The organism is Paenibacillus oryzisoli (genome assembly GCF_050467285.1).
In the GTDB taxonomy this organism is placed as follows: domain Bacteria; phylum Bacillota; class Bacilli; order Paenibacillales; family NBRC-103111; genus Paenibacillus_E; species Paenibacillus_E oryzisoli_A.
In genome coordinates, this window is sequence record NZ_JBCMUN010000007.1 from 461,371 (window position 1) to 519,041 (window position 57,671).

Annotated in this window: 37 protein-coding genes (2 of these 37 only partly in view); 5 read left to right on the forward strand and 32 right to left on the reverse strand. The window is 49.0% G+C overall.

What is annotated here, in order from left to right:
* Both ABE504_RS14340 and ABE504_RS14345 read right to left on the reverse strand, forming a co-directional pair.
* Nucleotides 1-189 carry the beginning of a sensor histidine kinase gene (locus ABE504_RS14340; protein WP_430089528.1) on the reverse strand. It extends 1,632 nt beyond the left edge of the window, so 189 of the gene's 1,821 nt are visible here — the first part of the coding sequence; it begins with the start codon at nucleotides 187-189; its stop codon lies off the left edge, out of view.
* Nucleotides 190-193: 4 nt separating this feature from the next.
* On the reverse strand, nucleotides 194-1,780 hold the full coding sequence (locus ABE504_RS14345; protein ID WP_430089530.1) for a response regulator transcription factor: 1,587 nt from the start codon (nucleotides 1,778-1,780) through the stop codon (nucleotides 194-196).
* A gap of 372 nt (nucleotides 1,781-2,152) precedes the next feature.
* On the opposite strand from ABE504_RS14345, the gene ABE504_RS14350 reads away from it, so the two are divergent.
* The 4 genes from ABE504_RS14350 (at nucleotide 2,153) to clpP (ending at nucleotide 5,991) form a co-directional block, all read left to right on the forward strand.
* A complete protein-coding gene (locus ABE504_RS14350; RefSeq protein ID WP_430089533.1) occupies nucleotides 2,153-4,240 on the forward strand; it encodes a CBM35 domain-containing protein in 2,088 nt (695 codons plus the stop codon).
* 212 nt (nucleotides 4,241-4,452) lie between these two features.
* Complete coding sequence (locus ABE504_RS14355) at nucleotides 4,453-5,043, forward strand: ArsR/SmtB family transcription factor (protein WP_430089535.1); 591 nt, start codon at nucleotides 4,453-4,455, stop codon at nucleotides 5,041-5,043.
* A 14-nt stretch (nucleotides 5,044-5,057) separates the two neighbouring features.
* The gene (locus ABE504_RS14360; protein WP_430089537.1) at nucleotides 5,058-5,354 is read left to right on the forward strand and encodes a hypothetical protein; all 297 of its coding nucleotides are present in this window, start codon (nucleotides 5,058-5,060) and stop codon (nucleotides 5,352-5,354) included.
* Between the two features lie 55 nt (nucleotides 5,355-5,409).
* Nucleotides 5,410-5,991, forward strand: coding sequence for an ATP-dependent Clp endopeptidase proteolytic subunit ClpP (gene clpP / locus ABE504_RS14365; RefSeq protein WP_430089539.1), 582 nt, complete (start codon nucleotides 5,410-5,412; stop codon nucleotides 5,989-5,991).
* A 58-nt stretch (nucleotides 5,992-6,049) separates the two neighbouring features.
* On the opposite strand, the gene ABE504_RS14370 is transcribed toward clpP, so the two are convergent.
* The 24 genes from ABE504_RS14370 to ABE504_RS14485 form a co-directional block, all read right to left on the reverse strand.
* Nucleotides 6,050-8,857, reverse strand: coding sequence for a sugar-binding protein (locus ABE504_RS14370; protein ID WP_430089541.1), 2,808 nt, complete (start codon nucleotides 8,855-8,857; stop codon nucleotides 6,050-6,052).
* Nucleotides 8,858-8,986: 129 nt separating this feature from the next.
* Entirely contained in the window at nucleotides 8,987-10,828 is a 1,842-nt protein-coding gene (locus tag ABE504_RS14375) for a hypothetical protein (protein ID WP_430089544.1), read from the reverse strand.
* 242 nt (nucleotides 10,829-11,070) lie between these two features.
* Nucleotides 11,071-14,127: a sugar-binding protein gene (locus ABE504_RS14380; protein ID WP_430089545.1), complete on the reverse strand. Its 3,057-nt coding sequence runs from the start codon at nucleotides 14,125-14,127 to the stop codon at nucleotides 11,071-11,073.
* Nucleotides 14,128-14,385: 258 nt separating this feature from the next.
* A complete protein-coding gene (locus tag ABE504_RS14385) occupies nucleotides 14,386-16,659 on the reverse strand; it encodes a helix-turn-helix domain-containing protein (RefSeq protein WP_430089548.1) in 2,274 nt (757 codons plus the stop codon).
* Between the two features lie 34 nt (nucleotides 16,660-16,693).
* Nucleotides 16,694-18,232 (reverse strand): extracellular solute-binding protein, encoded by a 1,539-nt coding sequence (locus ABE504_RS14390; RefSeq protein WP_430089550.1) that lies wholly within the window; start codon nucleotides 18,230-18,232, stop codon nucleotides 16,694-16,696.
* Between the two features lie 51 nt (nucleotides 18,233-18,283).
* Nucleotides 18,284-19,159 (reverse strand): carbohydrate ABC transporter permease, encoded by an 876-nt coding sequence (locus ABE504_RS14395; RefSeq protein ID WP_430089553.1) that lies wholly within the window; start codon nucleotides 19,157-19,159, stop codon nucleotides 18,284-18,286.
* 21 nt (nucleotides 19,160-19,180) lie between these two features.
* Nucleotides 19,181-20,077 (reverse strand): ABC transporter permease, encoded by an 897-nt coding sequence (locus tag ABE504_RS14400; RefSeq protein ID WP_430089556.1) that lies wholly within the window; start codon nucleotides 20,075-20,077, stop codon nucleotides 19,181-19,183.
* A 530-nt stretch (nucleotides 20,078-20,607) separates the two neighbouring features.
* The gene (locus ABE504_RS14405) at nucleotides 20,608-22,440 is read right to left on the reverse strand and encodes a heparinase II/III domain-containing protein (protein WP_430089558.1); all 1,833 of its coding nucleotides are present in this window, start codon (nucleotides 22,438-22,440) and stop codon (nucleotides 20,608-20,610) included.
* Between the two features lie 2 nt (nucleotides 22,441-22,442).
* Nucleotides 22,443-23,486, reverse strand: coding sequence for a glycoside hydrolase family protein (locus ABE504_RS14410; RefSeq protein WP_430089561.1), 1,044 nt, complete (start codon nucleotides 23,484-23,486; stop codon nucleotides 22,443-22,445).
* Nucleotides 23,487-23,494: 8 nt separating this feature from the next.
* Nucleotides 23,495-25,699, reverse strand: a complete 2,205-nt coding sequence (locus tag ABE504_RS14415) for an AraC family transcriptional regulator (RefSeq protein ID WP_430089564.1) — start codon at nucleotides 25,697-25,699, stop codon at nucleotides 23,495-23,497.
* 130 nt (nucleotides 25,700-25,829) lie between these two features.
* Entirely contained in the window at nucleotides 25,830-27,455 is a 1,626-nt protein-coding gene (locus tag ABE504_RS14420) for an extracellular solute-binding protein (protein WP_430089567.1), read from the reverse strand.
* 54 nt (nucleotides 27,456-27,509) lie between these two features.
* A complete protein-coding gene (locus tag ABE504_RS14425) occupies nucleotides 27,510-28,388 on the reverse strand; it encodes a carbohydrate ABC transporter permease (protein ID WP_430089569.1) in 879 nt (292 codons plus the stop codon).
* Between the two features lie 22 nt (nucleotides 28,389-28,410).
* On the reverse strand, nucleotides 28,411-29,373 hold the full coding sequence (locus ABE504_RS14430; protein ID WP_430089571.1) for an ABC transporter permease: 963 nt from the start codon (nucleotides 29,371-29,373) through the stop codon (nucleotides 28,411-28,413).
* A gap of 327 nt (nucleotides 29,374-29,700) precedes the next feature.
* Complete coding sequence (locus ABE504_RS14435; protein ID WP_430089574.1) at nucleotides 29,701-30,783, reverse strand: peptidylprolyl isomerase; 1,083 nt, start codon at nucleotides 30,781-30,783, stop codon at nucleotides 29,701-29,703.
* A gap of 74 nt (nucleotides 30,784-30,857) precedes the next feature.
* The gene (locus ABE504_RS14440) at nucleotides 30,858-33,446 is read right to left on the reverse strand and encodes a DUF7594 domain-containing protein (protein WP_430089577.1); all 2,589 of its coding nucleotides are present in this window, start codon (nucleotides 33,444-33,446) and stop codon (nucleotides 30,858-30,860) included.
* Nucleotides 33,447-34,227: 781 nt separating this feature from the next.
* On the reverse strand, nucleotides 34,228-34,803 hold the full coding sequence (locus tag ABE504_RS14445) for a hypothetical protein (protein ID WP_430089579.1): 576 nt from the start codon (nucleotides 34,801-34,803) through the stop codon (nucleotides 34,228-34,230).
* A gap of 108 nt (nucleotides 34,804-34,911) precedes the next feature.
* On the reverse strand, nucleotides 34,912-37,188 hold the full coding sequence (locus ABE504_RS14450) for a beta-glucosidase (protein WP_430089581.1): 2,277 nt from the start codon (nucleotides 37,186-37,188) through the stop codon (nucleotides 34,912-34,914).
* 36 nt (nucleotides 37,189-37,224) lie between these two features.
* Entirely contained in the window at nucleotides 37,225-38,115 is an 891-nt protein-coding gene (locus ABE504_RS14455; protein WP_430089583.1) for a carbohydrate ABC transporter permease, read from the reverse strand.
* 15 nt (nucleotides 38,116-38,130) lie between these two features.
* Nucleotides 38,131-39,063: an ABC transporter permease gene (locus tag ABE504_RS14460; RefSeq protein WP_430089585.1), complete on the reverse strand. Its 933-nt coding sequence runs from the start codon at nucleotides 39,061-39,063 to the stop codon at nucleotides 38,131-38,133.
* Nucleotides 39,064-39,091: 28 nt separating this feature from the next.
* On the reverse strand, nucleotides 39,092-41,380 hold the full coding sequence (locus ABE504_RS14465; protein ID WP_430089586.1) for a glycoside hydrolase family 2 protein: 2,289 nt from the start codon (nucleotides 41,378-41,380) through the stop codon (nucleotides 39,092-39,094).
* A gap of 85 nt (nucleotides 41,381-41,465) precedes the next feature.
* Nucleotides 41,466-42,980: an ABC transporter substrate-binding protein gene (locus tag ABE504_RS14470; protein WP_430089588.1), complete on the reverse strand. Its 1,515-nt coding sequence runs from the start codon at nucleotides 42,978-42,980 to the stop codon at nucleotides 41,466-41,468.
* A gap of 133 nt (nucleotides 42,981-43,113) precedes the next feature.
* The gene (locus tag ABE504_RS14475) at nucleotides 43,114-44,721 is read right to left on the reverse strand and encodes a response regulator (protein ID WP_430089591.1); all 1,608 of its coding nucleotides are present in this window, start codon (nucleotides 44,719-44,721) and stop codon (nucleotides 43,114-43,116) included.
* 17 nt (nucleotides 44,722-44,738) lie between these two features.
* Nucleotides 44,739-46,469: a sensor histidine kinase gene (locus ABE504_RS14480; protein ID WP_430089593.1), complete on the reverse strand. Its 1,731-nt coding sequence runs from the start codon at nucleotides 46,467-46,469 to the stop codon at nucleotides 44,739-44,741.
* A 160-nt stretch (nucleotides 46,470-46,629) separates the two neighbouring features.
* Nucleotides 46,630-47,217, reverse strand: coding sequence for a TetR/AcrR family transcriptional regulator C-terminal domain-containing protein (locus ABE504_RS14485; protein ID WP_430089595.1), 588 nt, complete (start codon nucleotides 47,215-47,217; stop codon nucleotides 46,630-46,632).
* 276 nt (nucleotides 47,218-47,493) lie between these two features.
* Between ABE504_RS14485 and ABE504_RS14490 the strand changes: the two genes are divergently transcribed.
* The gene (locus ABE504_RS14490; RefSeq protein WP_430089949.1) at nucleotides 47,494-48,939 is read left to right on the forward strand and encodes a DHA2 family efflux MFS transporter permease subunit; all 1,446 of its coding nucleotides are present in this window, start codon (nucleotides 47,494-47,496) and stop codon (nucleotides 48,937-48,939) included.
* A gap of 70 nt (nucleotides 48,940-49,009) precedes the next feature.
* On the opposite strand, the gene ABE504_RS14495 is transcribed toward ABE504_RS14490, so the two are convergent.
* From ABE504_RS14495 to ABE504_RS14520, 6 genes are all read right to left on the reverse strand, one after another.
* Nucleotides 49,010-52,264 carry a hypothetical protein gene (locus tag ABE504_RS14495; protein ID WP_430089598.1) on the reverse strand — a complete coding sequence of 1,085 codons (3,255 nt, stop codon included), beginning with the start codon at nucleotides 52,262-52,264 and terminating at the stop codon, nucleotides 49,010-49,012.
* Nucleotides 52,265-52,371: 107 nt separating this feature from the next.
* On the reverse strand, nucleotides 52,372-53,373 hold the full coding sequence (locus ABE504_RS14500; RefSeq protein WP_430089600.1) for a zinc-dependent alcohol dehydrogenase: 1,002 nt from the start codon (nucleotides 53,371-53,373) through the stop codon (nucleotides 52,372-52,374).
* A gap of 22 nt (nucleotides 53,374-53,395) precedes the next feature.
* Nucleotides 53,396-55,648: a helix-turn-helix transcriptional regulator gene (locus tag ABE504_RS14505; protein WP_430089602.1), complete on the reverse strand. Its 2,253-nt coding sequence runs from the start codon at nucleotides 55,646-55,648 to the stop codon at nucleotides 53,396-53,398.
* Between the two features lie 49 nt (nucleotides 55,649-55,697).
* Nucleotides 55,698-56,561 carry a carbohydrate ABC transporter permease gene (locus tag ABE504_RS14510; RefSeq protein WP_430089605.1) on the reverse strand — a complete coding sequence of 288 codons (864 nt, stop codon included), beginning with the start codon at nucleotides 56,559-56,561 and terminating at the stop codon, nucleotides 55,698-55,700.
* Nucleotides 56,555-57,439, reverse strand: coding sequence for an ABC transporter permease (locus ABE504_RS14515; RefSeq protein WP_430089952.1), 885 nt, complete (start codon nucleotides 57,437-57,439; stop codon nucleotides 56,555-56,557). Before ABE504_RS14515 ends, ABE504_RS14510 begins: the two co-directional genes overlap by 7 nt.
* Nucleotides 57,440-57,616: 177 nt before the next feature.
* On the reverse strand, nucleotides 57,617-57,671 hold the 3' end of the coding sequence (locus ABE504_RS14520; RefSeq protein WP_430089606.1) for an extracellular solute-binding protein. It continues 1,562 nt past the right edge of the window; only the last 55 of its 1,617 coding nucleotides appear in the window; its start codon lies off the right edge, out of view; it ends in the stop codon at nucleotides 57,617-57,619.

A 57,671-nucleotide genomic window follows, 5' to 3' on the forward strand; every position in this document is an offset into this window, starting at 1 on the left:
TTTGCTATCCATAATTAACGTGTTCTTTTTCACCACATCATACATATTCTTCTCAACAATCTCCGAAACGATATTGCTGCTCACAGTGTAATAACGAAATCCAAAAATAATCAAAGGTATCGTGATTAGAATAATAAACGTTACAACCAACTGAGTTCTAAGTCCCCAATTACGAAAAAACCCTTTCATTCGACTAATCCTTTCCTGACAAACTACGGAATTTTTTCGGTGATATCCCTTTTTCTCGCTTAAATACACGAATAAAATAGCCTACGTCTTTATAGCCGAGCTTTTTCGCAATATCTGAAATTTTATCAGAAGAATGCTTTAATAGATGCTGAGCTCGTTCCATTCGAATATTGATAATATAATCAGTTACACTTAGTCCCGTGTACGTCTTAAAGAGTGTACTAAAGTAAGAAGGGTTAAAATTATACATTTGCGCAAGTGTTTCCAAAGGAATATCTTCATGGCAATGTTCCTGAATATAACCTTGGCATTTCTTAATAATCACACTATTCTTTCCTAATTGAGTACGTTGAAATATTTCTGCAATTTGTATAGTCAGTTTTTTTAAGCAGTGCCTAAGCTCCCTGTAATCCGCACATAAAAGGATTTTTCTTTCAAAATCTTCAGTGAGCTTCGATAATTCTTCTTTAGAAGCAATATGATGTGCTTCCTTGAGCCGATTGGTCATTAAACGCAAACAATCTTTTTTTATGCTTACTGAGTCTGGATAAGAAAGACCCTTCACTTTCTCAAGCAGATTATTAATATGTGTGTTCATCTGTTCAACATTGCTTCGTTGTATTGCATTAGACAGATTCGTTTCGTTTTCAAACACATCGATAATACGCGGTATATCGGACAGGTCATTATAAACAATTACCTTGCCCTCTCCAACAACAAAACTACTATCTACTGCTTTTCTTGCATGATCATAGATCTGATTCCCTAAAGCCCAATTGCCTTCATACACCTGCACACATCCCGCTGTCCACTTCATCCCGTGTTCAACTTGGAAATCGCTTAACTTTTCTTCCAGCTTTGAGATAATCGTCTTGAAGTACATCGTATCTGATTTGGATTGTGCGAGGAGTAGAATAAATCTACCTTCCGCATCAGTCGTCAGTCCGCTCATTAGCGATATCCCCTCTAAAGCATCTTGCAGAATCCAATTAATGAAGAGGGTTGATTTGTCCTTTGAAAGTGGAAGTATCTCTTTGCTAACCTGCATAAGGATTAACATGCCGTGATTCATAACAGATCCTGGGGTAAATTGTGTTCTTACTTCGGCTCCATCAGCATTTCCCTGTAACCAATCAAAGAGTAATTGCTGACGATAAGAGCTTATAGAAAAAACTAACTTCCGTTCAATATCCTCTAATTTCCGATTCTCTTGACGTTCATAATCCAGAACATTCTCCAGCTTTAGTAATAACTGCTCAAGCTCAGGCTTCCCCAATGGCTTGACCAAGTAATCCGTTACACCTACTCGAATCGCTTGCTGCGCATAGTTGAAATCGCCATATCCTGTAATAAGTACAATTTTCCCTTTAAAGTTGTTTATTGAAAGTGTGTTGATGAGTTCCATTCCATCCATCACAGGCATACGAATATCTGTCATAACAATATCAATGTGACTCTGAGCAATAACTGCTAAGGCTTCCTGGCCATCCTCCGCGGTATGAATCTCATATTGTGGTCTTAGCGATTTAATAATGACTGACATTGCTCGCAATTGCCGCGGCTCATCATCAACGAGAAGGACTTGGCACATTGTTTAACCTCACTTCCGGATTTTTGTCAACGATAACAAAATCATATAAAAAAGATAAGAATTAAAAATAGTACTTTAATTGGATTTTAACACTTTCATTATATCCTTGAGTATTAATATCCGTATTCCACCAAAATCTTGCTTGAAATTGTCCACTAGCAGAAAACGTCCACTATCTTCGGGCACCATTGAAAAAAATAAATTAATGGAAATAATCCTATTATCAGAAAAGAATCACATTCAAGAGCTGAACTGAAATACTATAATTTAGATTGAAAGGGGGTTAAGGAATAAATAAAGAGCATTAAGACTAATAACTTGCAAGCTAGGCTATTTTTCCAGCATTTTATTCCATTAAGGAGGTTTACTAAAATGAGGAAAAAATTATCATTCTTGCTCACTAGCACGTTGTTACTAATGTCCCTACCTACTACAATTTCAAACGCAGCGGTTCCAGCACAGTTCACGGTTGATCTATCCAATCAGTATCGTACAGCTACGCACGTTGCTTCCGGCTCATTGTATGGTTTGGGTAATGACGGAAGTCCCAGTGACTCCTTGGTTGGCCCGACAAAGCCGAAGATGTTCACACAGATGGCACCGAACGGTCAACAAATGCCAATCGGTGACGCCTTAAAAGTTGCCCCCATGGCTGCGCGTGCTGGTGCTGCAATCACGATCCGCATGCCGGATATCTACCCTGATTTTCCATATAAGTGGGTAAGTTGGGCTGACTGGTATTCGAAGGTGGACTCTATCGTCGATGCAACACTGGCTTCCGGGGCCACCAACATATACGGTTACGAAATTTGGAATGAGCCAGACGGTACATGGGATACTTCCAAAGCAGGCTCGTTCAATGATGGTTGGAAAAATACATACCTGCGTATCAAAGCAAAAGATCCAAATACGAAAATCATCGGTCCAAGTATAACCAAATATAACCAAGCCTGGTTACAGGATTTCCTGACTTTTTGCAAGGCGAACAACGTACTTCCCGATATCATCAGCTGGCATGAACTTGGGGCACCGGAAGGCAGCTACATTAATAATCCACAGCCTGGTTATATCTCTCAACATATTTCCGCGTATCGGACACTGGAATCCAGCCTCGGGATATCTCCACGTTTGATTAGTATTAACGAATACAGCGTCATTCGCGAAGAGGGCGTACCCGGCAGTTCGATACGATATATTTCCGAATTTGAACGATCCGGAACCGATACGGCTAACATAGCTTTCTGGTTCACTCCAGGCCGTCTTAGCAACTTGATGACGGACACTGGCTCTGCTAATGGCGGTTGGTGGCTTTACAAATGGTACGGTGACATGGGGGGTATGATGGCCATGACTACTCCGGCTAGCGACACGGCCGTCGATTTGGACGGTATTGCAAATGTCGATTCGACCAATCATGTCTCCTACGTTGTGTTCGGTGGCGGAACTGGCGACAAAACAATCGTCGTGAAAGGATTCGGGGGCGTCCCATTCTTCGGAACTAACGCTCATGTAAAACTAGAAAGTACACCATGGTATGGCGTCGATACTGCAGTTGCCGCTCCGGATACGGTTTTTGAAGAGGATCTTACAATTTCTGGAGGCCAAATTTCGGTACCGATAACGGGCATGAATCCCTCATCGGGTTATCGCTTGACCATCACACCAGCAGCGGTAAACAATAATAACCGATATGAAGCGGAGAAAGCACTAGTTAACCATGCAATTACTTATAGCAATGTTCAGGCCTCAAACGGTAAATATATCGGCGGAATCGACTACGCTGACAGCTACGTACAGTATACGGTTAACGCACCTACGGCAGGCAACTACAGGATGGATGTTCGATATGCCAATGGAGGTACAGCAAGCTCTACACATAACTTGTCCGTAAACGGGGGTGCGGCTACCACAGTTACTTATCCAATAACCGGTGGATGGTTAGGTACCGGGAACGTTGGAACAACTACATTAAATGTGGCGCTGAACGCAGGTATCAATACCCTCCGTTTGAGCAAAGGAACGAATTATGCCGAAGCTGATTTTATCCAGTTGACAAAAGTGGGGGCGTTTAAAGCAAGAGTTGAGTCCGAAAATGCACTCGTTAATCATGCTGTTATCGATACCAGCGCCTTTGCATCCAATCGGCACTTCGTGGGAGTAATCGATTATGCAGATAGCTACGTCCAATTCACTTTGAATGTGCCTACATCGGGAACCTATACAATGGACATCGGTTACGCCAATGGCACGAGCGCTGACTCGACGCACAACCTTTCAATAAACGGAGGCGCGTCAAGTATCGTTACGTATCCTATTACTGGCGGCTGGCTAGCCTCTTCCTCGAACAAAGGATATCGTAAGGTGTTGACTAAAACGGTGAGCTTACAAGCAGGTACAAACACAATTAAATTTTCAAAAGGCACGGGTTATGCCGAGCTTGATTATATCGAAGTGAAATAGTAAGTTTCCTACTATCATCGGAAGTATTAGATTGCACAAAAAGGCTTGAATCATCTGAATTACAGATGACTCAAGCCTTTTTAACGCAATGGCGTTCTTCCACCTATTTGTCCCTCCATACTAAGAAAACCTAATCGCCCATTGACTTTCCCCTCTCCACGTAATAAAATATTTTTACGTAACATATACTTTGTACACGGAGGCGCCCTTGCATGCCGCAAGAACAACCGATTCGCGACAGCTACTACATCGAATCGCCCGAGCAGGCGACCGTGCTGCTCAACCCGCTGCGCGGCGAGATTATCGCGCAGCTGCAAGAGCCCGGCTCCGCCGCGGAGGTGGCGCGCACGTTGGGCGAGACGGCCCAGCGCATCAATTACCACCTTAAGGCGTTGGAGAAGGTTGGCCTTGTCGAGCGCGTCGGCACCCGACAAGTGCGCAACCTGGTCGAGGTGCTGTACCGCGCCATCGCCAAGACGTTCGTGCTGGCGGAATCGCTCAGCATGAAGCCGGAGACCTTGCAGAAGCTGAAGGAGCAAAGCTCGCTCGCGCACCTCGTAACAACGTCTGACCGCTTGCGGCGGGACGCGGTGTTGCTCATGGAGCAGTCCGAGGTCGGCGAAGACGTGCCGAGCGCGACGCTGCAGCTGCAGGTCTGCCTGGGCACCGAAGCGCAGCGGCAAGCTTTCATCGAGGAGTATGCCGCGCTGATGCAAGCGCTTGTGGCACGCTACTCCGCCAGCAGCGACAGCCAAGACGCTTATCAAGTCATCGCAGCCGTTTATCCCAAACCGCAGGAATAAAGGAGGCCTACGCCATGAGTCAGGAACATTCGCCAAGCAAGCCGCAGCTAGACGCGGAACAGCAAGAGCCCACTCCCGTGATTAGCTGGGAGCAGCCCGAACCGCACCGGACGAAAGACACGGGCGTCATTCCGCTGGATGCGCATCGCCGCCAAGGCGCCGCACAGGTGCTGACGGAAGCCACCGTTACGGTGCGCGAGCTGCACACGATGAACGTCGAGTCGCCAGTCCGCCTCATCGTCGTCTCTTCCGGTTTTGGCCAGAAGCAGCGGGTTCACGTGCCGACGATTCAGGCGAAAGCCGCGGCTTAAAAGCGGTATCCGCTGCTAACCACGTCTTATTTTACAATGAGAAAGGATGATCCCCATGAGCTTCATTCCGATGGTTGTTGAGCAAAGCTCGCGCGGCGAGCGCTCCTACGATATTTACTCCAGATTGCTGAAAGATCGCATCGTATTTCTCGGCACGGAGGTTAACGACCAGGTCGCCAATGCGATTATCGCGCAGCTTCTCTTCCTTTCCGCCGAAGATCCGGAGAAAGACATCTCGCTCTACATTAATTCGCCGGGCGGCTCCACCTCCGCTGGCCTTGCCATTTACGACACGATGAACTTCATCAAACCGGACGTCTCCACGATCTGTGTCGGCATGGCCGCTTCCATGGGCGCCACCCTCCTCACTTCAGGCGCGCCGGGCAAGCGCTTCGCGCTGCCGAACGCTGAGATCATGATCCACCAGCCTTGGGGAGGCACGCAAGGACAGGCGAGCGACATTCAGATTCGCGCCAATCATATTTTAAAAACACGCAGTACCCTGAACCGTATTATGTCGGAGACGACCAAACAGCCGCTGGACAAAATTGAGCGCGATACGGACCGCGATTACTTCCTCGACGCAGAAGGCGCCAAAGCGTACGGGCTGATCGACAAAGTCGTCGAACGCATATAATCGTCAAAAAAAAGCGTGCCAACGCGGCACGCTTTTTCACTTTCTCTTCTTTTTACTTTTAATTTACCGTAACCGAGATTTTCGCTTCATCGCCTTTATACACCGCTATAACTTCTGTCGTACCGGCATTTAAGCCTTGCACAATTGCACTTGGTCCGCGTGACTGTAAGATCCGGGAAATAAATCCATCTTTGCTGTACCAAATGATATTTTCGGGATCCGCCACTGGGTTATTGTTGCTGTCTAGCACCTGCGCACTGATCGTACTGCTTCCATATAAACCCAATGCAAGGTTGCCCGAGTTGATCTGAACCGTGTATGGCGTGTTGTTCGGGCCCGGATACGTATAACCTTTCGTATTGCCGTAAGCTTGGCTGTTGAAATCGCTGCTTCCGCCTTCCCAGGCTGAATTCCCACCGTTTACAAATTGGGGGTCCGTCCCTTGAACGCCAAGTATATAGGCATCCGAGTTGACGACATTTAACTGTCCGCCGGATAAATTATACAGAGAAGTTCCGTTATTTTTACCGATAATCGAGTTGTTAATATTGACCGTATTCGCGTTTTCGAGTCCGATTTCCGAGTTCTGGCTGTTCCAGAACGTACTGTAGTAAGCATCTACGTTACCGTCGCCAGTCACATGCAAGTTGAGTGCGTCTCCGCTTCCGCCGCGTTTGAACGAATACCCACCGATGGCACGGATCAGCGTAGCTTTGTCCGCCGACCATAATCGGTAGTTCCGCTTATTGCCGAAAGAGACCGTATCGATAAACACCGGGTTTTTCGATTTATCATCATAGCCGCCATCTGTGCTATCGAACGCCTTACTGCGTACGTACGTCAAATTGTACGCCGAGCGCTCAGCTGTGAATCCATCACCGTTCCAATAGGAGGTTCCGTCTTGATGCCAGCTGTTGCGGGCCGTCACATCTTGGAACAAAATATCATGATCGAAGATGTAAGGGGACTCTGCCGGTGAATTGCCAATACTAAAGCCGAATGGGAAATTGCCTGTGTACCAATTCGCTTGACCTCCTGCGTCGGCATTGACGCCGATGACACTCGCCATATAGTTGCCGTTGCGGAAACGAATAGCCCTTTTAGTATAATTGGTGTAATTGCCGCCTTTCACCACGATATCGTGCGTACCCGCATCCAGGTTAGAACGTGTCGCTTTGCCCCAGAAGTAAACGCCGTCACTCATGTCATGAACGCTCACGTTATAGATGCGGATCCCTTCGCTTTGCCCATTGACATAGATGCCGTAAAAATAGTTGCCTATGACAATATCCTGAATCCACCAATAGCTGACGCCAAGCGGCACGTCTATGAATTTTCGCGAGCCCTGGCTAGGCAATGTGAAATCGCCTTTGAACTCAGGAAGCCCGCCACCCGTATCCACGCCGATCAGCTTTTTCATATGTAGAACATCTGTACCGCCTCTCGTCAAGCTTAATGTCTGAGGCACGATATACGTTCCGCTTCCGACGTAAAGCGTGTTTGTTATGCCCGTCGCATCCCATGCAGCCTGGAGTCCGCCAACTTGGTCACCTTTGAATGCGTTGGCCCAGCTGCTTCCGTCCTTCGAACCGGCACCTTGCGGTGTCACATATCGGTTGACGGGCTGCGGCAGTGTAGGCGGTGTTGGTGTCGTTCCGACTGTCGTGGAGGACAGCGTCAAATCACCTAATGCCGAGGTGTTTTGCCAGTTATCTGCAGTCCCCGACCATACGAGCTGCCCCTCACGGACGCCTCCGTTATCGTCGTCGTTGACAGCGATGTCGAAGCCAATACTCAACTGTGCAGCGGGTGTGATTCCTAAATTGATCCATGGAATCGCCATTTCGATGGCATATCCCCCGGCAATTGCAGACCATGCATGCTTCACGCCGACGGTTTCATTCAATTTCTCGAATAGACCGGTGTCGTTGTACCTTTTGCGAAGCTGCCAGTCTTTGAGATCGTAGGTGATACCACGACTATGATCTGCGTCGATAAATAGCTCGACCGAATCATCATCGAAGGAGTCCGTCAACGAATCGTTATAAAGATTGCCATCAAGCACCTTGACGCCTACATACAAATACTTGTCGTCCCATAGCGCCCCGTAGGTAACGGTATTGTCTGTCACACCTTGGACCACCTTAGACGCACTTTGACCCATTGACCAGACAGACTCATCCAAAATTCCATTGATTGAGAGGGGACTTAACGTTTTTTTGGCGATATAGTTAGGAGTGGGGTCCGAAACTGTGACATTATCAAGGGTGTACGTGGAAGAAGTCCCTCTCGTACCGATTTTCCCGGCGGAAAATGCAGTATCGGAAGCGCTAATTTTTTGTACCCCATCCACAAATCCGATTAAATTAGTACCGTTTACAGACAATTTAAGCGTGTATGCCGTGTTCGAATTCAGTGTCATAGCCGTCTCCGAGAGAAGCGAAAATGTACCATTCACTCTTTTACTCAACTCTAGCTTATCGTTCGAACTATCGATTCTCAACACGTAAAAGTTATCTTTGTTCACATATCTGGCGATAACGGCAGCGTTGCTTCCCGAAAGCAATTTCACTTTCGCTTCCACAGCATAATTCGTCCATCCGGCGTTCCCAGCAACAGCAATTTTCTCTGTGATACCGCCACTCGCATATTGGATTTTATAAACCATTGTGTCGTCCGATACAACACTAAAATTGGTTGCTCCCCCATTCACGATGGACCAGCCAGCTGCATCTCCGTCTTCAAAATCGTCAGAAAATAATGTTGCTGCGGATGCCAACTTCGGTTGGATTGCCCCAAAGGAAATCACCATGCTGAAGACTAATAAAACCACTAATGTCCTGCTGAACCATTTTTGCGATCTCATAAATACACTACTCCCTTCAAATGATAGGATGAAAACGAACGAATCTCCGCCGCCGCACTGGTTGGCCCCCTATGTACGGCGCTTTGCTTCACCTCCCTCCTCATCTGAGCATAGTCCTCAGGGATACAACTAACTCGGTTTAGCCGTGCAGCGGAACCGAAATAGAAACTCCGCCCGGTCGGGCACCTGGTCGGCATGCAGACGAACACGGTGAATGATGCGGGTGCGGACCGGGTTGGCGTCATTCCGAAGCACCTCATGTTTCGCAGCCAGCAAGTCCGCCTCGTAGTACATCTCCACTTTCCCCTGCTGCCCTTCCCAGATGACGCAGCCCTTCTCAATCAGCGGTTCCGTCAGGCTGATAAAGGTTTCAGCGAGCTGGTTGTTGGACGCCCGGAAAACGAAGGCATCCGTCAGCTTCAGCTCGGCCTCCTCAGACGCGAGATCGCTGGCCCACTGGAATGTCCGGCAGAAAGAGCTTAGACCCGCTGCCTCCGGGTAGGCTTCGGTCAGATCTAGCTTGACGACCAGCGTCTGTTCGCGAATTTCCGTTTCTTTGACGATCCCCTGATAAGCCTCCCCTGTCCCCTGAACGCAGCCATTAATGACCGGCACAGAGTGCCCTTCCGAGGAAGTATGTACATGCTCATATCGCTTCTCGCCGAAATAATCCCGGGTGTATGCTCCCTGTCCCAGATCGACAAGCAGTGTCTCGCCTCCTGCATGCAGGAGAAAGTGACCCAGATCGTTATGATTATGCGGTTCGTTGTTGTGTCCGCCTTTCGCAGCGAAAGCGAGCATTGTCCCGCCGAGCATCCGCTTGTCGACAACCCAGCCCGCATCGGAGAACACATAGGTTCCTATCGTATTGGGTCGGTGAAAATGGGTGGGATCTGTCCATAACAGATTGCGGACCATCTGCGGAAACCGATACGTCGCATTCTCATGAAACCGGGCTGCCCGGGTTATGACCGGAAGCGGCGCTCGTATACGATCGTACAACCTGCTGTGCAGCCCGGTACTAAGGAATGGCTGCTCTACGCAATCCGAAAAGTTGACGGATTGCGGTGTAGTCAGCGCCACCGCAGCCGGGAACCGTGCGATAGCGGTTATCTTCTCCCCCTGAAGCAGATCCAGTTCCCCTCCCGTATACGCCCTCAGCATCTCAGCGAAATAAACATAATAGCCGAATCCGTAATCCCAATAGCTAATTCCCTCCAGACAGCAGCCGTCCGCCCCGAAGCCTTCCAGAAAGCAAGCCATCGCTCCGGAGAGTCGTCCGATCATGCCGGCCAGACGCTCGCGGTCGTCAACCATAAGCAGTGCGGCCATCCCTACCGCTCCGGCACAGACGGACGCCCAGTTGCTTGTTCGCCACTCCCAGCGGAAGGTGTAAGCGGAGCTGAATACCGGCCCGAATACCCGACGTTCGAGCTCCTCCTTAACCCGGTGCACCACCCAGGGATTTAGACGATCCTCAAGGAGATACAGCGTCTCGGCCAACGCGTGTGCCGTCTCCGCCGCGAACAAGTCTACCATCTGTGCCATCGGGACACGCGATTCGACCAGCTTCTCGTAGGACCATGGCAGATGAGCGGGCAGCGCCCACGAGTGCTCCTCGCAGATCGTCCAGATCAGATCTTCTAATGTCTCAAGCGCTGCCTCCTCGGGAAATAACCAAGCCTCCAGCGTCAAGGCAAGCAGCCTGCCTCGACGCTCATAATAGGCCTTCTGGTATTCCGCGCGCGTTCCTTGCTTCACGAACAAATGGAACTTGGAGAACAAAAGCGCTGGAATCGGCTCCTGCCGGGCTCTGGCCGACTCCACCCGAATGTCTTCCAATAGCGGGGCGAAGATCTCGGACTGACGAATAGACTTCTTCCGTGCATCGGTGAGCGGTACGCCCAAAAGGTGATCTCGGGCGTGCTCCGCCGATAGTATAGCCGAACGGATACGATTAAAACTGATCATGGACCCACTCCCTTATCTTGTAATTATGTAATTGGCGCAATTCGGCGAATTCAGGTTCATTGTCCTCCGAAATCACATCACAGTCTATATTCATTAACTAACGAACTGGCGATAAGGGCTGGTGAGCCAAGGTTTGTTCCGCAAGTAATACGAAGCTATTCATTCATTCATGTGGAGATGGTCCAACTCAGCAGAAAAAACGCCTGCTCCATCTCTGGAGCAAGCGTTATGATGATCATTGTTTAATGAACGGTTACGGTTATGTCCGTACGTGCACCTTTGTATACGGCAACAAGATGTGTTGTTCCCGCTTCCAGACCGGTTACTGCAGCATTCGCTCCTCTAGACTGCTCCACACGCAGCAGATCGCCGTCCTCGCTGTACCAGACGATATTCTCCGGATCGGAGATCGGAGCGCCGCCGTCCGTCACACTTGCCGTTACCGATGTATGCTGCGCCACATTCAGGCTTAAGCTGCCTGTGCTAATGGAGACGTTGTAATTCGCCGCGCTCGAGCTTGGTTCGTAATACCCCTTCGTATTACCGAAGTATTGGCTGTTAAAATCGCTGCTGCCGCCTTCCCACGCCGTATTGGCAGCGTTCACAAATTGAGGGTCCTGACCTATCGTGCCTGGAATGTACTGATCGGACCGCGTGAACGTGATAGTGCCACCTGCGGTGGTGTACACGGCACTGCCTGAGCTCTTGCCGACGATGGAATCATAGATATTGACTTGATTCGCATCTTCCAGTCCGATCGGCGTCGAAGAGCTGTCATAGAAAGTGCTGTAGTAGGCATCCACGTTGCCCGAGCCGCCAACCCACAAGTCATAGGCACCACCGCTGCCACCTTGCTTATTGGCATAGCCGGCGATCGAATTAATTAAGGTTGCCTTGCCCAAGGACCAAAGCCGGAAGTTCCGTTTGCTGCCGAAGGCGACGGAGTCGATCCAGACTGGATTGGAGGATTTGTCGTCGAACCCGCCGTCCGTATGGTTGAAGGACTTAGCGCGCACATAAGTCAAATTGTAGGTTTGACGCTCCGCTGCGAAGCCATCACCATTCCAGTAGTTCGTCCCGTTCTCATGATAGCTATTACGTGCTGTCACATCTTGGAACAAGATATCATGGTCGAAAATGTTGGCCGATTCCGGCGAATTGCCAATTCGGAAGCCAATTGGGAAGTTCCCGCTGTACCAGAAGGCGGAGCCGCCGGCATCCGCTGTCGTATTGATAACGCTAGCCAAATAGTTTCCGTTACGGAATCGGACGGCACTCTTGGTAAAGTTGCTGAAGCTGCTGTCCTTGACGACAATATCATGGGAGCCTACGTTCGGATTGGATCGGGTAGCCTTCCCCCAGAAGTACACACCGTCCGACATATTTTCTGCTTCGATGTTTGAAATGCGGACCCCTTCATGCTGGCCGTTGGCATAAATGCCGTACATATAATTTTGGATATGAAGATCGGAAACACGCCAGAAGCTTACCCCAACCGGCACATTAATAAAGGGATTGGATACTTGATTAGCCAGCGTCCAGCTGCCTTGGAATACGGGAAGTCCACCCCCGGTATCGAAGCCCGAGAGCTTCTTGAGGTGAGTGATATCGGTCCCCCCGGTCGACAGCTGCAGCGTCTGTGGAACCGTATAAGTTCCGCTGCCAATGAACAGTGTATTGTTCGGTCCTGTCGCATCCCACGCCGCTTGCAAGCCTCCGGCTGCATCGCCGGCCATAGCATTGGCCCAGCTGCTGCCATCCATCGTTCCGGCACCAGCCGGCAGCACATAGCGATCTACAGCCGGCGGCGGTGTAGGTGGCGTTGGCGTCGTGCCCACCGTCGTCGCAGACAGAATCAGGTCGCCGAAGCTCAGCGTGTTTTTGTAATTGTCCGCGATGCCGGCCCATACCCGCTGCCCTTCCCTGACACCGCCGTTATCATCGTCGTTGTTGGCGATATCGAAGCCGACGCTTACGCCAGCAGAAGGAACGACACCGAGATTTTCCCACGGAATCGCCAACTCTAACGTGTAGCCTCCGGTCACGTTGGACCAGCCATGCAGGACGCCGGCTGTTTCGCTTTGGCTCTCCCATATGGCCGTATCATTGTATCCCTTGCGGAACTGCCAATCGAACACATCATACGTAGAACCGTGATTGTGGTTGGCATCGATGAACAGCTCAACGGAATCATCGTCCCATCCGTCTGTTGAGTCGTTGTACAGATTGTTATCGATGACGTTAACTCCCACATATAAGTATTTCTCATTCCATAGCGTACCGAAGGTAACGGTATTATCATTCGTACCAGAGACCACCTTAAGTGCGGTGTTATCCAGTGACCAGACACTCTCGCTTAATGCACCGTCAACCGTAATGGTGCTCAAGGTCTTGGGCATCTGAATCGGAGTCACGGGCACAATGGCTTGAATCGTGACGTTCGCGCTGCCTTGCAGCGAGCCGTAGGACGCCGTAATCGAGGTAGTGCCCGCACCCTCGCCCTGCACAATACCCGTTCCGCTCACGCTCGCAATGGACGTATTCCCGCTCGACCAGGTGAGCGGCACGCCCGCAATCACGTTGTACGTGCTGTCATATACCGTTGCCGAATATTGGCGGGATTCGCCATCCAGCAGCAGTGCATTTTGCGGAGAAATGACAATGCTAGCCGGGACACGCTTATCCACGACCGAAACATCATCAATGCTGTATGTCGCCTTGTAGCCCCGGGTTCCGATCTTCCCGGACGCAAGACCCGAATCGGTCACCGTGATGACCGGCGTACCGTTAACCGAAGCTATGATCTGAGAGCCGTCCATGTCCAGCTTCAACGTATAGATCGTATTGGGAGCAATCGTCATGGCGTAGCTGCCTAGCGTTACACTAGTTCCAGCTACCTTCTTGCCGAGTCTCACCATATTATCCGTGTCGTAAATCGTCAGATTGTAATAGTTGTCTGTATCCTTGTAGCGTCCCAGCAGACCTGCATAGTCGCCGCTGTACAGTTTCAGCTTGGCTTCGACCGAGTAATTGGTCCACGTCGTGGTACCGGCCGTTGCCAATCTCTCTGTCGAGCTCCCCGACGCATAGGAAGTCTTGTAGACGTTGCTGCCATCGGCAACAACGGAGAACGATCCCTTCGAAACGCTCCAACCGCTAGACGTTCCGTCTTCAAAATCCGAGCTCAGCAGCGTCGGATAAGTCGCCGCCTCAGCGCGGGGAAGCGGAACAATGGCTATAGAAGCGAAAATCATACATAACGTCAACAACACCATCCAAACTCGCAATTTGATCATCATTGACCGAACAACTCCTTCTGTGGGTTATTTACTTGAGATCTCCTTTCCTTTATTTGTATTTTGGTACAGATACCATTCTCCTTCCAGACACGTTTCCTGTATATATTCATTTGTTCATAAGAATACGGATCGCCCGACGCTTGATCACATAATCAATTGTCAATATCCGCTTGATCATCTTATAACATCAGCCCCTACTCGCTCTCCAACGCAAAAACAGCGCCACCTCTTCAAAGGCAAGCGCTGAGCTTGTTCATATTAGTCTTTGGATATGTTCCCAGTCTTTCTCTCTCGATACTGCCCCGGCGTTATGCCTTCAATCTTGCGGAAGTAGCGGATGAAGTTGGTCGGGCTCGTATACTTGAGCTTCTCCGCAATCTCCGTCACGGTCATGCTCGTCTCTGTCAACCAGCCTTTCGCCATCTCAAGTCGATGCTTCAGTAAATATTCGCTAAAGTTCACGCCCGTCTCCTGGCGGAACACCTTGCTCACATAATGAGGATGATAATGAATCCGGGAAGCACATAGCTCCAGCGTGAGAGCTGTATCGAAATCCTCGTGGATCATCTGAATAACCGCATCGGAAATATTTTGGAACTGGGAGCTTCGCAGCTCCTCCAGAACGGTGATGATCGGAATGATCAGCTTCTGCAGGAACCACTCCTCCATCTCCTCCACCGTTCGGAGTTGGGACATCTGTTCAATGAGCGGCGTCTCTCCGTTCACCAGATTTCTAAGCGGAATCCCTTCTGCCTGGAGAAGACCGGTAATTTCGGTCAGCATCCGGAATAAGCTCAACTGGTATTCCTGGAAATGAAACGGCGGCCGCACCAGCTCCTGCATGAAATTACGCAGCTTTTCCTCCGCCTGCAGCCGGTACCCGCTCTTGATCGAGGCAAGCAGCTCCTGCTCCAGCTTCAGTGGATAATGAACCTTCTCGACCGGCTCGGAAACAACATCCTCACTGTAAATGATCGCTTCATTGCCGAGCCGTACACGGTAGTTCAGCGCTTCCTCCGCCTCCTCGTAAGCCCGCGGTACGTCTGTCCACTGCGCTACCGGTTTGCTCAAGGCAACGCTGACCGTCACGCCCAGATAGGTGGACGCCGCCTTCTGAATCGCTTCTGCCCACAGCTGCAGCTCGGCATTCCATGCCTCCGGATCGTCCAGCACTGTACCCACCACATTTAACTGGCTGCTGCTGGAGACGATCGGCGCCAGCCGGTTCGTCTGTGGGATGATTTCACTGACCATATTGCTGATAGCGAACAGCAGCAAATCCTGATCATTACGGCTGTAGCGCGTTCCTTCCAACGTATCGATCTCCACGGCCATCACCGTCATTTTGAGCCAATTCGCTGCATAGCTGAACATGTCCAGCTTTTCAGTAATTTCACGCTTGCGCACATCGCCTAGAATAAGCTTCTGTACGAAGAACGCCTGGAGCTGCACCGTGTAGCCTTCGATCTGGCTGGACATCTTCTTCTCCCGGTCGAGCAGCTTCGTTACGCTCTTGCCGATCTCCTGGATATGATCCTCCTTGCTATCGTTCGGATCGCGGGACCTGTCCCCCGATCCGACAAGCACACTGTGGAGCTTGCGAATCGGCCTGTACATATTGTTGGAGCCAAACCAGGCGGCGAAGATAATCAAGAACAGAATTCCGGCGCAGATCCACCAAGTGAATTGCCCGATCGAACGGGATTCCTTGGTAATCTCGTCGATCGAAGCGGCTGCGATATAATACCATCCCGAGAAGGTGGAGCGGACGAATGTCACCCCGTACGATTCGCCGTCCCGCTTCACAACTAACTGTCCCTCAAGGTCGTCTCCGGACAGCTTCTTTCTCAGCTCCTTATTACCCAATAACTGCTGTACGGAGCCTTGATCCTGACCAAGCAACAATTCCATATGGCTGTCCAGGATCGCTGTGCTTCCAAGCGGGTTCGCGCGAAGAAGCAGCTTGCTGAGGTGAGAATACGGAATATCCACGACGACAAGCATCGCCGGGTTGGTTACATAGAGCGGACTCTTCTTCAGAAACCGGATCCCATGCTCATTCTTAATCCATGTGGAATTCATGGAGGAGTTCAGAAAGTCCTCGTAAGGTTGCAGTTCCTCTTCTTTATTATCAAACGTAGTAATCCCCGCATTGCTTACACGCCAAAGGTATTGCAAATTGTACAACGACACGTCGAATACGCCAGTCTCATAGATCTGCAACTGGCGCATGCTGGATTCAAGCCGGCTGAACGGCTCGTACTTATGATAATCAAGCGGAATATTATACAGATCCGTCCCTTGAGGGCTATTGAGGAACGCCACCAGGGCGGTCTCGACCGTCTTCATATTTTGCTCAACGGCGAGTTGGCTGTGCTTTAGAATTTGCAGATTTCCGGCTTCCACATACTTCTGAATCGTCGTGGAAGCGCGGAAGTACGACAGGAAACCGAGGATAGCGAGAGGTACAACACCAAGGAGGAATCCATAAACGAGCAATTTATTGCGATAAGTCATTTGGCGAAAGTTCATGGTTATTCCTCCCCGGATCCTGTAGCCTTATAACTTACTTACCCTGCGCCTTCTTATATTCTGCGGTAAATTCCGCGATGACCTTGTCGCCGCCCGCTTTCTTCCAATCTTCCATAGCCTTCTTATAGCCGGCTTCGTCGATTTGACCCATGATGAACTTCACAATTGCATCCGTCTTAATCTTATCCAGCTCCGGCCCCTTCTCGTTCTTCGTTGCCGAGATTAGCGAGCCAGCTACGTCGTAGACGGCGATTTTCTCATTCGCTGCGACCAGGTTGCTGATCAGCTCGTTAAGCGGATCCTGCTTGAGCGGAGCACCTACATTCACGTGTGCGACAGCCAGCTGGTTGAGCGCGGCGGTTCCTGTTTTGGCCGCATCCGACAGCGTCGCGTTAGGTACGACGAAATTACCTTCCATCTTGTAATCTACATCTTTTATACCACGATAGGCAAGTGTCATGCCTTCAGGAGATGATAACTTGTCGAAAAAGCCAAGAATCTTGAGCAGCTCCGCTTCTGTTTTAATCGTGCTCTTGGAGAAGAAATATCCGCCCAGCGAGCCGCCTGTTGTGGAAGCTCTTAATCCCTTTGGTCCTGGAAGGCCCTGAATGAAACCGACCTCGATCTTCGGATCTACCTTCTGCAGATCTCGCTGATAGGTCTTCACGTTGCTATCGACAGCGATAATAATACCAGCCTTGCTCTTCGTGAACAACTCTGCTTGCTGCGTGTTATTGAGCAAAGCGAAATCCTGATTAATCGCTTTGGCCGCATACAGATTCCGATACCACTTCAGTGCTTCAAAATATTCCGGCGTCAAGAAGTTAGGCACAACCTGATCGTTCATAATACCGTTGTTCATCGGTCCGCCGAAATAGACGGAGATATCGCGGGACAACGCGTCTAGCGAGGCATACTCCGCATAGCCGATCGTGTCATTTTTACCGTTCTTATCCGGGTCATTGTCCGTAAACGCTTTCGCCATTTTAGCTAAATCGTCAAGTGTCTTCGGCTCGTCAATGCCTAAATTCTTAGCCCAATCCTTGCGATAAGCGATAATGTGTCTAGCACCATCACGGAACCGCGGAAGCAAATAAATCTTACCATCATAGCTGACCGTATTCAAAACATTTTGACTCAGCTTGCTAAGATTCGGGAACTGCTTGAGGTAAGGTCCAATCTCCCAGAATGCGCCAGCTCTCACTGCATTGACCACGTTCGTTTCTCGGCCCGTATTCGTCAGCATCACTTGCGGCAGCTCGCCGGAGGCCAGAGTCGCGTTAAATTTATCATTATATGCCGTTGCCGGAACCCATGTAAACTCCAGCTTCGTATTCGTCATCTTCTCCAATTCTAGCTTCAACGGATTGTCGTCCTTCATCGGATCAATGGCCGTCTGGGACATAATCTTGATCGTCGTTGGCGCTGCGTTAGCCGCCGGCTTGCTGCTGTCCGCTGCTACCGGCTTGGGGCTGGCACCGTCGGTACTGGAGCTGCATCCTGCCAGAAGTGTTCCTGTTAATGCCGTTGTCATAGCGGTAACCGTAATCTTGTTTATCATCGATTTGTTCATGAACGAATAGACCTCCTGATTTATATGGTTTAGGAATTGCCAACTTGCAAACTAGCCTTTCACGGAACCGAGCATCACCCCTTTTGCAAAGTGCTTTTGTAGAAATGGATACACACACAAAATAGGAAGCGTAGCTACCGTAATGACGGCCATCTTGACCGTCTCCGGCGAAGTTGTCTGTTCGGCCGCCGCCTCCGGATTATCAAGCCATCCCTGCGATAGCATAACAATGTTGCGGAGCAGCACTTGAATCGGCCATTTGGCTGCATCATTGATATACAGCACCGCCGACATAAACGTGTTCCAATGCCCAACAGCATAGAACAAGCTGAAGGTGGCGATGGCCGGTAAGGAGAGCGGTAACACAAGCCGGAACAAGATGACGAGGTCGTTCGCGCCGTCCATCTTAGCGGATTCCTCCAGCCCGTCGGGCATTTGCTGGAAAAAGTTTTTCAGAATAATGAGGTTGAACACACTGATCGCTCCTGGCAGCAGCAGAGACCAGAAAGAATTCAGCAATCCTAGCGCCTTAATGAGCAGAAACGTTGGGATCATGCCTCCGCCGAACAGCATGGTGAACAGGAGCATCATCATAAGCGGCTTGCGTCCAATAAGGTCTTTGCGGGACAACGGATACGCCATGATGGAGGTAGCGACAATGTTGATCAACGTCCCGACAACCGTGATGAATACCGTGACGAGCAAGCTGTGCACCATCCGATCGTTCGCGAAGATGATCCGGTAAGCGTTCAGGGAGAACTCGGTAGGAAACAGGATGAAATCCTTCGTGAGAACTTCTCGCTCGGACGCAAGTGAGGTCGCCACAATATGAACAAACGGAACAGTAGTAGCGAGCGCGAACAAGGACAAGACGGCATAGTTCAAATAGTCGAATATCCGACCGGCGAATGTGTCGTGATGCTTCATAACAGACGGCTCCTTCCCTTCTTAAATAATGCCTTCTTCTCCGAACTTCTTGGACAGCTTGTTTGCAGCCAGAACAAGCACGAGTCCGACGAAGGACTTGAATACCCCAACGGCAGTTGAGTAGCTGAAGGAGCCCTGAACGATACCTGATGTATACACATACGTATCGAAGATTTCGGCCACTCCACGGTTTAGAGAATTTAACAGTAAGAACATATGCTCGAAGCCAAGATCCAGAATGTCGCCAATTTTCAAAATCAACAGAATAATGATCGTACTGCGTATACATGGCAGGGTGATGTGCCACAACTGGCGCATCCGACCCGCCCCGTCAATCTTAGCCGCCTCATATAGCTGAGGATCGACCCCGGCCAGTGCAGCCAGGTAGATGATCGTCCCCCAACCCGTATCCTTCCAGATCGACTGCAAGATGTACATCGGGCGGAAGAGATCCGGATTCATCATAATGGTGAACTTTTGCAGCCCCATGGACGCAATGATATTTTGGAAGACCCCGTCCTGCATCTCGAAGATCACGTAGAACACGCCGACAATGATGACCCAGGACATAAAATGAGGGATGTAGATCAGCGTTTGAATCACTCGTTTGAACTTCACCGTACGTAGTTCGTTCAGCAATAGTGCGAAGAGAATCGGCATCGGGAAGACAAACGCAATGTTCATGAAAGAAAGCAGCAGTGTATTCTTCAGCAGCATGAAGAAGGTCGGATCGGTGAACAACCGGTGGAAGTGCTTCAGTCCTACCCACTTGCTGCCCGTCATCCCTTGGAAGGGGGAATAATCCTGGAAGGCGATGACGATGCCCCACATGGGTCCGTACTTGAATAATAGGAAGTAGATGATACCTGGCAGCAGCATGAAGTAGAGCCAGCGGTCCATCCTCATCTTACGCAACATGCTTTTTCTTCTCGAAGAGCTAGAAGCTCTAATCGGTTTCAACTCGGTTTCGGCCGAATGATTGTAGACAGCCAAGATGATTCACTCCTTCATGTAACGTAAATAAGTTCGTGCCTGATTCAGCCCAAGGAGTCGGGCAAGCCAATTCCTCTCCTTGCCTCCTCATTGTAGGAGCAAACCATCTTGACAGTCGATATTCATTTGTTCAAAAGATCAGGAAACCCAGTGAAATCAAGCTTTTCCCCGCATTTGTAATCATTATTTCACCTCGTATGCACATCTGTTGACATCGGAATATCGAGTTTGATCACCTCCAGATGTAAAAAATAAGCGGCTGCCAATTGCCTAGCAGCCGCTCTTCATGTACTATTTCATCTTATTGTTTATTGAGCTTAATATAATCGAAGACGAGATCGTAATCGGTTGAACTACTGTTCTTTCCGGTCACAGTGAACTTCAACTGCTGATTCCCCGAGCTAAGTGGAACAGACCCGATATTCAATTCTTCGTAAGAGAAGGAACTGTTAACTTTAATTCTTTAGTGGAATCATCAGGATCGTTAAGGATACCTGTTGTTTATTCGAGAGCCAAATCGATAACTTTTGCACAGGCTGATGCGTTTCTTGATAACGTGGATTTTCCCACTGCGGATACGACCATTGCACCTCAGGGTCTGGTGATGTTGGGAGAGGCTTGGCCTCCATGACGGTGAAAGCAGCCTCTTCTTCGGCGCATGTCAGTTGTATCTGCAAGCTTTTATCCCCGATGGTTAGAGTCACCATTCGCCCTGCCTCCGAGAGCTTAACCGAAGCCTGGCTATTGATATGCAGGAACCATAGAATGTCTCCAGCTTCTTTCAACGCAATCTCGTCATGAATCCGGATGTGCTGACGATTGTCGACTAGCGCAATCTCACGCAGGACCTTATCCGCCGCTTGGGCATAAGCCGCTGTCAGGTCCATGGTGGCATAGCATTCCGTCGCGCTGGCTTGAAACTGTGCAATCGCTCCTTTGGCCAGCGGATCTTGATCCGGATTGGCATCCGCATCTCCATGTTGCGGACGGGGATTAATCACGAGCGTGTTATGCCCTTCCGCCCGCTTCTTATAATAAGTCCACCGTTTGCCGTTGGTGCCCATATCCCAGAAATCCGGCCATCTGCGATTGCCTTCGCCATTGTCCATGATCCACCGCTCGCCCAGCGCATCGACGACAAACGTCCCCATATCCAGTTCACCGTGCGGGGCCTGGTTATCTCCCGCTTTGAAGCCGATGAATACCGCTTCGGGATCTTGCCAGGCGCTGCGCATCGTCGCCACTTCTATCCCCCGGTAATGTTTATCCAATGGAAGATTAGGCACTTCTGCCATATGATCAGGGCGATACCACAATAAGTCCAGCGGATTCTTCAACGACTGTCCCCCTTGATCGATGATGCCAACACGCCACTTCGTAAGTACTGGCAGGTCAAACTTCGTCGCCAACCACGCCAGGCCCTCATTATCCCGTTTATTCAGCTCCGTAAAGCAATCGGCAAAATTGAAATACAAACCGGTTGGCCCTTCCATGTAGATCGGGAAATATCCGCTTTCCCGAATGCCCTCGCTGTGCGCAAGTTCATTGAAATCAGAACCCAGCGCACTATCCAGCGCTGCAAAGGGACGCGACAGCATGACCCAGGTATAAATCCAGTAAGCCACGCCTTCATTCCAACCTCCGTCCTTCTCAAAGCTCGCAAGCGCGACAGGCATGGAGCGAAGTGCGCCTTCCAACACCTCATCGACTAGCATGGGGGCTTCTTCCCCCACCGCAAGAGCTCCCATGATGACGCCACCGTTACAGACCAAGTTCCAGTTGTTCGTCCGCCGCGGCCAGTCACTTTGTCCATAAGGTCCGTTCGGCGTATGGCGATAAATCTCACGGGCGGGCTGCAAGCCTTTCTCAATAATCGCAGAAAGTATCGCTTGCCGCTGCTCAACCGTCAACGTCTCATACAGCCAATCATAACCGATCGCACAGCTCATCATGAACGCTGACGTATGCAAGAAGAAATCCGGTCGCCAGGTCGGCAGTTCGCTTACTTCGCACAGCTCGCGATAAGCATATTCCGCAAAGATCGGATTGCCGTCTATCTTAAACATAAAGGCCAACAAAGTCATTCGACCTAACGTCGTTTCTGCAATGTCGTCCTTTCGCGGCGCATCCAGTTCGTCTAATGCTTGCTGCTTCATCGCCTCATACCATTGTTTGGCACGTGGGTCGGTGTTGATCTTAATTTTAACAGCTGCAAAATCTTCTGGTGTAGCCATTAAGCGTGGATGTTCTGCACGTAAGCATTTACGCCATTCCGGCTTCTCAGCCATCCTCATCGGTCCCCTTTCCGTAACGGAATGACCATATTCCACGTTTCCTTCGCCGCCTCAAATCCGCCGGATCCATCTGCAGTCGCTGCGAATAAATGCGTAGGCTCACCGTCCTGGAAAAGCAAAAACGGACGCTCCAAGCTCCCCATCACTTGCGTCGTACCGTCATCCCAACGAATCTCGCGTGAATAAGCCTTCGGTTGAGCAAATGGCGTCCAGTCTGTTCCATTGGCGGAATAGGCATGAATGCCTCCATGCTTTTCTCCGCATATATTCCCTTCCATATCCTTCGCGATCAATTCATAGCCTTCATCTGTTCTCCAAATAAATGGATCCTCCAGATGGAACTGCTCAGGAGGGAAAATTGGATCCTCTCGCACCACGCGGTAAGGACCTTGATAATGTTCGGCGCGTGATGCGCCAATCGTCATCATGCCATGCGCGATGTCTTCGTAACGACGTGCCTTGTAGATCAGCAGTACCGAGCCATCCGGATGGATGCAGGGTGCAGGATTGCTTGTCAAGAAGCTGTCAAAACGAGCAGGACGCGTTGGTTGAATCGGAGCATCTAGACGGTGCCAAGGACCAAACACGCTGCTCGCAATCGCGATACCCACACGTTTATTCGAACGTCCGACGATCGTTCGAGGATCATCCAGTCCGAACGGTTCCCCTTCCTTCACATCAGCAAAAGGATGCGTTGAACCCATATAATACAGGACGTACTGATTTCCTATTTTCGTAATATGCGGATTATGCGTACTTCGCCCGTCCCAATATTCTGCGCCTCTGCTCGGCAGCACCACTTCTTGAAAAGCGTAAGGCCCCTCCGGGGTGTCAGCTACAGCACGAACAACTTCCGATGCGACAAGCCAGCCCGGATGCATGGGCAAGTGCTTTGGCCAGCGTGAAGCGAACATATGGAAGCGGCCGTCCTCCCCTTTTACTACAGACCCGCACCAAACCCAGTAACCGTCCATGCGGAAGCCGCCTTTTCTTGGCGCGGGAAGGAGTTTATCTATAAAAGCTTGCTTATTTTGCAGCATGAGTACCCTTACTCCTTGTCTAGTCTGCCTTCATGCAGTTTCTGATATTGCTTTGGCGTGTGGCCATACTTCTCTTTAAAAATACGAATAAAATAATGGGTCGAATTGTAACCCAACTGCGAGGAAATATCCTGCACAGGCAATCTTTCTTCCATGAGCATTACAAGCGCCCGCTTCAACCTCAAATCGGTCACATATTCCGTAAATGTTTTTCCATTGACCGTTTTAAATAGCTTACTGACATAGTTCGAGGAAATATTGAGATGCTCAGCGACGAGATCCAGAGAGAGCTGGTTGCCCAAATTCGCTTCGATAAATTGGTTAATTTTATCCTGCAGCTTCGTATCTACCTTGAACTTGCCCAACTGCTCTTTATCTGTCACGATCTGTACGATGGGACCGAGCCAATCCGGAAACAAGGTGAGGCTTCGCAGCTTTTTGAAAGCCTCTTGGATGTCGAAACCGAGAATTTCTTCCGATGTTTGCCCGTGTGCATGGATTCGTTTACGAAGAATGGCGATCACATCCGTCAGTGCCGATTTACAGAAGGCTACTGTGTACTCCCCATATCGCAGATCATCGACGAGACTTTGAATTGTTTTGAGTGTCTGCTCTGCAAAGCCATCTCGCAGTTGATCTTCCATCTGTTGCAAATACGTGAGAATCGGTCCTGTCTCTTTACGCTGCAGAATAGATAGCTCCCCATATTTCATGATGGTGTCTGGATAGAGAAAAGCATAAGGAAGTGCTTCCTTTGCTTCGCGATACCCATCTGAAATGTCAGAGTCGTTAATGGCATACGTCACACCGACACTCAGCGTATAACTTCGATTCAATTGGGCGTCCATGATCGTCGTCATACGTACCAGAATCGCATCAATACTAGCTGTTTCGTCGAAATTGATGATACCCGAGATATGCTCATCCTCATCTTGAACGGCAAATAGGCGACAATTGATCATATCGCTCTCCAACGCTTGCACGAGATTATACACTTGCATCATCACCTCCTCGTACGGAGTGTTGTCCTGAGGCAAGAGTTGCACGACGAAACAGCAGTAATAGGGGAGGTCGATTTGAACACCTGTCACTCTTTCATTCGACAGCAACCGATCGTTCAGTTGGACTCTGCCCGTCAACAATTTCAAAATATAATTATGCCGAATAATCGGCTTGTTTCGCTCCAAATTCAGCTTTAATTCATCGATTTCCGTGCCAATTGGCTTATAAGCTCTCCTCGTCATCCAGTAGGCAACCAGCAAGTTCACGAATAGAAGCATGCTAGCAATAACGATTAACCAATTGCGAATTTCAATCGATTTGCCAAAGAAAGCATCTACAGGCACAACAGATACATATCGCCAATGATTCATTTCAGAAAGCGAATAAGAGAGAATGCTGGATTTCCCATTCACAGTGGCATACATAATGCCATCCTGCTGCCCCGCGCTTAGCAACTTTTCCCGCACACTCGGTTCAATTTGTTCCCAAGTCGACTCCTCCTGCGTGTCAATCATCAACTGACCGTCCTCGCGAACCGCCAACAAGGGGCTGCCTCCGACAAAATTGTACTCCTTCATCATTGCTTGGATCACCGCGACATCCAGATTAATGGCAACAATGCCAAGACGGCTACTCGATGGCGCGAAATAAGGAATGCTGCGGATATAGGTAATCAGCTTCTTCGTTTCCGCTCCTTCAACCGACTCTACCCGGGTCCAATCCACCAGCTTCTCTGATTGACTAAATTCATGCAGCCACGCTTCGCGAAAACCTAACGTACAACCGGTTCCAGGCAGAAAGCATACGCTTGTATCCTGGAACAGAATTTGATTGCTACGATAGTAGATGTCGATTGAGTCCAGATAGCTGACTCGATTCTTCACTTCAAATATACGTTTGGATGTCTGTAAAATACGTGAAGAATCATTATGAATATCGTGCTGTAACGGATAGACGATCGGATCACTGCTTTCGAGATCTGTAAAATAGAGATTTGGGATGCCAATGACATCCCGCAGCACCTTCTGATCCATAAAGTTGCGGAATTGGGTAACGGTTTGCATATTTAACTTCGTTAATTGTTTATTATAATTAGAAACAAAATATTGGTAGAAGACTAAAGTTGGAATCACCGTAATAATGACGACCAATAGAATATTGAATATCAACAGCCGAACGAGCGTCTGGTTCTTTTGCATCTGTTTAATCATAGGGGTATTATGATCACTCCTCAGTTGACACAAATTATACGCCGAGTATCCGTGAGTATCAATGGCGCGTGCCCACTGAGAAGCAACAGGGAAGAAGCACGATCTCTTCTCCCCTGCCCTGTTTTTCGACTTATTTCCCTAGCATTTTGTTGTAGGCATCCGTCCACTCACGTTCCACTTGATCGCCACCGCTGCTTCTGAACTTGCTTACGAAATCATCGAATGAATCCACCGAGCTTTCGCCTGTAATGATTTTGATATAAGCTTCAACTTCCATCTTACCTAATGTATTCGCGTTCTTCGAGAAAGCGTCTACCGACGGCATCGGCACCGGCTCATAGCCTTTTACTTTCGTTTTATCCGCATATTTATAAAGGAACGTATCTTTCTTCTTCATCCAATTGTCAGGGGATTGCCCTACGTTAAAGATGAACCGCCCTTTCACTTCCGCAGGCGTCTTCGTATCGCCATCCAGGTTCATGAAATTGCCATTGTCTACTTTCCAATCTTTGTCCTTAATCCCTTGCGTGATTGTTAACCAGTAATCATTATCGGCATAGTTAGTCTCAATCATTCTGAGAAGCGTTTCTACTTTTCTCGGATCCTTCACACCTTTTGTGGTAAATAGGATGGAGTTACTGAAAGATTGCCATTGCGGTGTGCCCGATTTCCCCTGTGGACCGACTGGCGCGCTTCCAAACGCATACGTGCCATTCGGCTGCGACTTCTTAAATTCAATGAATTGGCCGCCGCCTTGATCGTTTGGATTGCTAGGATCTACCTCGTTCCGCCAGTGAGCAAATAATCCTTTTCCTGTTAAACCAATTCGGTTATTGAAGAAAGCCTGTGAGTTCGCCCAGTAGCCCGTCGTATTCTCGCTCGTTAAAAACTCAGGATCAATCAGACCTGCTTTGTACCATTTTTGCAGTAAAGCAAGCGCATCTTTCATCTCCGGTTGGATACCGGCAACGACGACCTTGCCATCTTTAATCATAGGTACAACCGCTTTCACAGGCTCTTTAACACCCGCTTTGATATCGTCCCACGCAGGTCGCCCGAAAGCGCCCATGATCGCAGGAATCGCGAAGTCGGACATCCCGTACGTATCTTTCTTGCCATTGCCATCCGGATCGTCATTACGGAATTTCGTCAGTGCTTGCTCGACCTCTTGAATTGTCTCAGGCATTTTCGTAATGCCTACTTTCTTCAACCAATCATCCCGCCAAATGACCGCCGTAGGGTAACTGGAGTTAATATTTGTCGATGGTAACGCATACAATTTGCCGTTATATTTCCCAAAATCCCAAGCCTGCTTATAATTGTCATCTATAAATTTCGCATAGGTTGGCGCGTATTTCCGTACTAAGGCTTCATCAATTGGCGCAGCGACATTTTGATCGATCAGCTTCTTCAACGTCCCGACCACGGACATAATGTCGGGCATTTCACCGGATGCCAATTTCACGTTCAAGCTTTCTTCACGATTTTGCGCATCCAAATACCAAATATTAAACTTGGCATTAAACTTTTGCTCAACGAGCTTTTGAATTGGGTTGTTCGCTCCATCGGCAATTTGCGCATAGGAATTGTGAGCTAAATAATCAATGGTGACTGGCCCTTGGCTTGCAATTGTTGCCGGCGTAGCTCCATTACTTGCAGCCGGCTTGTCCTCCGCTTTATCGCTGGCGCAGCCGGAGATCAAGATTGTCGTCATCGTAGAAAGTAAGAGTAACGACGTCGCTTTACCCATTTTCATATGAATTCCCCCTAATATGATTATACTATGTTAACCTGGTTAATGAACCAGAGACTAACCTTTGACGGATCCAATCAAGGCACCTTGGATGAAATACTTTTGCAGGAACGGGTACACACACAGAATAGGGAAAATTGCGACTACAAGCACCGCCATCTTCAGCGTTTCAGTATTAATGACCTGGCGATTGCCACCTGTCATCTGCTCGATCAACGGATCGCTTCCCGTAATTAAAATGTTCCTCAGCACTAACTGCAGCACTTGTTTCTTCGCATCCTGAATGTAAATCATACTGTCGAACCACGCATTCCAGTTATACACGGCAGCATACAAACCAACTGTTGCGATAATCGGCATAGACAGCGGCAGTACGATGCGAAATAAAATGAACATCTCATTGGCGCCATCTATTTTCGCTGCTTCTTCTAAGCTTTCCGGCAGAGCAGCTAAGAAACTGCGTGTAACCAACAACATGTAAGTGCTGATCGCACCTGGCAAAATAAGCGCCCAAATCGTATTCATCATGCCCAAGTCTTTTATCAGCAAATACGAAGGGATCAGTCCGCCTGAGAAAAACATCGTCAACACAATGAACAAGGTCCAGAACTTGCGGTGGGGCAATTGTTTTTTTGCTAGCGGATATGCCCCCATAAACGTCAATAAGATGGTTAGTGTTGTCGCTAATACGGTTCGAACAATCGTATTTTTGTACGCCACCCAGATCGAACTATTTTCAAAAACACCCTTATATCCGCTGAAGTCGAACTTCGTCGGTATAAAATGAAACCCATACTTATTCACCACCTCGGGCGGGCTCACCGAAATCGTGACCACCTGCATGAGTGGCAGCAAAAATGAGATCGTAAACATCGTTAACACGATGTAAATACAGGCCACGAATACGCGGTCAAATCTAGATAATCGGATTCTCATGACTTTCCCCTTTCAACCTCTGTCAGATGATGCTTTCGTCCGTGAAGCGCTTCGCCAACTGATTGGCTGATAGTACCAGAACGAGCGCCACCACATTCTTGAACAAGCCGACCGCGGCTGCATAGCTGAAATTCATCTTGGTCAAGCCTTCTTTATAGGTATAGGTCGATAACACTTCACCTACATCCAGCACTTTCGCGTTGAGCAAGTTGAATACTTGTTCGAAGTCATCGTTAATGATGGATCCTGTTGCTAAAATGAGCATAATCACGATAACCGGCGCCATCGAAGGTAACGTAATGTACCAAATGCGCTGCAGTCTGTTGATCCCATCTACTTCCGCCGATTCATACATTTCGGGATTAATCCCGGCAATTGCAGCTAGAAAGATGATCGTGGAGAACCCGATATTCCGCCATATGTCCGAACTGACCAGTATACTACGGAACCATTGCGGCTCTGTTATAAAGAAGATGGGCTCAAATCCGAAGTAACTCAGTACAATGTTCACGGGACCACGGCTCGGTGATAGGAACTCGATAATCAGCCCAGAAAGCACGATCCAGGACAGAAAGTGCGGCATGTAACTGATCGTCTGGACAGCTTTCTTAAACCAGCGATGCGACACTTCATTTATCATTAGGGCAAGTATAATAGGCGCGGTAAAGCCAATCAGCAGCTTATAGAAATTAATGACTAGCGTATTCCCCAACACACTGAGAAAATAGTCACCCGCGAACAATTCTTTGAAATTGGCTAGCCCGACCCAAGGACTTCCCGATACGCCAAGCAGAAGCTTATAATCTTGAAAGGCAATCAGCACACCGTACATAGGCCCATAATGAAATATGGCATAATAAAGAAGAACGGGAATCAACATGATGAATAAGTATTTATTTTCCCAATATTGTCCCCAGAGGGATGTCTTCTTTGCACTTGCAAGTAGAGCCGTCGTCGTTTTTCTTATTGTAAGATTCGTGTTCAACTCCCCTTCACCTCAGATCATCTGTATTTGAGTCGATGTTATGATAACGTTTTCAACTCTTGATGTAATCATAATCGTCAGCTTCTTAGGCGTTCAATATCAATATGAAGCAAAAAATAACACGAATTGGGGTTCACCTCACAACCCTTTGAGAAATATCACAAATTGGGGAAATATCACGATTTAGTGGTATTTCTAAACGGAAAAACGCAACTGTCCTGAGCGCTCAAAGCGTTCCATTCAGTCGCGTGTTTGTTAGGGTCAATCGATTATGTTGTTGTCTCGAACTGCAACTCTTGCTTGTTGGAATCGTTCGTTCATTCCTTCTTATTTCACGTTAATATTAGCGTATATATTGGGAATGATTTCAACCATTGCGCTTGCAACCAATTGATCTATAGCGTGCTGCTGCTTCTCTTCCAAATATTTTGTTCTTAACATCGATTTTGAGTCTTCGATGCTGATGTAATCCCCGGGCTTACGATCGTTGCACTTGATGACAATAAAGAACTCGGGTTGTTCGATCAGCCCGCTTATTTCCCCCTTCTCCAACGAATTAACTTCGAAGAACAGCCATTCCTCACTCTCATTGTTGTCAAGGCGATATGTCGTTCCGTCAAACATTCTACTTTTGACCTCCGCATAGGAGGAATAGGAGCTTATTACAGATTCTACATTTGCGCCTTTCCCAATTTCATCATGAATTTTTGAAGCGATTTCTTTCGCTTGATCTTTGGTTAGTGGGGATTGTTTTCCTTCTACATCCCCATACGGCACTTTAATAAGTTGTGTTTGTATATAATCAGGCTGCTTCAAATCGTTAGGAGCTGTAGTTTTCCAATTTTCATACGTTTGTTTAAGAGCTTCCTCCGTGACTTGACCTTCATTTTTGTCATACCACTCCTGAAGGCGAATCATCATATTGCTGTGAAAATAGTTGAAGTATTCCTTCTCATTTAATTGCCGTGGACCATAGATCACTTCTCCTTTGGTTACGGCTTCACTTCTTCGCTTGTTTTCTTCGTTTAACCTATGGAGGAAAGCCTCGTAGCTAATATCATCTAGCAGACCTTTTTGTTTCATCAGGATTTGCTCGGCCTTAATGACTTTCAGTTTTTCCACCGTTTGCTGCTTGGCGATATCAAGTGGGATTTCGCCTTGGAAGCTTCTCGTCCAAAAAGTCTTACTATCTTTCGCCCCATATTTTTCATGGAAATATCCAAATACATTAGCAACCGAGTCATTTAAGAAAAACTGAAATTCCCCCATTGACACCTTCTCGCCATGAATAGTCATGACAACGGAATTCGGATCAATTGATGCAGTGTCACGTGTTTCCATCAACCAAATCATAGTCAGGCATGCAAACATTAACAACAAGCCTATAATCAGCTTCGATTTTTTCGTCAAATCTACACCTCCTAACATAAAAGGTAAAACCAATCGAAACACGACAACAACAATGTCTCGATTGGTTTGTATTATTAATTTAAGACAAGTTCCGGCTTATTACCCGCCGCCTCACGGCTAGCGAAATCAACGCCGCCTCCTGAACTGTTAGCGCCTTCGTTCACAAACAGGAAGGATACTTGCTTGTCTGACATTTGGCTGTTGATATAGCTGGTCACATCGAGTTCGTACCACTGCCCCGCAGCATTACTTACATTGATGCTGCCGATATATGTCGTCCCCGCAGGAGCATTATTCCACGTTATCCCAGTTTCCGTCCACGATTCGTCCGTTGTTCCATAAACCTTGATCGTTCTCGTTGCATCTGCATTTGCCGAACTCACGTTGAGGCGAACTTTAGCGGAAGAAGCACTGGAGCCGCTGAATGTCGAATAGTTGAATTTGGCATAGGCTTTTCTTGCATAGCCGCTTGCGTCGGACTTCACTATTAGTGTTGTTTCGGTTCCAAAGTTGGAGTTCGAATAGATTCCGTCTCTGACATAAGCGTCTGCTGTCGGGTTATATCCAGGTGGAGGCGTTAAGACAAGTTCCGGCTTATTAACCGACGCCTCACGGCTAGCGAAATCAACGCCGCCTCCTGAACTGTTAGCGCCTTCGTTCACAAACAGGAAGGATACTTGCTTGTCGGACATTTGGCTGTTGATATAACTGGTCACATCGAGTTCGTACCACTGTCCCGCAGCATTACTTACATTGATACTGCCGATATATGTCGTCCCCGCAGGAGCATTATTCCACGTTATCCCAGTTTCCGTCCACGATTCGTCCGTTGTTCCATAAACCTTGATCGTTCTCGTTGCATCTGCATTTGCCGAACTCACGTTGAGGCGAACTTTAGCCGAAGAAGCACTGGAGCCGCTGAATGTCGAATAGTTGAATTTGGCATAGGCTTTTCTTGCATAGCCGCTTGCATCCGATTTTACGATGAGCGTTGAAGCGGTTCCAAAATTCGTGCTTGCATAGCTTCCGTCTCTGACGTAAGCATCTGCTATGGGATTAAATGCAAGCGACGAACTCGAAGATCCTTGAAACTCGTAGGCTCCGATATCAGGCGAACCGTTGTATACAGGGTTTCCATAGAAGTCTTTGCCGCCGTTTCCGGAAATCGAGATTCCGGCATTAATGGCTGGAGAACTAGCTTGCAGCTTGTAGCCCGGCAATCTATTCGGATCGGTCATGTTAATATTTGATACTCCAGCGCCTGGATTCGAAAGCATCGGATTCGCCGTAACCAGTCCCGGATGGGATGGAGGACCATTAACATCATCAATGGTAGCAGGGTAGAAGAGGTTATTTCTGAAATCTGTTCCTGAGCTCCATGTTATATTTTTCGAAAATGCCGTAATCGTTCCATCTACTTTAATGATATTATTATAAAAATTAACGAGAGTACTCGCAGGTGACGACTGATCAAAGACATAGGTAGTGATGCCAGAACCAACATAGATTGTATTGTTATAGATTTTATTTGAACTATTCGTAGAAGTAGCATGGAAAATCCCTTGCCCCGATCTAAAGCCATCATTCTCACTTATGTTATACCTGAATGCAAGGTTACTCGCACTTGGCATAATCAGCATGACACCACCTGAATTATTATGACTGTAATTGTATTGGAATATATCCCCATTTGTGCTGTTGTCCGAATCAAATGCTTCTCCGTCGTTAGATCCTCCTGATCCCCCGTATACTTCATTGTATTGAACTACTGTTCCATTCGAATAATATGTCCATAATCCGGCGTAGTTGGCAGAATTCGTTTTACTATGGTTCTTAATCGTATTATATTCCATCACCCCGCCTGATATCATCCCACTCAATACCATGCCATCCCCAAAAACTTCTTCAACAAAGTTGCCCCTAAAGATGATATTTGTATTATTCTTATCAGTTGCTCCGGTAGCTGTTCTAATCCCTTCCTTAGTAACGTTCGCAACATGATTATTTTCAACTAAAACGTCGTTGAACCCTTTCCCACCAACAGTCGTATTGCCATTTACATCTTTATTCTCACCGTAGACTATGATTCCTCCGGTAATTTTGAGCCCATTAGGATCCGAATTCACATCATGAACATAACTATTTTTAACATAGATATGATTCTTATTACCCGTCCCGCCATTGAAGACAAGAATACCAGCCCTTGCCGATGTAATGGTACTGCTGTTATTTGTTACCTCCAAATTATTAATCTCCCAGAACTCTTGGTCAAATAACATGACCGCGCCTGAAACAAAGACGGGATAGGATGTCCCAGCCCCATTAATGACCGGTTTGTTTCCCGTTCCGTACTGATCGATAATGATCGGGTTACCGCTTACACCCGAGCCTTTAGGCCACAACTGTCCAGTCCATATGCTTCCCGCTTTAAACAAGATCTTATCTCCAGCAGCAAAGGTAGTTCCGTTCACCTTACTTAATGTTTTCCAAGGTGAGCCAGTGCTTGTTCCACTGTTGCTATCGTTCCCGCTTATAGAATCGACATAGTACGTTGTACCTGCAGCACTTGCCTGATACGGAAGCAAAGCAGAAATGATACTGAGGAGCAATAGACCGATGACCGTAATGGATATGATTCGTTTGTTTACATAAGTAAATACCATACTTTCCACCTCACTATGTTTTTTTGTTTAGCCTTTGAATATTAAACTTACACCTCCTCTTTTCAATAAATATTTATTAAGTAGAAAATTAAGGAGAAGTATGTACAAAATACCTTCCTTAGCCCTCTACGAAATAATTCATGTATTTCTTTAGGGATACTACAAGCTACAATTACCCGCGAAAACCAGATGTGAAAGCCAGAGAAATGGTCAAAAAATGGAATCAATAAGAATATTTCACTGATATTTATTTGCTTCCCCTATGGCCGCTCAGATACGGCTCTTCACAGGACCTCGACTAGGCCATAGAAACTCGATGAGTAACCCTGAAATCACAATCCAGGAAAGAAAGTGCGGCATATAACTAATTGCTTTCTTAAACCAGCGATGTGATACTTCATTAATCATGAGGGCTAGTACAATAGGCGCGGTAAAGCCAATCAGCTTTTCCTTAAATCGATTTCTCCTTTGCAACAAGAGCCGGAACTGTTCTTCCTTTTATAATGTCTGTATACAACTTCCTTTCACCTCAGACAATCCGTATTTGAATTGGCGCTATGGTAACGCTTTCAGCCCCTGACGTAATCATAATAGGCAGCTTACAGACTCTTCAATATCAATTTGAAGCGAAATATAACACAAATTGGAGTTGGCCTGCCGAGCGCGACACCACCGCGATTATATCCTCGACGCAGAAGGCGCCAAAGCGTACGAGCTGATCGACAAAGTCGTCAAACGCATCTAACCGCACAAAAAAAAGCGTGCCCGCGCGGCACGCTTTTCACATTCTCTTCTTTTTGCGAATCCAGATAACCGCCCCGCCGATCACAACCACCACAGCTCCAATGAGCACTGTCCGACTAAAGGGATTTAATTGGAAATATTCCCATGCCAGATTTACTTGTTTTGACGGAAGGCCGCCCTCACCTAATACAGCCAGATCTTCCTGCGCTTGACTCAGCGGTTTGGTCCGATCGCAAATGATCGTGACTAGCAGTTCTTTGTCCCCATACATGGTCGATGGATGTGAATAGACGAGATAGTCCTTTCCCTCTTCAAAATCAAATCCACAATCACCGCCGCCGCTTCCCGTATGAATGATGATTTCCGACACAGCCTCCCCTTTCCAGACGCGGCTAACTTCAAAGCGCACAGCTTTCGCCATGCCTCCGTTCAGAAATCTTTGCTCTTTCACCCCCAGGACGCGGCCCGCAAAAACGGCCTCCGAACGGCTGAGCTGATCCTCCACGCTAGAAGGAAGCGCACACGAACAAGCTTGCACCCTCGAAGGAAGGTAGAGCACCAGGATACTTGAAACTAGAAAAGTCATCAGCAGGACAATCATTCTTTTCCTCACGGCAGCGCCCCCTTTACACGTATAGACGCGCTCCCGTTACCAATTGTTTCAAGTTGCAGGTATGGAAATATGCACAATAATCGCAAAATAATCGCTTAATAGAACCAACTATTTCTTATTAAGCTTATGAACAGCCGCATCTAACATCTCTTCGGTCAATGCGCCTCCACTAAAGGCAGCCAGTCCTCGAAGCGGCAAATATTTAAGAAAAGCTGCCATCATCTCCGAGCTCAAACCATCCGCTTCTCCATCTGCAGGAGAATTGCCGAACGGTGAATGCTTCACAAGCTCCATAATAACTGGCGCCAACTCGGAATGCTCCAGGACATCACCAACGGTTGAATTTCGCGTAAATGTTGGCTGTATGACGACGGAGGATGTCACATGAACGGTTTCCTTCAAGACGATGTCCGCCGCAGATTGTCCAATAAGAATTTGAAATTCTCCTGTTTCGACAACCCAATCTTGACGTCTAACATGGTAATAGGCAAAGGCCCTGTTGTCTAAAGTAAACGTCACTTGCTTTTCTTCACCTGGCTCGAGGCTGACCTTTACAAAGCCTTTGAGTTCCTTATCCGGACGAGATACGCTGCTTGCCACATCGCGAACATATAATTGAACAATTTCCTTCCCTGCACGTGTGCCACTGTTCTTCACTGTAACGGAAACGATCATTTCGTCACTGTCTTGGATCGATGTGCGATCAACCATTATATCGGAGTATTCAAATTGCGTATAGCTTAAGCCATGTCCGAATGGAAATAGGGGAGGCAGCTTCTTTGTATCATAATAGCGATAACCCACATAAATGCCTTCATTGTACGTCACGGTATCTCCATCCCCAGGAAAATAGAGGTAAGACGGATTGTCACTAAGCTGCACAGGGAAAGTCTCCGCCAGCTTCCCGCACGGATTGGCATCGCCAAACAAAAGATCAGCAATGGCGCCGCCCATCGCCTGGCCCCCTAAATATGCCTCCAAGACTCCGCTAACGCTGCTCAGCCAAGGCATTTCAATCGGAGCACCATTACTGAGGACGACCACAACGCGGCTCTGTACCGCTGTGACGGCTTCAATCACCTTGATCTGGTTGTCCGGAATACGCATATGCGTGCGGTCAAAGCCTTCCGACTCATAAGCCTCGGGTAATCCCGCGAAAATAACCGTTACATCGGATTCCCTAGCAGCATGGGCCGCTTCATCAATTAACGCCTCATCTGTACCATCACTATCCAGCGTGTAGCCCTGCGCATACGTAATCATGGCCTGATTCCCCGCAGACTTGGATAACTCCTCGACCATGTCGTCTAACTTTGTCGGCTTGATATGCGAGCTCCCGCCGCCTTGGTATCGAGGCTGTCTGGCCAACCCCCCCACGATGGCGATGCGTCCTTCCTTGGCCAGCGGGAGAAGGTTGTTCTCATTTTTCAGCAAAACCATGCTTTCCCGAGCAACTTCTCTAGCGAGCTGATGATGTGCCTCTACATCATAGGTTGCGCCCTGCTTTCTTTGATCTACGGCTTGAAAAATGACATGTAATAGCCGCTCTACAGCCGCATCCAGTTTCTCTTCGGAAAGCCGCCCGCTTCTAACCGCTTCGACAATCTTCTGATCGCCTGCACCCGCGGAGGATGGCATCTCCAACTCAAGTCCAGCCCCTAGGCCATCGGCTCTCTCATTCACCGCCCCCCAATCGGAAACGACGAAGCCCTCGTGCCCCCATTCCTCCTTCAAAATATCCGTGAGCAGTCGTTCGTTCTCTGCGCAAAACTCTCCATTGAGCTTGTTATAAGCGCACATCACGGTCCATGGCTGACCTTGTTTGACGGCTCCCTCAAAGCTTGCCAAGTAGATCTCTCGCAGCGTGCGCTCATCAACTACCGCGTTCGTCGACATTCGGCGGTGCTCCTGGTTATTCGCGGCAAAATGCTTTAAGGATGTTCCCACACCTTGGCTTTGCACGCCTTGGATGTGCGCCGCTGCCATCTCCGATGACAACAACGGATCCTCCGAGAAATATTCAAAGTTTCGCCCACATAGCGGAGATCTTTTGATATTCGCGCCGGGCCCAAGCAGAACCCCCACTTCCTCCGCCTGACACTCCTCGCCTAGCGCAACGCCTACCTTGCGTAGAAGTTCTCTATCCCAAGAAGTGGCTAGCCCTGCTGCGGAGGGGAAGCAGGTGGACGGTACACTGTCGAAGAGCCCTAAGTGATCGGCGGAAGCACGTTGTTTTCGAAGACCGTGAGGCCCGTCCGTCATCATCATCGAGGGAATCCCCAACCTCTCAATGCCTTTGGTATGCCAGAAGTCAAGGCCAGAGCAAAGCCCGGCTTTTTCCTCCAAAGTCATTTCGGCTATGATACCTTTTAAATCGCGTTTCATCTGTACATTCCCCTTTCCATTCTCCAAAACATCGTATCAACCTTTTACTGCCCCAATCGTCATACCCTTTACGAAATACTTTTGGAAAAACGGGTACGCAATGAGGATCGGAATAACGGCAATCACCGCAATGGCCATACGGAACGTCTCACTAGGCAGTTGGGCGACTTTCGCTCCTGCGCTTGCCCCTAGATCACCATTACTAGCAAGGAACTGAATGTCGCTCATTATACGGTTGAGCACATTTTGCAGGCTGAACAATTTAGGATCTGTCACATAGATCAAACCGTTGTTCCAATCGTTCCAGTACGCCAAACCCTGGAATAAACCGACCGTAGCCAGAATTGGAAGCGAGAGAGGCAGTACGATTTTATAATACATTTTGAATTCCGTTGCCCCGTCGATACTCGCTGATTCCAATACCGGCACGGGGACCGTCGTCATGAAGAACGTCCGCATGAGAAGGACATTGAAGCCGTTCATCAGCAGCCCCGGAACAATGAGCGCCCAAAGTGTATTTTTCATATCCAGCAGCTGCGTGTAAACCAAATAGGTTGGAACAAGGCCGCCGTTAAACAACAGTGTGAAAAACAAGACGAAGGCGAAGAAGGTGCCGCCCGGCAAATCCCGACGGGATAACGGATAGGCAAGCATCGACGTGATCGCTAGACTTGCCACAGTTCCAACGATCGTGATGAGAAACGTAATCCCATAGGCGTTAAAAATAAGCGAGGATTGCTCCCACAGATATTGATAGGCCGTTAAACTGAACTGTTTAGGAAAAAATGAATAGCCGTTTTGCAATATGGTAGTCTCGTCTGTAATCGAAGACATAACGAGCAGCGCAAACGGAAGCAAGCACGTAAGTGAAAATAAGATCATCACGATGTGGGCTGCCCATTGCCAACCTTGATTTTCTTTATGCATGGTGATTGATCCCCCTTAGAACAAAGCATTTTCTTTATTTATTTTTCGTACAACATAATTGGATACAATAACTAGCACGAATCCGACCAGCGACTGGTAGAAGCCTGCCGCCGAAGACATGCCGATATTGCCCAGCTGCAGCAGCCCGCGGAAGACATACGTATCGATAACGTTTGTCGTATCGAATAAGGCACCAGCGTTCATCGGCACTTGATAGAACAGACCAAAGTCCGAGTAGAAAATGCGGCCGATCTGCAGGAGTGTCAGCATGATGATTACAGGTGTAATTAGCGGAATCGTGATCAAGCGAATTTGATGCCATTTGGATGCCCCGTCCAGCGTCGCAGCTTCGTAATACTCCGTGTCAATGCCGATAATGGCTGCCAGGTAGATAATACAAGCATAGCCGGCCCCTTTCCAGGTGTGGACCAAGGTTAGAATGACAGGCCAGTATTTCGGCTCGTTGTACCAAGAGATCGGATCAATGCCAAGCAGCGGCAGTAGCGTTTTGTTCATAAACCCGCTTTCCATGCTAAGCATCGAAAAAACTAAATAACTAACCAAAACCATGGAAATCAAGAAAGGTAAAATAATAAGACTTTGATACAATCTTGATGCAAATTTACTTTTGATTTCATTTAGTAGAATAGCGAAAGCGACAGCAACGACAAGCCCAATGACGATAAAGGCCGCGTTGTATAAAATCGTATTCCGTGTAATGATGTAGGCGTCGGACGTTTGGAAGAGAAATTGAAAGTTCTGAAATCCGACCCAATCGCTTCCCCAGATGCCTTTCGCAAAATTAATGTCTTTGAAAGCAATGACAAGTCCGAACATTGGCAAATAGTTGTTAATTAACAAATAGGCAAGCCCGGGCAGCATCATAAGGTAGAGCGGACTATACTTCCATATTCGCTTCACCGCCAAGCTCTGCGTATGCTTTTTCATTCTTGTTTCCCCTTTCTGTTTCGGCAAGTTATTTCCGAATGATGTTTAATTCCTTTTGGATAACCGACAATAATTCCGGTGGAATTTCGTAAAAAGCGAGCTGCGACATTTTTTCAATCGACATCACGCCTTTGGTCACCTCAAAGAACGGATTGTTGGTCGTATGCCCAAAATACTTGAGAAATACCGCTTTCGCTTCGTCTCTGGTATAGAGATCCTCAATGGTATCATAGATGGAAAAGCAGCCGTCCTTGAGTTCGATCTGCCCATCTCCGGACAAGTCAAAGTTCTCAAACCAATTGACCACATGCTTCGTTTTTTCTGGCTTTACGTGAATGTAGCTTTGATCAGCTTCCTTGACAGGGATCAAGACCATTTCATCGCAATGCACCACAGCATTTTCTTGAATCCCCTCTACGCGAATGCGGTTTTCGCCTTGAACTAGCGTAACTCCTTTCAGTTCAAACACGCGCTCACTGCCTCTCAGCTCCGTGAGCAGCTCATCATTGTGATATACGAGGATATGGTCCATATTCGATACAACGATAAGGTCATTTTGTTGCTCATGTCTGTGGACGAATCGGCGTCCAGCCAAGTGAACAAATGGAGCCTTGGACCAATACGCCTTACACAAATAGAAGGCATCCTTTTTCAAGGTTCGATCGATGGTCACGAGCCCTTTCAGATTTTTCCCCTTCTCCCCGCCTTCATTCCGGTTGGCACTTCCGAAGTCGAACATGTTCCACACATACCCGCCCAGCACATAAGGCCGCTCTTGAAACGTTTGGAGCGCGTTATGATGGAACATCAACTGATATTCTTCTGTGTAATCCTGAACTTTCGGCGTATAGGCGTGATAGATCGGGTTGGTGTCCACGCCATATTCGGAAACGAGCACGGGAACGTTAGGTCTTGTTCGATGAAAATCATCCAGTCTCGTACCCAGATCTTTCATCTCACCATAATACCAACCGTAATAGAGATTATAGCCAACGAGATCCGTAAAACTATTCATGATGCTATCATCCGCTACGCCGTTAATATTCGCCTGAACGACGAAGCGGCTTCGGTCCAATTGCCGTGTCATGTCGACCAACTTCTGGATCGTCCGATACGTATTGTCTGTTTCCACAGCGATCGTGATTTCGTTCTGAACGCCCCAGCAATAGATGGAGCTGTGATTATACGCCTGCTTGATCAGTCGCTCTAACTGTTCAGCCGCGTTACGGCTCTCTAAATCTTTCGTGGACGGAATGCTGATGTACGGAATTTCAGCCCACACCAGGAGCCCATATCGATCACACAGGCTGTAGAAATAGTCATCATGCTGATAGTGCGCGAGCCTGATGCTGTTGGCCCCTACCTCTCGGATGAGTTCCATATCCAGGTCCATGTGCGCTTGGGTGATCGCATTGCCGACGCCCCCGAAATCCTGATGTCGACAGACGCCATTGATTTTGACAGGATGACCGTTCAGAATCACCCCGCGTTCGGATGACAACTCGACTGTGCGGAAACCGATGTCGATTTGACGCGAATCCAGCACTTGTCCTTCCACTTTAATAGAAATGAATGCCGTATATAAATAAGGCTGTTCTACGCCGTTCCAAAGTACTGGATTGCTAATCTCTCCCGTAAAGGCAAACTCCGCATCCGTTGATAGGGCCAGCATCCTGCCCTCTTGCCAAACCGTAGTTCCCTCGCGATCCTTGAGCTGCACCTCGACGGATCCTTGTGCTGGACGAGAAGATTCATTCACAACCCGCCCCTGAACCTCGAGCTGAAAGCTCCCTTCACCGAGAGCGCTCTGAGTAAGATAGACGCCGTCGCGTCCGTTGTCCATCACGTCGAAGTGAATGTCATCCATCACTAACAGCCTGACATCTCGGTAAAGCCCTCCGAAGAAGGTAAAATCGGCCAGCAGCGGATAAACCTCATTATCATAGCGGTTATCAACCTGAATCGAGATCAGATTGTCGCCGGCCTTTAAATACGGATTCAAAGCCACACGGAACATCGCATAGCCACAGCGGCTCGCCCCCGCAAGCTGGCCATTGATATACACATGACCGATATTACCCGCCGCTCCGATCTCCAGATAATAGCGCTTGCTCAACGCTTGCTCATCCATCTCCAGCTTTCTTTGATACCAACACGCGCCGCGGTAGTACGGCTCATCACCGCCTTGACCGTCCTTATCATTCCAAGTATGCGGCAGCGTGACCATTTGCCATTCTTTCAGTTTCTCACTCGCATAAGCAGGATCATTTTCTTTGGTGAACAACCAGCAATCATTGAGCAGGCTCGATTTATACATGTGGATATCCCCTTTTCTATAGGAAAATTACGTAAAAAAAATGCCCGTTCAACCTGCAAGTTGACGGGCACCCGATAACGATGGCTTATTTGCTGCTTTTCGCCCATGCATCCAGTTGCTTTTGTTTCTCTGCAATAATTTTATCGATACCGGCGGATTTCAGCTTCGCGATGAACTCCGGCAGCGTCTTCTCCGGGTCAACGCTGCCTGTTTCCAGCGGCAGCTTATACTGGGTAACGACGCTCGCCACCGCGGCATATTCGGTCTTGACGGCGCTTGCATCAAACGTAAAGCCCAGCGCCTTGGATTTTAACGCTGATTTGTTGAATTGGTCCATATTGGTCCAAATCTTCGGATCATTGCCGTTAAATACATAAGACAAGAATTGGTTGCCGAATAAATAGCCCATATTCAGGTTATAGCCCGACGTTTTCGCATCGACGCCTTGTGGGAAGTCGATTACATTCTCGGATTTCACTACGTAATGCTGCCCTTCGATCCCCCAGTTGAACAGGTTCACGATGTCTTTATCCGTATACAACAGGTTCAGGAAATCCATCGCTTTTTCTTGCGCCTTAGAATTGATTGGAATCCCCCACATAACATTGATCACGCTTGCTGTTCTTGATACAGGTTGTACCAAGGTTGCTGTCACCAATGGCGTTCCGGCAGCGGTCGATTCCGATTGCTCGAAGCCTAATTTCATATTAGCCAAATAGGCGAAAGCCCGATTCGACTTGATAAAATCATACTGCGAAGTTTTGTTCGTTGCTGCATCTTTCAAAATCAGTCCCGAATTGTACCAGCCTCTGATCTTCTTAAGAAGCTCTGCATATTCCTGAGATTCGTATAAATTAACGACTTTCAAGTTATTATCATAATTCGGCAGCACACCCAGCGAATCCCCGAGATCGTCATACGTGCGGTACCTGTCGAGAATGGAAACCCCAATATTGCCTGGAATCAGCGGCGTCATATTCGGCTCATTCGCTTTTATCGTCTTCAGTACTGCTTCAACATCGTCGAGCGTATGGATGTTATTGACATCGATATGATACTTGTCGACGAGGTCCTTCCGCATCGTTATCCCTTGACTTGATGCAAAATCCCGAATCGTTGGAATCGCATAGATCGAGCCGTTAATTTTAGTAGCGTTTAAGTAGGAAGGATCCAGCACTTTCGTTATGCCTTGGCCATGCTCCTCCAGAAGCTTATCCATCGGAACAATTTGCCCTTTCACAACCAAGCTGCTGTAATTATTGTTCCCGACAATCATGAGATCCAGTTTCTCATTACTGCTCAGCATCAGGTTCAATTGTTGATCCCAGTTTCCATAACTAATCGGGGTTAGTTTCACTGTCGCATTAATTTTCTGCTGCGTGATTTTGTTAACCGCATCCTGGACAAGCGACATATCCTTCGGAATCGTTCCGATGACCGGGAACGCTACATTCAACTCCGTCGTCTTCTCCGCAGGTTTCGAAGAGGCATCTCCTGTGGAAGGCGTGCTCGTGCTGCTGGCGTTATTGCTCCCGCATGCGCTTAGGATGAGCATCGACCCAAGGATCAGCGCGCTTGCCGACTTTATGCTTTTTCTCATGGTTTTCCCCCATTTTCATTTTGTTGCTCGCTTTCAGAATCGTTACTAGGGATTCATCGGCGATATCTTTATTCTACCTTCTCGTTCACCCGCTCTCTGCTCCGTTCACGACTTTTCATTATGCATTTGCCGACTACACGGATGGCTCTCCTTGCTGATATTGTTGACGGTATTCATTAGGGTTCATGTCCGTATGTTTCTTAAACATGCGGGAGAAATGTGAGAAATTCGCATAGCCAACATGCGAGGCAACGGCACTGATCGGCATTTCGGTTTTGATGAGCAGCTCCTGCGCAAGTTTAAGTCTCTCCTGAAAGAGATAGTCGGAGATGGCCAATCCCGTCTCTTTCTTAAAGATGCGCGTCAAATAATCCGGATTGAGAAAGACGTGATTCGCAATATCTTCACGAGACAAATCCTCTGCGATGTGACGTTGAATATAAGAGATGACCCGATGAACGACACTCTCCGATTGCGCGATGTTGCTTAGACATTCCACCGCTCTGCCTATGGTATGGTTCATCCACGAAACCAAGTTCGTTACCGAACGAGTCGCTGTTTCCGCAAAGGTCAATGAAACAGGATCGCTAAACAATTGATGCGCTTGAATGCCTTTGTTCTGAAGCGCCACATACATCATTTGCTGAAAATCTTGATAAAAAAGCTGGAGCAGGTTCGCATCCAACCGATCTTGCTGCACCTTTTGCTCCAGATATGTCGTTGCTTCTTGCAGGACTTTGGTGAACTCCCCTTCCTTCAGCATGACTGCCCACACCCCCATATTGGGAAGTTCGTGATGAGAGGACTCCACATGGAAGTTGGCAATTTGGAACACTTTATTGTTGTAGGCGACATTCCTTCTCTCGGCAGCGCGAAGCTGATTAACCATTGCGTACATGCCTTGACCGTGTACAGGTGAACCGATATAGCAAGAAAGATCACAATAAAAGTACTGACCGCATGCTTCAATATAGCGCTCGCACTTGCTTTTCAAGCGCACTTCGAATTCCGCATGGCTGTCTGCCGGTAAGATGGCAAGCAGTCTTCCACTGTCGAGCGCGATGATTTGACCGTTCTGTTTATTGCCGATCATTAATTCTTCTGCGGCGTTTTTGAGCGCATATTCCATAATTTTCTCTTCACGCAGAGTTAACGTCTTATGCCACCTTTGTACACTCAGAAGTACGGGGATTACCGTCATCGCTTCATCATAAGGAATGTTTCGCTCCGCGGCGGCATTTCGAACCGCCTCCGCGACAGGAGGAATCGCTTGATGAATTAGATCCATCCAGAAGCGCTCGATTAGCATCGGTTGGTGCTGGAACCAGAATTGACCGTATTGACTGAACTGAGCAAGTTCCGAATCCTTTTGAATCTTGTCTATCGCTTTCTGAATCGTATTCTCCAGCTCCGTAAACGGAATCGGTTTAAGAATATAATCGATGCTGCCAAGTTGGAGAGCTTGCTTCGCATATTTGAAATCCGCATGGCAGGTTAGAAAAATGGTCAAGGTCTGAGGGAACTTTTCGTTCACCCATTCTGTCAGTTCAAGTCCACTTGCTTGCGGCATTTCAATATCGCAAAGCATAATATCGATCCGCTCGCTGTCGAATACTTCCTTGGCTTGTTTCACCGTAAAAGCGCTGAATACGGATGAAATGCCAAGCTTTTTCCAATTGACCCCAGACTTAATTCCTTCAACCGCGTGAGTCTCATCGTCCACAATGAGGAGTTGAAGCATGATGTTTCCCCCTTCGCTTAAAGCTTCGTCTCGTAGGGCAGTTTGATTTCGACAACTGCGCCTTGCGGATACCCGTTGTAACAGGAAATGGATGCTTTCCCTCCATACAGAAGCTGCAACCTCTTCCGAACATTCCAAATCCCGATATGCTCCCCTTGTTCGTCCTGTACCGTATTTCCCGAACGAATCATGGCCAGCACGTGCTCCGAAAATCCTTTTCCTGTATCCTGAATGATAATCTCGATATACGGCTCCAGAGCGGTTTCTTTCAAATCAATCGAAACGGTGATATGAACCGGTTCTTCCAGCGTCACACTGTGCTTAATCGAATTTTCCAAGAAGGACTGAATCACGAGAGGGGGAACGGGGACATTTTCCAAAAAATCAGGTGCATCAATGGAACACGTGAGGCTTTCCGGGAACCGCAGCTCTTGGATGCGTACGTAATTACGGACATGCTGAAGCTCTTCGCGAAGAGAAACAAATGTTAGATTGCTTTGGAACATAAACCGGAAGTAACGGACTAAGCATAAGGTCATCTCCTGAATCAACTCATAGTTTTTCACTTGCGCCAGATTAAACAAGATGTTTAACGAATTCATGAAAAAGTGCGGGTTAATCTGAAGCTGCAAGTGCTGCAGCTCCGCCTTCTGCTTGCTGAGCTGTTCCTCATACACATGAATCTTGAGTTCCTCAATCTGTGCCATCATATGATTGAAGGTTTGATTCACCAGTACAATTTCATCAGAAGCTTTATGCGATTCGATCCGAACATTGACATTCCCGTCATTAATTCTTTTCATCACCATAATCAATCGTTTTAACGGAACTAACAAAATATGACGAAGGAAAAAGAGACTCAAGGGCAATAACGCCATGGAGATGACCGAAATAAATAAGGTTAGGCGAGATAAATTCGGCAGATTCTGCAGCATCTGGCTATCTTTAATAACGGCGGCCAGACTAAAATTACCTTCCTGTGAAGGTTCCCCGACGACCAGCAAACTATTCTTATTACCAGACATATAATACTGGTCAAACCCTCGGGTAAAGTCGACCCGCTCATCCGGCAGCTTATTCGTACTGATCATGAGCTCTCCCGCTTTACTGACGAGAAGAGCGCTGCCCTCTTGGCCTAAGTCGATCAGATTCAGAGGGATCAGCAGTGTCTTCGCATTGACCCATGCCCCGATATAGAGATCCCCCGATCGAAGAATACGAAGGGCATAAAAGTCCTGTCCGATTCGTCTCACGAACCACCGACTTTCTGTTTCCGCAGAGTCCGGATGACTGCCTAAAATCGTAAATAATTCCTGTTCAACCCGATCCCGCTCGGTAAAATCAATGTTCAATTTGAATACATCCAGTAAATCATGCCGCGAATCGGAATAGACGAAGAAGGCGTCAATCGATTTATATAGAAGAATATCGCTCGATAATTTATTGGAAACACTGTGCTTCGCCAATTGATACTCGTCCTCTGAATTAGGGATGTTCATGGATTGAATATCATAGTCGGAGGTCATTAACCCTATCAAGTTCCGCTCTGCATCTCTTAATTGCGTATCGATCTGCCCCATGTATAACGAGATCAAATTTTTATTGGATAAGGCTACTTGATTGTGAACGACCCGAATACTGTAAAAGTTATTGTAAAAGAGCAAGGCAATAAGCGGGACCGTTACGAGCAGAAGTCCCACCACCAGCTTGAATCTTATCGAATTCCATGAAATAGGAAGGATTTTCATTGCTTTTCCCCCATAAGGTTAATTAAAAGACTGCCAAGCTAGGCTCGACAGTCCTGTTCATCTTCCTATTGTCGGTATTTTTATAGTTCCTGAATCATAACAAATTTCACAATACTGCACTACCGTTTCGACGACATTGCAATGTGCATTTCACGACAACCTACAAATTCGGATTCGAATATGCCCGCATCATGAAGAACTGCTTCGCCAGAAACCGCGGCGTATACGGCATATCCTTGTGCAGCCAGCCGACGATCGTGCCGATCAGAGACGAGGCCCCGTACCAGATGGCGATGTCCTTTTGAATGCCCACTTCAGCTTCGTTCCAAGCTTGATCAATCCGTTCCGAGATCAGCTCTGTCAGCATTTTAAGCAGTCGTTCTTTAAAAATCGGCGTGCCTTTGGAGGCCAAAATAACTTTGTAAAACTTCGAATGATCGGCAATATGCTGAAGCAAACTAACAAGCATCCGCCAGTTCTCGCTCTCGCCTTCTTGCTGTTTCACCGCAGGGGAAGTAATACTTTCTTTAATCTCAGCAACCATGTCATCCGCCAGCTTATCGAGCATGTCCGGAATATCCTTGTAATGCAGATAAAAGGTGACACGATTAATTGTGGCGCGTTCCGCAATCCGATTGACAGAGATTTTCTCAACGTCCATTTCTTGCAGCAGTTCAATAAAAGCATCCTTGAGCAGCTGTCGCGTGCGGATGATGCGAGGGTCAACCCGCGGCGTTTTCGCTTCCATATATAGCCCTGACTTCCTTTCTACATTAAGCTACAGATGATGAAGATTCATCGATTTTTCCCAAGATAAAAGACATTGCACAAAGAACGTGTCAAGTAATTGACATTTCTACTGAACCTGTTGCTTGTGTTCTGCCCTAATCTGCTTTAATCTACTTTATACAATGTTAACTATATTACACATTGTAAATTTAGTCTAGACAAGAGACGAAAGGGATGGAGTAGGGTGAGTACTAGCAAGATAACTGACAGCAGTTCGGTCAAAAAAGGGCCGATCATGTTCATCATGATCTTAGGCGCCTTTCTAGCGACGCTGAACCAGACGCTGATGGGTGTGGCTACGCCGGAATTGATGGTGGATTTCAATATTTCCGCCACAACGGCTCAATGGTTGACAACTGGTTACATGCTCGTCAACGGCGTGTTGATTCCAATTACCGCATTTTTGATGCAGCGCTTTTCGACGAGGCAGCTTTTTCAAGCGTCCATGATGGTCTTTTTCGTCGGCACCGTGGTGTGCGCCTTAGCAACGAACTTTGAAGTACTGCTCACAGGGCGTATGATTCAAGCAGCAGGCGCCGGCATTATTATGCCGCTCTTGATGACAGTCATCCTGACGCTGTTCCCGCCTGAAAAAAGAGGCGCCGCGATGGGCATGGTCGGGTTCGCCATCATTTTTGCACCGGCAATCGGGCCTACATTGGCTGGTTATATTTTGGAAAACTACGCCTGGGAAACGATGTTTTACGGCATGATTCCTTTTTCCATTCTCGTGATTATTCTTGGCTTTATCTATTTGAAAAACGTCTCGGAACGTCAAAAAACGCAAATTGACATCCTGAGTGTCAGTCTGTCCACGATTGGCTTTGGTGTTCTGCTGTACGGCTTTAGCCGCGCAGGCAGTGCAGGCTGGTCGAGCGCAGAGGTGATCTGGTCGATCATCGGCGGCGTTGTTTCGCTCATCCTTTTTACATGGAGACAACTGGTGTCAAGCAATCCACTGCTGGATTTGCGGGCTTTCAAATACAATATGTTCTCGCTCACTACCGTAATTAGTATTGCGGTCACCATGATCATGTATGCAGACATGATGTTGCTGCCGTTATACCTGCAAAATGCGCGCGGCTACACCGCGCTGGAATCCGGTCTGCTTCTCCTGCCGGGCGCCCTCGTCATGGGCTTCCTGATGCCGGTGACCGGCCGACTCTTCGACCGCTTCGGAGCCAAGTGGCTTGCCGTGGTCGGCATTATCATTACGATCGTGACCACGATCGGCTTTATCGACTTGACCGATTCGACCAGCTACACGTACCTGGTGCTCATGTCGACAGGCCGCCGAATCGGGATGGCCTTGTTCCTGATGCCGATCCAGACAGCCGGCCTCAACCAGCTGCCGAACCGGCTCAACGCCCACGGCACGGCGATCTCCAATACGATCCGCCAGGTGGCCGGCGCAGTCGGTACGTCCCTGCTCGTCACCGTCATGACGAGCCGTACCAAAACGCACTTGACCGACACGATGGCGGCTGGTCTCGCGAAAGGCGATACCAAGGAGCATCTCATCATGGAGGCTTCGATCCAAGGGATCAACGATGCGTACCTCGTCATTATCGGCATCGGTATCGTCGGCCTTGTGCTCGCATTCTTCATCAAACGCGTGAAGCAGGCGTCCGACGAGGAAGTTTCCAAAGCGGCGAAGCTTAGCAAGATGGCAGAGGCTTAACACGGCTGTTACACCCTGCTCATACAAATAACCCCGAGGGCATATGCCCTCGGGGTTTTCGTTGTCTTCGTTACAGATAACCAGCCAGCTTTTTCAGGATTTGCGCCTGCTCCGCCGTCAATTTCTTGCCGCTCAAAGCATTCATCTCCAGCGCGAAAGCCCTAAGAATCCCATTCTTGATCATCGGCTTGCCGCGCTGCTCCGCCTCCTGCGCCAGCATCAGCTCCTTGCACAGCGCTTCGGCAAGCATCCGGTTCCCGCTCACAAACTCACGAATGAGCGCATACATTCCCTCATACGTAACGTCGATTCGATACGTAAAGACCGCATCAGTCGCATTCCCCGCCTTGTCGACAGCCGTCACCAAGACATCGTGCGCACCCGGCTCGAACGTGTAGGCCGGCGCCTGAACGAGCTGCGCGGAGCACGGGTTCGTCACTAGCCCGGACAAAGCATCGGAAGCCGCGCAGCCAATGTATACGGCCTGCTGCACGGTATAGACCGGCTGGCCGGAGAACGCCACGACAGGCGCGGTCTTGTCGACCCGAACGTCCAGGGTATGCGCAGCTTCCGCCAGGCCTGAGAAGTTGACGGCGTTATACGTCACGCTCGTAACGCCTTCCGCCGTGACGGACAGATGCGCTTCGCTGCCCTGCACCGTCACCGGTTCTGCCGCCTGCGCACCCGTTGTCCCATACGTGATGCGGTAAGCGCCATCCGCCGTGATCGCAACGTCGGCGTCACGGTTCACCCAGCCGTACGCGTTCGGCTGCGGGTCTACGGAAGCAACCGAAACGGGAATCCGCGTATCCTTCACACTGACAGCGAAATCGTCATAGTACGCGGATGAAATATTATACCGGCTCGTTACGGCAATCAGACTGGCCGTAGCTGCATTTTCCGGCGCTTTCCCTTGCAGCGTGACGTTCTGCCATTGGGCCAACCGGGATTCGTCCAGATGAATTTCCAAGGTTGAAAGCGTCGCGTTGTTCTTGTCAAAGAAGCGGAACATAAAGCCCGGCTGACCGGATTCGATATAAATGTTCACACTAGCTTTATACTCCTGGCCCGGGATGACCGGAATTTTGGCGCTTTGCAGGGCAACAGACGCCGTGCGTAACCGATCGATGATTTTCAGACTTTTGCCGCCCGTCAAGTGCTGCACATCGCTAAGCTCATAGCGGTAATCGTCTGCCGTTGCAAAAAGTGAGGACCAGCCCGGAATCGTACTGCCGCTCAAAGGCTCCTCAAAGCCCGCATTGCGCACAGCCACAGGGAGCCCCGGCGGCGGCTCTACGTATTCTCCATCAACCTCAATGCGGTACAGAATCGTATTCGTCGCTTGATCCGTGAAATACAGATTGCCGTCCATACCCAAATCGAATCGTGATGTGTCCGCCAGCGTGCGGGATTCCAGCGTTTCCGGATCAATCACCGTCAGCTTATTATTGAAGAGCACATAGAGCAGTCCGTCATCGGACCAGCGCATCGGATGGTGAGCCCACTGGCTGAAGCTGAGGCTCGGATACACTTTCTTGCTTTTCACAACTTGGTATGTCACAGGATCGATCGCGAAAATATATTCATAGGACGCGCCCCATAGGAGACCGTCAGGTCCCGCCGAGAGATCGCCGATGAAAATCGGCTTCACAAGTCCGGGCACCCGCAGCGGAAAATCGGTGATTTTTTGCTGAGTAGCCGCATCCCAGACGAAAATCCTCGCCTCATCCGCCGTCGGCACCGAGCCCAGACCGCCGCGAATGGTTGTAGACCCGAATATTTTGCCGTTCAGATAAGCCGTGCTAAGCACGCTTTGGTTCTCTACGACGTTACGATTCACATCGAAACTGCCCGTAGCCGGGTCATACACAGTCATTGAACCGCCTAACGTGCCGTAGCCCGAAATCGTAGAAATATAGAGCTTGCCCTCCGCCTCAGTGATATTCACGAGCCTTTCCTGATCGTCCCCAAGCACCGCCACCCGCTTCGGATTCGTTTCACTCGGCTCTGCATTCAGGTCAAATTCATACAGCGCCCCTTCGGGATAGACGCCCATGTACACTTTGCTGCCAACCGCGTAGACGCTGTCCGATTGACCGATGCTGAATGGCTTCGCGGTATTATCCGTCAAATTCACGAGCGAAGAACGCGCCTGCGAGCCGGTCGTGATCAGCTGCGTCGGAGAAACGGCCGCCACACGATTCACGACACCGGGAAGACCTGGAATCACCGGAGGTTTCAGAACAACCTGCCCGGTTTCAATATTCAAATACGTGACCCCGCCGTCGTAACGAACGGTGACGAGCGTTTTGCCCGGAAGCTCGGGGTTGTTCGGGAACTCGACCCAATCCGCGCCGCGCAGCCCGGAAGCATACTCCATGCCGGTTAACGCTACTTCATGCGTGGCCAAGTCAAACGTTTTCAACTTTTGCTCGGACATGTAATAAAGCTTGCCGCCCACCGAATCCGTGGCATGAAGCCCCGTTACATTTTCCAGCTCCACATTCAGCCAAGAAGATGCGGCCGTATCGTAAATGTATGCCTCTCCCGGTATCCCGCTCCCGTCCGTCACGCGGGCGAACAAGTAGCGGTCGTCAATCGTATCCAGATCATAGATCGTATCGTTTTTTAGCGTATACGGAAGCGATGCAGCGATGTCCGTTTTCTCCCCGGTCGCCAGGTTCACCCGTACGATTTGCTTATGTGCAGTTCCGGCATACACATTGCCGCCCTGATAAGCGATCGAGCGCACATATTCTTGATCCGTCGCCCCGATGACTCGCCCATAATCGCGGGTCAGCTTCGTCGCCGGATCATACTGGTACACCTTGCCGCCGGGATACGTCCCCACATAGACACGGCCTTGCTCATCCGTCGTAATGCTGTTCGGCACAGACTGCCCGTCAAACTGGGCGACTTGAACCGGCGTGTGTGTCACCGGCGAATAGCTCCAAAGCCGTGCTCCGCCGCCATCCGCAGCCAGATAGAGCGTGCCATCCGGCGCTACCGTATGCGCCCAGGAGCTCTCCGAAGGGCCGATGGGCAAACTGCGCAGCAGCTTGTAATCTTCCAGATCGATCACATTGAGATGGCCCGGCTTTCCTTTGCTCGTGGCATAAAGCACAAAATGCCCGTCTTCCTTCCCGACTGTACCGTTAAAAACAGCAACCGTGTAATTGTTCGGAATCAACAGCTCCTCGGGACTGCCGAACGTCTTTTGGGACAATCGGCTTTCTGCCGCCGATGCGGCGCCCGCCCCCCAGCCAACCGCCAGCAACATTACAGTCATCATAAGGATAACAATACGATAGGACAACTTTCTCATTACGCGACCTCCTAAGTGTTATTTCAGACTACCCACACAAAATGAAAGCGTTTCCACAAGAATATGCATCCTTCCCGCCCACACAGCCCTCGCCGCTCTGTCAGCCCTTATTCCCCATATGTCAAAAGCGTCCCGATCGCGGGCGAAGCCGAAGCATAGCGCGCATAAGCCATCTCCGCCTGAGTGAGCGGATACGTGTCGGTGATCAGCCCGCGAAGCGAAATGCGCTTCTCCGCCAGCAAGCGAACATATTCCTCGACATTTCGCCCCTCGGTCCACCGCACATAACCGATCGGATAATCCCGATTCTCCAGTTCATACTGCGCATCATAGCGTCCCGGACCGCCGGCCCGTGAGATGAGCACCCGCGCTTCCTTGCCGAACATCAGTCCCCTTGAGAACGCCATCGACAAATCCCCGACGATCACGATGCTCCCTCTGTCTCGAATCCAGCGCATCGCATTGTTCATAAGCGCTTCTCCCGGCCCGCCTGCGCACAAAATCACGCTGTCCGCACCGGCTGCGCCAACCGCCTGAGCCAGCTGCGCCTCCAGCTGGTCCTGTCTGTCATAGGCTCCCGCCACGTTCCCCTGCCGCACCAGCGCCACCCGCTGCGGATTCACATCGAGCGCCGCTACGCGCACCGCTGCCGCGGATGCGATCCGGGCGATGAGCTGCCCGAGAATGCCCAACCCGACGATCACGGCGGATTCGCCGAACCGCAGATCCGCCGTGCGGATCGCATGGATGGCAATCGCCCCGAGCCCGGCGAAAGCTGCCTCTTCCGGCAGCACCTGCTCGGGGACGACCGCCGTCAAATTCGTCGGCACCGTCAGCCATTCGGCGTGTCGAACGTACGGTGCGCCGTAGCAGGCGACGCGCTGCCCAACGTGGCGCCCTTCGACCTGCGCCCCCAGCGCCTCAATCACGCCGACGGCACTGTAGCCAAGCAAGCTCAGCTGGTCCGCCCCTCGCTGAATGTATGTCATTTCCGTCCCCGGACTAATCGCCGAATACTCCGTTCGAATGCGGACATGTCCCGCCGGAATCGGTCCCGTCTCCACATCCGTCACAATAACCTTCCCCCGTAAAGCCGCAACAGCTTTCATCTCATTCCTCATTTCCCGGCAGTCAACCTACCGTCTTCTTGCGAAACTCGCTCGGCGAAATGCCATAATATTTCTTGAAGGTCGTGGTGAACGTGGACGCGTTGAGATAACCGGTCTTCTCCCCAATTTCCGCCACACTCAGCTCCGAATGCCGCAAAAACTCCCTCGCATGCGATAACCGGACCTTATTGAGATAATCAACATAACCGACGCCGAACGTTTTCTTGAAATAGTTAGAAAAATACTTCGGACTCGTATTCAGCAGCTCTGCCATATGGTCGAGGTACAAATTCTCCATATAATGCAGCTCAATATATTGGTTGATGAACTCCGGGTTCAGCTTGCTTTTCCCTTCCTGCAGCCGTTTGCTGCCGATGAACCGCACGATTTCCTTCAACGCTTCCATCACCTCGGCGCTGCTATAAGCGTGATCCACCCGCCGGCAGAATGCCATCTCAAGCTGCAGGCTTTCTTTGCTATCGGCCGCAGCCTGTTCGTTAGGCTTTATCAAATAGAAGAAAAGGCTTTTCGCAAGATGAGCAAACTGATAATGATGAATGCCGCGCTCCGCATTCTCTTCAAATAAGCTCTCCAGGAGGCTTAAGGCCTCATCTGTTTTGCCGCTAAGCAAGGTATTGGACAGCTTCTCCATCTTCTCAAACGAAAATTGAATCGCGGGTACGTACCGAATACTCTCCAAATCGACAACCGCACAAGCGGAATCAATATTTCGGTAGTCCCGGCCGTTTTGGAGATCCTGGTAGGCTTCCTGGCAGCTCGATACTTTAGACTCATATAGCCTGCTGAGGCCAGCCCACAGCCCGAAGCCTGCGAGTTCCTCCTTCGCTGCCCGCTTCATCCAGCTCTCCAGCCTATCAAGCACCTCTCTTCGTCCGGAAGGCTGGGAAATCCCAACCATCACCATGAATTGCAAGCCGCCGGTATAAAAGGCTGCAACCGGTCCCGCTTCGCCAAGCGCGTCCTCCAACATGCGCGTAATCGCTTCGATCCGGGGCTCCTGCCGGGAATCGCCCTCCGCGGGAAGTTTGATCTGCACAGCCGCCATGACAAACTGCCGCTCCGGGAAAAAGAACTCATACACCGGCTGCAGCTGCATTTCCAGCTCCCGGGTATGGGCGTAGCCGTCCAGCATTTGCAGAAATAGACTCCTGCGCAGCTCTTGATCCGCGAATCGGATCTGCTCCTTCAGTGTTTCGTTCTCCGCCTGCACCTTGACGATACCGCTGTAGATTTTGCGGAAATCGTTCCCTTTCAAATGGCCGCCGCCGAACAGCTTTAGAATATCCTTGACCGGCCGGTACAAATAGACGCTGAGGAAGGCCGACAGCAGCACCGCGCAAATGATCGCAGACATCATAATCATGTAATTGGCGTTGCCCACGGAATTAATATTTTGAAACTGATACGGCACTTTGTTGATATAGATAAAGTCGTTGTATTCCGACTTATAGAAGTGATACTCTACATTTTTGCGGGTCAGCGTCGCTTCCTTCTCAGGGCTAAAATACACCTCGTTCAGAAGATCGCCCGGCTCCTGCGTCGGATCGGTGCTCAGCACCACATTGCGGTTGGCGTCCAGCACAAGAAGGGAAGCGCCGGGAATCATCGACTTCAGATCGATTTGCTTGAGCAGCTTCTCCGCATTCAGCAGCACCATCACATTCTTGTTGGACAGGCGCACCTTGTTTCCGTCCATGACGACCATCAATTGCTGGCTTCTGCGCGTTAAACCATCCGTTGACACCGCAAAATCCGCGATCGGAAAAAAGGTGAGTGCATGCTTGGAGCTTGTAAACATTTTCCAATAATTGGATGTGTACGTGTCGTGTTTATACTTTTTATCGAACAGAACACCGAAATCGCTGGTTCCCTTGGCTGTTACCGCCAAATCCTGTCCCTCATAGTACACGACGATGTCTTCTACATAATCAATGGACGACGCCAATCTGGCCAGGTGCTCCTGAAGCGTATACACTTTAACCATATCGATCGTCTTGTCTTCCAACCCCGGATCATACGGCAGTCCGTGGACTGAAAAAATCAGATTGTTCACCGCAGCAAAGGAACTGTCGAACGACTGAATAATATTTTGCACGATAAGCTTGTTGTTCTCTGTCACTTTCTCATAAATCCCGGAAATCGAGTTCTTATAGACGATGTAGTTGGCGATAAACATGATCGCGATGACTAACAATAATGCGCAAAAAATTTGTAGAAGTCCTCTGCTCGCCATTAAACGATTCATGGGCGTCATCTTGTCACCTCGCTAAGTTCATCCAACTACTATTCCACATGCGCCCGTTTCAACCCTTTTCCGAGCCGAGCATCACCCCTTTGGCAAAGTATTTTTGCGCGAACGGATACATCAGCAGTACGGGAATCATCGACAGGACAATCGTTGCATTCTTCATCGCCTGCGGCGCCAGCGCAGCCCGATCGACCAGACCGGCATCATTCTCAGCGTTATAGATCAGCATATCCCGAAGCACCACCTGCAGCGGATACATGTCCTTGTCGCTCAAATAAATCATGGGGAGGAAAAAACTGTTCCAATGCCCCATGAAGTAGAAGAGCCCGATGGAGGCCAGCGCCGGCTTGGAAAGCGGAATGACGATGGAGAACAGGATGCGGTAATCGGATGCGCCGTCGATGACTGCCGCCTCGCGAATCTGGGAGGACATATTTTCATAGAAGCTCTTGAGAATAATCAGCTCCATCGTCCAGATCGCATTCGGCAGCGCTAACGCCCACACCGTATCGAGCAGCCCAAGCTGCTGTACGACCATGTAAGTCGGAATAATTCCCGCGTTAAAAAACATCGTCATCACGATCATCAGCATGAAAAACTTTCTGCCGAAAAACGTGCGCTGCGAAAGCGGATAGGCGGCAATCGCCGTAAACAGCAGATTAATGAACGTGCCCAGCGCCGTATAATACACCGAATTTAAGTACGCACGCGGAATTTTATCGTTCTTCAGCACCTCCCGATAGGCGTCGAGATTGAGCCCTTTGGGAAAGAGAAACACTTTGCCCTGAATGACCGCCGACGTATCGCTGAGCGACACCGCCAGGATATACAGCACCGGATACAGCGTCACAATCGCGATCCCAGATAACAAGAGGGCGTTTACAACTGTAAACAGCGTGATTTTGCGGCTGCCTACCATAGTCCGTTCCCCCCGATCCGTTTGCTGATATAATTGGCGCCGAGCAGCATGACCATCGCAACTAACGCTTCAAACATGCCCACTGCTGCCGCATAACTGTAGTTCGACTCCAACAACCCTTTCCGATACACATAGGTGGAAAATACATCGCTAACCTCATATGTCAACGGATTGTACAGCAGCAGCACCTTCTCGTAGCCGATGCGGATCATCGAACCCGTTTTTAAAATAAACATCACGAGCAGCGTCGGCATGAGCCCCGGCAGCGTAATATGCCGCATCATGCGGAAGCGGCTTGCGCCATCGACCTTCGCCGCCTCATACAGCGTCGGGTTGATTCCCGCAATCGCCGCCAGGTAAATAATCGCTTCGTAGCCGATTTTCTCCCAAATATCCGAGATCACGTAGATCGGGCGGAACCAGTTCGGGTCCACAAGGAAATATTTCTTGGGGAAGCCGAGCGCAGCCAACAATTGATTGAGCAGCCCGCTCGTCGGGGACAGGAAGTCGATAATCATGGAACAGACGATGACTACGGATAGAAAAGCCGGCAAATAGCTCAAGGTTTGCACGGACTTTTTAAACCAGGCTAAGCGCACTTCGTTCAACAGGATGGCGAGCAGAATCGGAAACGGAAAGCCGAAGACGAGCGTGTAAATGCCCAGCAGGAAGGTGTTGCGAAAGAGCAGCCAGAAATCCTGGTTCGTAAAAAATTGGATAAAATACTTGAAGCCGACCCAATCGCTGCCCCAGACTCCGGTAAACACGCTGTAGTCTTTAAAGGCGATAATTAAGCCGTAAAGCGGCCCGTACCGGAAAAGAAGATAGAACAGCAGACACGGGGCAAATAAAATGAGCAGCTGACGATCCCGCTTCATATGCTTGAAGGCCGCAGCCCATCGGACTTGTATCGATGCCGTCCGCTGCCGTTTGGGCGCTGTTTCCTCTACGATGGGTTGTTGCACATGGGTTCCCCTCCAATCCGATCCCGGCTGGGCGCCTTTATCCTAGTGTCAGATAACGTTAGCCTAAGGCGCCCCTGCCCGGATGCTTTCTTATTTCGCGGCGTCGTACCGCTTCTGTGCGTCGTTGTACACTTTCATGTAGGCA

Bases quoted from the DNA above. Each gene is read 5' to 3' on its own strand.
- ABE504_RS14505 (WP_430089602.1), bottom strand. From the start codon at position 55,648: ATGACGCCCATGAATCGTTTAATGGCGAGCAGAGGACTTCTACAAATT.
- ABE504_RS14485 (WP_430089595.1), bottom strand. From the start codon at position 47,217: ATGGAAGCGAAAACGCCGCGGGTTGACCCTCGCATCATCCGCACGCGA.
- ABE504_RS14350 (WP_430089533.1), top strand. From the start codon at position 2,153: ATGAGGAAAAAATTATCATTCTTGCTCACTAGCACGTTGTTACTAATG.
- clpP (WP_430089539.1), top strand. From the start codon at position 5,410: ATGAGCTTCATTCCGATGGTTGTTGAGCAAAGCTCGCGCGGCGAGCGC.
- ABE504_RS14420 (WP_430089567.1), bottom strand. From the start codon at position 27,455: ATGAAAATGGGTAAAGCGACGTCGTTACTCTTACTTTCTACGATGACG.
- ABE504_RS14500 (WP_430089600.1), bottom strand. From the start codon at position 53,373: ATGAAAGCTGTTGCGGCTTTACGGGGGAAGGTTATTGTGACGGATGTG.
- ABE504_RS14355 (WP_430089535.1), top strand. From the start codon at position 4,453: ATGCCGCAAGAACAACCGATTCGCGACAGCTACTACATCGAATCGCCC.
- ABE504_RS14405 (WP_430089558.1), bottom strand. From the start codon at position 22,440: ATGGCTGAGAAGCCGGAATGGCGTAAATGCTTACGTGCAGAACATCCA.
- ABE504_RS14395 (WP_430089553.1), bottom strand. From the start codon at position 19,159: ATGAAGCATCACGACACATTCGCCGGTCGGATATTCGACTATTTGAAC.
- ABE504_RS14480 (WP_430089593.1), bottom strand. From the start codon at position 46,469: ATGAAAATCCTTCCTATTTCATGGAATTCGATAAGATTCAAGCTGGTG.
- ABE504_RS14515 (WP_430089952.1), bottom strand. From the start codon at position 57,439: ATGAAGCGGGATCGTCAGCTGCTCATTTTATTTGCCCCGTGTCTGCTG.
- ABE504_RS14380 (WP_430089545.1), bottom strand. From the start codon at position 14,127: ATGATGATCAAATTGCGAGTTTGGATGGTGTTGTTGACGTTATGTATG.
- ABE504_RS14460 (WP_430089585.1), bottom strand. From the start codon at position 39,063: ATGAAAAAGCATACGCAGAGCTTGGCGGTGAAGCGAATATGGAAGTAT.
- ABE504_RS14455 (WP_430089583.1), bottom strand. From the start codon at position 38,115: ATGCATAAAGAAAATCAAGGTTGGCAATGGGCAGCCCACATCGTGATG.
- ABE504_RS14450 (WP_430089581.1), bottom strand. From the start codon at position 37,188: ATGAAACGCGATTTAAAAGGTATCATAGCCGAAATGACTTTGGAGGAA.
- ABE504_RS14425 (WP_430089569.1), bottom strand. From the start codon at position 28,388: ATGAGAATCCGATTATCTAGATTTGACCGCGTATTCGTGGCCTGTATT.
- ABE504_RS14400 (WP_430089556.1), bottom strand. From the start codon at position 20,077: ATGTTGCGTAAGATGAGGATGGACCGCTGGCTCTACTTCATGCTGCTG.
- ABE504_RS14470 (WP_430089588.1), bottom strand. From the start codon at position 42,980: ATGAGAAAAAGCATAAAGTCGGCAAGCGCGCTGATCCTTGGGTCGATG.
- ABE504_RS14475 (WP_430089591.1), bottom strand. From the start codon at position 44,721: ATGCTTCAACTCCTCATTGTGGACGATGAGACTCACGCGGTTGAAGGA.
- ABE504_RS14495 (WP_430089598.1), bottom strand. From the start codon at position 52,264: ATGAGAAAGTTGTCCTATCGTATTGTTATCCTTATGATGACTGTAATG.
- ABE504_RS14440 (WP_430089577.1), bottom strand. From the start codon at position 33,446: ATGGTATTTACTTATGTAAACAAACGAATCATATCCATTACGGTCATC.
- ABE504_RS14370 (WP_430089541.1), bottom strand. From the start codon at position 8,857: ATGAGATCGCAAAAATGGTTCAGCAGGACATTAGTGGTTTTATTAGTC.
- ABE504_RS14360 (WP_430089537.1), top strand. From the start codon at position 5,058: ATGAGTCAGGAACATTCGCCAAGCAAGCCGCAGCTAGACGCGGAACAG.
- ABE504_RS14390 (WP_430089550.1), bottom strand. From the start codon at position 18,232: ATGAACAAATCGATGATAAACAAGATTACGGTTACCGCTATGACAACG.
- ABE504_RS14410 (WP_430089561.1), bottom strand. From the start codon at position 23,486: ATGCTGCAAAATAAGCAAGCTTTTATAGATAAACTCCTTCCCGCGCCA.
- ABE504_RS14510 (WP_430089605.1), bottom strand. From the start codon at position 56,561: ATGGTAGGCAGCCGCAAAATCACGCTGTTTACAGTTGTAAACGCCCTC.
- ABE504_RS14490 (WP_430089949.1), top strand. From the start codon at position 47,494: ATGTTCATCATGATCTTAGGCGCCTTTCTAGCGACGCTGAACCAGACG.
- ABE504_RS14385 (WP_430089548.1), bottom strand. From the start codon at position 16,659: ATGAACTTTCGCCAAATGACTTATCGCAATAAATTGCTCGTTTATGGA.
- ABE504_RS14345 (WP_430089530.1), bottom strand. From the start codon at position 1,780: ATGTGCCAAGTCCTTCTCGTTGATGATGAGCCGCGGCAATTGCGAGCA.
- ABE504_RS14375 (WP_430089544.1), bottom strand. From the start codon at position 10,828: ATGATCAGTTTTAATCGTATCCGTTCGGCTATACTATCGGCGGAGCAC.
- ABE504_RS14465 (WP_430089586.1), bottom strand. From the start codon at position 41,380: ATGTATAAATCGAGCCTGCTCAATGATTGCTGGTTGTTCACCAAAGAA.
- ABE504_RS14415 (WP_430089564.1), bottom strand. From the start codon at position 25,699: ATGATTAAACAGATGCAAAAGAACCAGACGCTCGTTCGGCTGTTGATA.